This is a genomic window from uncultured Fibrobacter sp. (assembly GCF_947305105.1).
Classification (GTDB): Bacteria; Fibrobacterota; Fibrobacteria; order Fibrobacterales; family Fibrobacteraceae; genus Fibrobacter.
This window is the reverse complement of the sequence record NZ_CAMZCS010000027.1, coordinates 1-46,868: the sequence shown is the minus strand read 5'-3', so window position 1 is coordinate 46,868 and position 46,868 is coordinate 1. Positions and strand designations below refer to the sequence as shown.

The 46,868-nt window shown below is 52.0% G+C and carries 36 protein-coding genes; 10 read left to right on the top strand and 26 right to left on the bottom strand.

What is annotated here, in order from left to right:
- Positions 1 to 548 (top strand): VWA domain-containing protein (locus Q0Y46_RS11480; protein WP_297947504.1); only part of this gene is annotated, 548 nt, incomplete at its 5' end.
- Here the strand turns inward: Q0Y46_RS11480 and Q0Y46_RS11475 are convergent.
- The 12 genes from Q0Y46_RS11475 to Q0Y46_RS11420 all read right to left on the bottom strand — a co-directional run bounded on the left by Q0Y46_RS11475 (position 549) and on the right by Q0Y46_RS11420 (position 16,390).
- A complete protein-coding gene (locus tag Q0Y46_RS11475) occupies positions 549 to 1,670 on the bottom strand; it encodes a hypothetical protein (protein WP_297947502.1) in 1,122 nt (373 codons plus the stop codon).
- A gap of 29 nt (positions 1,671 to 1,699) precedes the next feature.
- Positions 1,700 to 2,455, bottom strand: coding sequence for a hypothetical protein (locus Q0Y46_RS11470; RefSeq protein ID WP_297947500.1), 756 nt, complete (start codon positions 2,453 to 2,455; stop codon positions 1,700 to 1,702).
- Positions 2,452 to 3,186 (bottom strand): tetratricopeptide repeat protein, encoded by a 735-nt coding sequence (locus tag Q0Y46_RS11465; protein WP_297947498.1) that lies wholly within the window; start codon positions 3,184 to 3,186, stop codon positions 2,452 to 2,454. Before Q0Y46_RS11465 ends, Q0Y46_RS11470 begins: the two co-directional genes overlap by 4 nt.
- A 122-nt stretch (positions 3,187 to 3,308) precedes the next feature.
- Positions 3,309 to 4,511 carry a hypothetical protein gene (locus Q0Y46_RS11460; protein WP_297947496.1) on the bottom strand — a complete coding sequence of 401 codons (1,203 nt, stop codon included), beginning with the start codon at positions 4,509 to 4,511 and terminating at the stop codon, positions 3,309 to 3,311.
- On the bottom strand, positions 4,504 to 5,334 hold the full coding sequence (locus Q0Y46_RS11455; protein WP_290956243.1) for a TIGR02147 family protein: 831 nt from the start codon (positions 5,332 to 5,334) through the stop codon (positions 4,504 to 4,506). Before Q0Y46_RS11455 ends, Q0Y46_RS11460 begins: the two co-directional genes overlap by 8 nt.
- 188 nt (positions 5,335 to 5,522) lie before the next feature.
- Positions 5,523 to 6,401 carry a hypothetical protein gene (locus Q0Y46_RS11450; RefSeq protein WP_297947494.1) on the bottom strand — a complete coding sequence of 293 codons (879 nt, stop codon included), beginning with the start codon at positions 6,399 to 6,401 and terminating at the stop codon, positions 5,523 to 5,525.
- A complete protein-coding gene (locus tag Q0Y46_RS11445; protein WP_297947492.1) occupies positions 6,398 to 9,712 on the bottom strand; it encodes a hypothetical protein in 3,315 nt (1,104 codons plus the stop codon). Before Q0Y46_RS11445 ends, Q0Y46_RS11450 begins: the two co-directional genes overlap by 4 nt.
- Positions 9,713 to 9,849: 137 nt before the next feature.
- Positions 9,850 to 10,641, bottom strand: coding sequence for a hypothetical protein (locus Q0Y46_RS11440; protein ID WP_297947490.1), 792 nt, complete (start codon positions 10,639 to 10,641; stop codon positions 9,850 to 9,852).
- Positions 10,642 to 10,748: 107 nt separating this feature from the next.
- A complete protein-coding gene (locus Q0Y46_RS11435; protein ID WP_297947488.1) occupies positions 10,749 to 11,699 on the bottom strand; it encodes a hypothetical protein in 951 nt (316 codons plus the stop codon).
- A 45-nt stretch (positions 11,700 to 11,744) separates the two neighbouring features.
- A complete protein-coding gene (locus Q0Y46_RS11430; RefSeq protein ID WP_297947486.1) occupies positions 11,745 to 13,325 on the bottom strand; it encodes a glycosyltransferase family 39 protein in 1,581 nt (526 codons plus the stop codon).
- A gap of 9 nt (positions 13,326 to 13,334) precedes the next feature.
- Complete coding sequence (locus tag Q0Y46_RS11425) at positions 13,335 to 15,077, bottom strand: NPCBM/NEW2 domain-containing protein (RefSeq protein ID WP_295680919.1); 1,743 nt, start codon at positions 15,075 to 15,077, stop codon at positions 13,335 to 13,337.
- A gap of 44 nt (positions 15,078 to 15,121) precedes the next feature.
- Entirely contained in the window at positions 15,122 to 16,390 is a 1,269-nt protein-coding gene (locus Q0Y46_RS11420) for a M18 family aminopeptidase (protein ID WP_297947484.1), read from the bottom strand.
- A 90-nt stretch (positions 16,391 to 16,480) separates the two neighbouring features.
- On the opposite strand from Q0Y46_RS11420, the gene Q0Y46_RS11415 reads away from it, so the two are divergent.
- Together Q0Y46_RS11415 and Q0Y46_RS11410 are read left to right on the top strand one after the other, a co-directional pair.
- Positions 16,481 to 17,488, top strand: coding sequence for an MlaD family protein (locus Q0Y46_RS11415; RefSeq protein ID WP_295680913.1), 1,008 nt, complete (start codon positions 16,481 to 16,483; stop codon positions 17,486 to 17,488).
- A complete protein-coding gene (locus Q0Y46_RS11410) occupies positions 17,482 to 18,255 on the top strand; it encodes a hypothetical protein (RefSeq protein WP_297947481.1) in 774 nt (257 codons plus the stop codon). The genes Q0Y46_RS11415 and Q0Y46_RS11410 overlap by 7 nt, the downstream gene beginning before the upstream one ends.
- Before the next feature lie 35 nt (positions 18,256 to 18,290).
- Here the strand turns inward: Q0Y46_RS11410 and Q0Y46_RS11405 are convergent, their stop codons facing one another.
- The 10 genes from Q0Y46_RS11405 to Q0Y46_RS11360 form a co-directional block, all read right to left on the bottom strand.
- Positions 18,291 to 19,160 carry a hypothetical protein gene (locus tag Q0Y46_RS11405; protein ID WP_295680908.1) on the bottom strand — a complete coding sequence of 290 codons (870 nt, stop codon included), beginning with the start codon at positions 19,158 to 19,160 and terminating at the stop codon, positions 18,291 to 18,293.
- Between the two features lie 14 nt (positions 19,161 to 19,174).
- Positions 19,175 to 20,059 (bottom strand): orotidine-5'-phosphate decarboxylase, encoded by an 885-nt coding sequence (pyrF, locus tag Q0Y46_RS11400; RefSeq protein WP_290956260.1) that lies wholly within the window; start codon positions 20,057 to 20,059, stop codon positions 19,175 to 19,177.
- On the bottom strand, positions 20,059 to 21,297 hold the full coding sequence (locus tag Q0Y46_RS11395; RefSeq protein ID WP_295680904.1) for an RNA methyltransferase: 1,239 nt from the start codon (positions 21,295 to 21,297) through the stop codon (positions 20,059 to 20,061). The genes pyrF and Q0Y46_RS11395 overlap by 1 nt, the downstream gene beginning before the upstream one ends.
- The gene (dxs, locus tag Q0Y46_RS11390) at positions 21,294 to 23,165 is read right to left on the bottom strand and encodes a 1-deoxy-D-xylulose-5-phosphate synthase (protein ID WP_295680902.1); all 1,872 of its coding nucleotides are present in this window, start codon (positions 23,163 to 23,165) and stop codon (positions 21,294 to 21,296) included. Before dxs ends, Q0Y46_RS11395 begins: the two co-directional genes overlap by 4 nt.
- Positions 23,162 to 24,049 (bottom strand): polyprenyl synthetase family protein, encoded by an 888-nt coding sequence (locus tag Q0Y46_RS11385; protein WP_295680900.1) that lies wholly within the window; start codon positions 24,047 to 24,049, stop codon positions 23,162 to 23,164. Before Q0Y46_RS11385 ends, dxs begins: the two co-directional genes overlap by 4 nt.
- Positions 24,050 to 24,159: 110 nt before the next feature.
- Positions 24,160 to 25,794, bottom strand: coding sequence for a carboxypeptidase-like regulatory domain-containing protein (locus tag Q0Y46_RS11380; protein ID WP_295680898.1), 1,635 nt, complete (start codon positions 25,792 to 25,794; stop codon positions 24,160 to 24,162).
- On the bottom strand, positions 25,791 to 26,627 hold the full coding sequence (locus Q0Y46_RS11375; RefSeq protein ID WP_295680895.1) for a TIGR02147 family protein: 837 nt from the start codon (positions 26,625 to 26,627) through the stop codon (positions 25,791 to 25,793). Before Q0Y46_RS11375 ends, Q0Y46_RS11380 begins: the two co-directional genes overlap by 4 nt.
- A 99-nt stretch (positions 26,628 to 26,726) precedes the next feature.
- Positions 26,727 to 27,089: a hypothetical protein gene (locus Q0Y46_RS11370; protein ID WP_297947477.1), complete on the bottom strand. Its 363-nt coding sequence runs from the start codon at positions 27,087 to 27,089 to the stop codon at positions 26,727 to 26,729.
- A 22-nt stretch (positions 27,090 to 27,111) separates the two neighbouring features.
- Entirely contained in the window at positions 27,112 to 28,440 is a 1,329-nt protein-coding gene (locus tag Q0Y46_RS11365; RefSeq protein ID WP_295680889.1) for a GGDEF domain-containing protein, read from the bottom strand.
- Between the two features lie 52 nt (positions 28,441 to 28,492).
- Positions 28,493 to 29,545 (bottom strand): GDSL-type esterase/lipase family protein, encoded by a 1,053-nt coding sequence (locus Q0Y46_RS11360; protein WP_295680887.1) that lies wholly within the window; start codon positions 29,543 to 29,545, stop codon positions 28,493 to 28,495.
- 76 nt (positions 29,546 to 29,621) lie between these two features.
- Between Q0Y46_RS11360 and Q0Y46_RS11355 the strand changes: the two genes are divergently transcribed.
- Positions 29,622 to 30,143: a hypothetical protein gene (locus Q0Y46_RS11355; RefSeq protein ID WP_295680885.1), complete on the top strand. Its 522-nt coding sequence runs from the start codon at positions 29,622 to 29,624 to the stop codon at positions 30,141 to 30,143.
- A 77-nt stretch (positions 30,144 to 30,220) separates the two neighbouring features.
- Here the strand turns inward: Q0Y46_RS11355 and Q0Y46_RS11350 are convergent, their stop codons facing one another.
- Entirely contained in the window at positions 30,221 to 30,796 is a 576-nt protein-coding gene (locus Q0Y46_RS11350) for a hypothetical protein (RefSeq protein ID WP_297947474.1), read from the bottom strand.
- Between the two features lie 94 nt (positions 30,797 to 30,890).
- On the opposite strand from Q0Y46_RS11350, the gene aroC reads away from it, so the two are divergent.
- The 5 genes from aroC (at position 30,891) to Q0Y46_RS11325 (ending at position 37,506) form a co-directional block, all read left to right on the top strand.
- Positions 30,891 to 31,979 (top strand): chorismate synthase, encoded by a 1,089-nt coding sequence (gene aroC / locus Q0Y46_RS11345; RefSeq protein ID WP_297947472.1) that lies wholly within the window; start codon positions 30,891 to 30,893, stop codon positions 31,977 to 31,979.
- A gap of 10 nt (positions 31,980 to 31,989) precedes the next feature.
- Complete coding sequence (locus tag Q0Y46_RS11340) at positions 31,990 to 32,829, top strand: tetraacyldisaccharide 4'-kinase (RefSeq protein ID WP_297947470.1); 840 nt, start codon at positions 31,990 to 31,992, stop codon at positions 32,827 to 32,829.
- 102 nt (positions 32,830 to 32,931) lie between these two features.
- The gene (locus Q0Y46_RS11335) at positions 32,932 to 34,437 is read left to right on the top strand and encodes a hypothetical protein (RefSeq protein WP_297947468.1); all 1,506 of its coding nucleotides are present in this window, start codon (positions 32,932 to 32,934) and stop codon (positions 34,435 to 34,437) included.
- 237 nt (positions 34,438 to 34,674) lie between these two features.
- The gene (locus Q0Y46_RS11330) at positions 34,675 to 35,508 is read left to right on the top strand and encodes a TIGR02147 family protein (RefSeq protein WP_297947466.1); all 834 of its coding nucleotides are present in this window, start codon (positions 34,675 to 34,677) and stop codon (positions 35,506 to 35,508) included.
- A 9-nt stretch (positions 35,509 to 35,517) separates the two neighbouring features.
- On the top strand, positions 35,518 to 37,506 hold the full coding sequence (locus Q0Y46_RS11325) for an FISUMP domain-containing protein (protein WP_297947464.1): 1,989 nt from the start codon (positions 35,518 to 35,520) through the stop codon (positions 37,504 to 37,506).
- Between the two features lie 9 nt (positions 37,507 to 37,515).
- On the opposite strand, the gene Q0Y46_RS11320 is transcribed toward Q0Y46_RS11325, so the two are convergent.
- Positions 37,516 to 37,908, bottom strand: coding sequence for a co-chaperone GroES family protein (locus Q0Y46_RS11320; RefSeq protein ID WP_297947462.1), 393 nt, complete (start codon positions 37,906 to 37,908; stop codon positions 37,516 to 37,518).
- A 57-nt stretch (positions 37,909 to 37,965) separates the two neighbouring features.
- On the opposite strand from Q0Y46_RS11320, the gene Q0Y46_RS11315 reads away from it, so the two are divergent.
- Positions 37,966 to 39,258, top strand: a complete 1,293-nt coding sequence (locus Q0Y46_RS11315; protein ID WP_297947460.1) for a hypothetical protein — start codon at positions 37,966 to 37,968, stop codon at positions 39,256 to 39,258.
- 487 nt (positions 39,259 to 39,745) lie between these two features.
- Here the strand turns inward: Q0Y46_RS11315 and Q0Y46_RS11310 are convergent, their stop codons facing one another.
- Positions 39,746 to 43,204 carry an InlB B-repeat-containing protein gene (locus Q0Y46_RS11310; RefSeq protein ID WP_297947458.1) on the bottom strand — a complete coding sequence of 1,153 codons (3,459 nt, stop codon included), beginning with the start codon at positions 43,202 to 43,204 and terminating at the stop codon, positions 39,746 to 39,748.
- A gap of 228 nt (positions 43,205 to 43,432) precedes the next feature.
- Positions 43,433 to 46,642 carry an InlB B-repeat-containing protein gene (locus Q0Y46_RS11305; protein ID WP_297947455.1) on the bottom strand — a complete coding sequence of 1,070 codons (3,210 nt, stop codon included), beginning with the start codon at positions 46,640 to 46,642 and terminating at the stop codon, positions 43,433 to 43,435.
- Between the last annotated feature and the right edge of the window lie 226 nt (positions 46,643 to 46,868).

Below are 46,868 nucleotides of genomic sequence, written 5' to 3'. Positions count from 1 at the left end.
AGAACAACGACAAGGTCGGCCTCCTCATTTACACCGACCAAGTCGAACTTTTCATCCCGCCCGAGAAAGGCCGCAAGCACGTGTTGCGCCTCATCCGCGAAATTCTCTACTTCAAGCCGCAACACCACGGCACCAATACGCAAGTCGCCTTGGAATATGCCGGCAAGATTTTGAACCGCAAGGCAGTCGTCGTTGTAATGAGCGATTTCTTGGATGAAGGTTTCGAAAACGCATTCAAGATTTTGCGCAAGCGCCATGACGTTCTCGCCGTGTCCGTCGTGGACCCGCGTGAAATGGAACTCCCGCCCGCAGGCCTCGTAGAACTCGAAGACCCCGAAACCGGCGAAACGCTCCTCATCGACACTGGCGATGCAGCTTTCCGCGAAGCATTCGCCCGCGAAGCCAAGCGTCAAGGCAAAGCGACCAAGGAACTCTTCCAGCGCATGTCGATTGACTTTGTGCGTATCGAGACTCACGACGACTTCAAAGAAACTGTCGCCCCGCTCATCGAGCACTTCCGCCGCCGCGCTCGCGCCGCAAGAATGTAATTACTCCCTGTGCTCGTACAAGTACAGGTTCGCTTCGGGCACAGCCAAGTCTGAGCCTTTGATATGCCACTCATCGTCATCGCCCGTGCGGTACTTGACCACAACACGGTAGCGATTGTCCGTCTGCAAGATTTCCGGTGGAACCGTCCAGAAATTCTCCGTGCCCACAACCATCTCTAGCGTATAAGATTTGCCGGCATCCGCTTCGTAAATCGTAATGGAATTCACCATGTCTTTCGGGTTCCGCACCTGGACAATGCTCCAGAACGTGCTCGCGCCCTCCTTGACCCAGAGCGACGTAGAATCGCCCCACACGCCCTCGACGCCTTCGCAACTCACGAATTCCCATTCACCGTAGTAACGGCCCACAGAATTGCCCATGATGTCGGCCGCCGGAGCGCCCCCTAAGTCAACACCACAATTCGCATCGGGGCAACGGTCGGTAATGCGCACCGTCACGCGCTTCCAGCCATCAGGAGTCTTCGCCTTCACACGCACGCAGCCGCCACAGGCCGCACCGCCATTCCACGGGCCCTTAGCATCACCTGGAGAAACATTCACGTGTATTGCCGCATAATACTGAATGTTAGTTTGTCCGTAGTTGCATGCGCCACCCAAACTGGTTTCTTTTGCAGTGACGCTCCCATAAGTCGTCACAGAACCCTTGCCGCCCTTCTCCGTGAGCGTAGGGTCGGCAGCCGTATAGCTGTCGCAGTCCGTACACTTACCGTCATCGCCATCGTCGTCATCGGAAGAAGCCGGAGCTACGCTGGAACTGGAAACCGGATTGACACTGCTGCCCGGAACATCAGAAGAACTACTTGGGGCACCCTCGGAACTCGAGACACTTTTCGGCGCATCCGCAGAAGAACTGCCCACAGAACTTGAAGCAGGAGCGGCACTAGAATTAGGCACATCAGAAACACTGCTAGAAGAAGCCTTCGTCGAGGAACTCCTTGCAGAAGACGCACCCTCGGAACTCGAAGACTTTTCCGCCGAAGATATCAGGGCATCAGAAGAGGACAAAGTCGACGGATCTGCACCGGAACTAGAATCGTCTCCACAGGCGACAAGACCAGTAATCGAAAGCACACATAAAAAAACAAGAACATGAAGTCTCATGTCCTTGAATATATATTATTTGGAAAAAATTACCAATCCTTCGCGGGTCTTGCTTGGCCGCGCAAGGGTTTCCAGGGTTTGCGTTCGCCGTTCTGCTCGTCGAAATCCTTCAGGAGCTGAGCCGCTTCTTCGGGGCTCATCTCGCCCATCTGCACGGGCTGTTCCTGGGGTTCCTCGCCACCTTGGCTGTCGCTTGAGCCTTCTTCGGGTTGCTGCGGCTCTGGCTGCTGACCGCCGTTGCTGTCGGAGCTTTCGCCCTGGCTGCTGCTTGATTCACCGTTCTGGCCTTCACCATTCTGGTTCTGGTCATCACTTCCGCTTGAAGAACTTTCTCCCTGATTCTGGTCCTGCTGATCCTGGTTTTGGTCCTGGTTCTGCTTGTCCTTATCCTGGTCCTGATTCTGATCCTGGTTCTGATCTTGATTCTGGTCCTGGTTGTTATCCTGGTTCTTGTCGTTCTTCTTGTTTTCGTTCTTCTGCTCGTCCTTGGCCTCTTTGATTCGGTCGAGGAGCATTTGCAGCTTCTGGTCGTTCGGATAGTATTGCAGGCCCTCGTTGCAGGTGATTTCGGCAGAGGGCAAACGATTCTCAATGTACTGGAAGGCGGCATCGCCGTAGTAGGCACTCGCCGACTTCGGCGCCGCAAAGGCCGCTGCGGACAATAGCAAAACCGTTAAAAGAGCAAGCAAAGACTTACCAACGGTCACTTCGGCAAGCTCAGTGACCTTACCATAAACATTCTTTCGTCTTTCGTCTTTCGTCTTTCGTCTAATCAAACGCATCATATCACCTCCAGGTCGTTGTCGGTGTTGCTCGCGTCAATCTTGGCCTTGGGCTTGCGGCCGGCCTTGATTTCGATGACGTCGTCGATGCGCTGCACGTGGCCGCTCAGCTGGCCAGCGGTCTCGTCTTCGGCAATCAGGTTCTCGAGCATCTCCTTGCCTTCGGCATACTTGCCGTCTTTGCAGAGCTGGAGCGCACGCGCCAAAACTTCCTTCGCCTTCTCGGAAAGCGGCGGCTGTTTCTGGTCGTTATTGTCCTGATTCTGGTCCTTGTTTTCTTTCTGCTTGTCGAGTTCTTCTTTCAGCTTGCGCTGCACAATTTCCACGTTCTTCTTCGCGTTCTCGAAACCGTTATCGAGGTCAATCGCTTTCTTGAGGTAAGCGACCGACTCGCGCCACGCGGCAATGCGTTCACTGCCCTCGGCGGCCTTCTCACCCATGCGGAAATGCGTGTTCGCCAAGTTGTAGGCGGCCTTCGCGGCCATCTTCTTGTCGGGCATGCGCACGGCACTCTCGAGTTCCTTCTTGGCCTCTTCGTAATTGCCGAGCCTGTACTGGCACGTACCAATATTGTAGAACAAAAGCGGGTTCGCGGGTTCAGCCTCACGGGCCTTCATGTACTTTTCAAGCGCACCGGCGTAGTCGCCGTTCTTGAACAATTTATTGCCGTCATTAATCGGGCGCGCCCACAGGCACACCGACAGCAGACATACAAGTAGTACAAATAATCGCATCAATGACCCTATCAGGTAATATCTTTTTTTACACGGAGAATATACAAAATCTAGGTTGCAAAAAACAAGAAAGTCCGCCGGGCGGGCGGACTTATTTTCCCATTTTATAGAGGTTTTCCTTGTTACGGCATTGATGCTGAGCTCATGGCCTCGGGCATCGCGGCCGAAGTCACGGGGAAAGGCATCGACGCCGAAGACATGGTTACACCACCTTGCCCGTCGAACGGTTCGTCATCATCGTCTTGCACATTGAAGTGCTCGTTTTCGCCGTCCATGTCCGGACAAATCGTATAGCACTTACCATTCAAGCTATTTTCGCAAGCAGTGTAGCATGATTGCATCGACGTGGAACTCATTGTCCCATCCACAGAGGCAGAGCTCATGGCCTCAGGCATCGCGGCCGAAGTCACAGGGAAAGGCATCGATGCAGAAGACATGGTTACACCACCTTGCCCGTCATACGGGTCGTCATCATCGCCTTGCACATTGAAGTTCTCTTCTTCACCTTCCATATCGAGGCAAATCCTCTTGCACTCCATATTGTCAAACGGATTAGCGACCGTGTCTTTCGAAGAAATGTTCTCCAACGGATTCGTGCATACAATGGAGCACTGCGGGCCCTCCGCCACCACCAAGGAATCGCACCGCGCCTTATAGTAGTAATCCGCCTCATGCGTCAGCACTTCCGGGGTAATGGCCAGACCGAACAGTGGCACAGCGCAGGCGACCCGGAGGTTCCTAAAGTCATTACAACCGGTTCCATCTTTATAATCCCTGAATACGCCATACAACGATTCACAACGCTGCCGGAACGCCGTAAGGTCCGCTTCGCAATCTATTTTGTCTTCTTCAAACCAATAGGTATTTTCAACCTTTTCTATCAAGACCTCGTCCTTTGTCAACAAAAGACTGGTTTCCATGTAGTCCGCGCTAGTTCCGGTAAAGAGCATCTGGGTGCCAGATTCCGCTTCATAATAAGTAACGTTGCATCCCTGCCGGCTATAATAAACTTCGCCCGAAGTCTCGAAATCATGGGCTGTTTGCGGCACAGGAATTTGAACGGACGGGTCATCAATTTCCACTATACCTGAATCTAACCTTACCACATTCTCGGTTTCCACGGTTCCGCCGCCACCAGATTCCATAGTCTTGAGGATGCTATCCATGATGGCTTTTTGTCCTGCAGAAGGTTCCTGGGGCAAAACAGACAGTCTAGTGTCAAGATCGCCAGCCGGTTCCGTCGTCACGCCGGCACCCTCTTCCGAAGAACATGCCGCGAACAAGGCCAGCGAGAAAACGATTCCTATATATTTCTTCTTATCCATGATTTTCCTCCTGCCGCCTTGTCAGCGGAAACAATTGTAAATTCAACCTGTAAACCTGTTCACCGTGTTTGTCTTCACTCGCGATGGCGACGACCTTCTGTCTGAACTTTTCCGCCTCGCACGCAATACGGCGGTACGTATCGCGAGAAATCCCCATAGTGGCACCCGCGAAGCTGCGGTCTTCGACAGGGACGTTATCTATCGCGTCCATCGCCAACTTGGCCATCTGCCTGTGCATGGGGCGCATGGCCGGGGGCACCATTCCCGCGACGCCCATCACAACCTTCTCGGTCTGCTCGTAATGGTATTCGTCGTGTTTCTTGAGCAACCCCATCTGGATCAGAAAATCGAGAGTCTTCCGGATTTCGGTCGCGCTGATTTCCGGGTAGCAGAGCTTGGACAGTTCCATCGGTTTCGCGCCGGGATTCATGGGAGCGAGTTCTCGCAGCACCGGGTTGTACCATTCGCTAAAGTAGGCGTAGGCATCCGCCGACAGCGTACGCACCTTGTTTTCCTTCGCAAGTTCGCGCATTCTCTTCAACGCGGCATTCTTTTTTGCCTCGTCACCGGAATCGGCGAACACGACCATCTGGGCAAAGTATTCCTTGGCGCTCCCTTCGAGTTCCATTGCCATAGCGACACGTTCCACGCCCACCTTGGAAAGGCGGGTTTTCCCATCGCACACCAACTTCATGTAATTCGACGAAGAGAACCCCGCCAAATGCGAGAATTCCCTCCACGAGAAGGCGGAACAGCGCTTGCGTTCTTCGTAGAACTCCTGCATGTACCGCCTGTAATCAAGATATTCGTATATTGCTTTCATAGGTTTGACCTCGACAACAATATATCTCTTTCAAAACACAAAATCAACGATTTTTGGCTAAAATCAAAAGATTTTACAGAAATCATAAAAATTAATACGCATATAACACAAGCCGTGGCATATGCAAACATCGTCAAAAAAACAAAAAAAGATCCAGTCAAGAAATTGACTGGACCGAGGCATTTTGATTAGTGAACTTTCTTGCGGGGCAGTGGCACGGCAAGCCCATTTTCAAATCGCACGATTGTCGGCGTGCGGAATTCGTCGGCATACTCCTCGCGCCATTTGCCGCTACGGATCAGGTTGCCGTTCAGGTCGAACGCACGGAAATACATTCCCTGTATAGGGACCTGCGGCACGGGAGATTTCAAGGACAGCGGAGCTTCTTCCTGGAATAATTCGGGGCATTGACGCACCGAGTCAACAAGGCCGCAGAAATTGAAGGAGAGTCCATTCCTACGATAATTACAAAAAGAAGCAGCAGAAACATAAAATGAAGCTTTATCTCCAGCCTTTCCTTCGTTGTAAACGCCATTGGATAAAGAAATCGAAATAGTATCTAAACCCAAATTGAGAGTATCTCCTAATGACTTTAATAAAGAGTCCGTAGCATATAAACTTTCTCTATTTTCCATCACATCGATAACATGACGAATCATTGAGTCCGCTTCTGTTGCAGATCCCGGGAGAACCCCTGCCGATTGCAGTCGATGGAATTCTTCAACAATCAAGCTACCTATATAGAGTTCCCGAACCAGGCTATCGCATTCTTTTTTCGATGAACAAAATTTGAAGAACGTCACCTGGTCTTCAACAAGAAAAATCATAACCGTCGAATCCGAAGGCGCTATATAGGCCCTATAAACGGAATCCGAACTGAAATTTTTCACGGAAGGGTCAAGCAACGGCAACTTCGACAAATCCAACCGAAATTCATCGAAGAGATTTATCTGCGTCACCGGATAGCTTATGGCAAGAACTCCGCGAGAAATGACCTCGCACTCCTGTGCGTACAATTGAATTGACGTACATAACCACACAATGAGTGCTAAGGCAATCTTTTTCATATCCCACCCATGCTTACAACAAGGCTGTTTTGGATTGGATCAAAATCAACATGGTATATTTTGGCATATTGGTGTACAGAGATTTTGTCTGCAAAAATCATTCCATAGAACAACTTTTTCGACTGAGCTATAACCACTTCCGAGTACGGAGCAACAATATTCCCTGCCATCACATTATCAATATACAATCTTTTCCCAGAAGCATGTAGGACTAATTTAAAGCCCTTGGCAATAGAGGCGTATTCCGCAGATCCATTAAGTGTCGTTGCTCTCCATGAGAAATTACCTTTTACATGTATCGTGGTCTCCTGGCCTGGCATGGTAAACATGACACACGACCGAGGATCCAATTGTATAGAGCCGATATAAATCGTTCCAGACGGAATAATGAGCGTTCCACCAGCTTCAACTTTCACAAAAGAATAGGAGCCGGGATTTAACACTGCCGTTTCGTTATTTCGAACAATCAATTCATGATTGGAAGGAACAGAGAAATCCTCTAAATCATAATTTCTCGGCAGATACTTGTCTTCCCATTGCGTTAACGGCAAACTTGTAATTTCACCATCGATGGTTGTACCATTTTGCAAATAAATGTCATCTATATTAGACGGCTCCGCAAGGACGACATTCCCCTTCACACGGGTATTACTCCGAAGGATGACTTTGCCCTTTGAATATATATCGCCAACAGTTGAACGGGCACCCACTTTAGCAGAGTATTCTCCATTTAACGCAACCGCAGCGGCGGCAACATTACAATATTGCGTTTCCGTTTTATCATTATAACATTCGACTCCGTCGTTGTAATTTAATTCAGACAAAGCATAAAGCGTTATTGATGACACACCCTGATTGTTGTCCTTGATATAAACATCTGTTTCGCCATCGTCTTTTATACCATTAGCGTTTACATCTTCATCTCCGTCATTTTTTCCGTCACCATCGGAATCAATGTCCTTCTCTGCTCGTAATCCATCACCATCAATATCCGTATAAAATTCTGTCTTTACACCATATTCGCCATCCAGCAATCCAGTCTCCGATTCCGGATATGGTTCCCGAATCGTGTAAGACATAATTTCTGTTTTATCCTTAATGCCATCTTTATCATAATCAGCATTTAAGTCCCTCTTGGCTGTAGCAAACTGGCGGTATTCTTCATAATCAAATTTCCCATCATTATCCATATCATAGTTAGAATCAAATTGATATGTTTCAAACCGATAGTATTCGTCAAAATCAAGAAGAGTATCTCCATCCGCATCATAAATTTCGTTAAAGCTCATGACGTGGTTACCATCTGCATCGTCATAAACCTCCGACATTCTAGCTTTTTCTCCAATTGGTTTCGCAACAACAAAGGCTCTATTAAGATTGCTTAGATAGATTGGTTTCCATACTATAGTTCCATTATTATCAATATTATGGAATCGATAAATGTGAATATTTCCCTCTACACCATAAGCAGCTCCATCAATTACCATGTCTGCATCAACCAGCATGATATGGTTGCCTTCCCAAAGAATAACAGGATAGCGATTTTCCAAAGCAGCTGTCATTATATCATCATTTAAAAAGAAACGCCAATCATACACAAAAACATTTGGTGATTCCAAAGCCCAAGAGAGGACGTCCCATGGATCGCCGCTTCCCTCTGAACCATGCGGGAAAGCATCTAGAATAGGGTCAGAAAAAGCACCTGTCCCCTTAAGATGAAATATTATCTCATCCTGCGTCAGGGTTCCTTCATAATAATGGTTCAATTCTGCAGTCGCAACAGCCCAGCACCGCCAACTTTCTTCCGCATCGAAATCATAGTGTTTTGGATCCGTAAAACGACGGTTACCGAATTGATCCACATATCCCGTAGTATTGTGAGGCTTATCCCACTCCGCTTCAATACTACGTTCGCCCCACTTAAGGTCAAGCAGATATGAGTCCTTTCTTGCCGCAAGTGGTTCAACATTCAAATCGTGAGCTGTATGATGAGAATCACTCAGTGCAAACACTTTAAAAGACTTATAATCATCATAAGAAATATTGAGGTTTTCGTATGTATGCCCCTGTCCATATTCCGCTACACCAAACATTTGGGGAATCACGATCCACAAATACTCCCCTTCTGCAAGCAGCACAGAATAATGCGTTTTGTCTGTAACCTCATGAAGCACCTCACTTTGATCGTTTGCATTCAAAACGACGACCTCGTATGACTTAGCTCCAGCGACAGGAACCCAAGCAAGCATCGTTTCTTCTCCGTTGCGTTTGAACACTTCGGCGCCATACGCAAGCATGGATGGATCGGCATAAGGCAACTGCGTAAGCGGCATTCTTGCCATATTTTTGCGGAATTTATTCCAGCTGACAATAGAATCGGTTCCGTCCTTGATGACCGTTCGGAAAAAATCACCCTTGCGATAGATGGAAACAGGCCCAAAAACGGGATCTTCCGAAGTTTTAAAGAATCTATTCGGATCAATCACCTTGTTCTCGATTTCAAGAGAATCTGCATAATTGCCCCGGGCACCCCAAGCAACGTAATCTATGGGCACGGAATTTCGATACAGGACGAATTCGCCCACTTTCCCGAAAGACAGTCCCGAAATGCTCTTTACGACGCTATCTTGAACGCAATTTGAAACAGAACCATTGCAAACGCGCAATGTCGCCTTGGCGGCCAACGTCAAACTATCCAGAGAATGTAAATTACCGGAAGCATCCTTGATTTTCACCCCGTTCAAAGAAACCGCAGAATCGCCATAGTTCTGAAGTTGAACCCAAGGAGATGCAGAATCTGCCGTTTCGGGCCGCAAACCGATAAATCGGAGTTTCAGTGCCCCTTCTGACGGTAGGTTACCCGCAATCAGGTTATCTCCCGAATACACGCCATAGCTTGCCGCTTCTGCAAAGTCAGCGCCAGGACACCCAGACATGTTTTCTTTATGGATAGACCCCCAACCCGAACGACGGATTCCAACACTAATACCGGTCGCATCAGGGGTACTCCCTGTACCGAGAACGGGAACGTTGACTTTCAGTACAGCCGTTGTATTGTCAAATTCTTCTAATTGCACGGACAGATTGCCCATATAGTAAGGCTCTATCACAAGATTGTCTGTCGCCTGCTTTTTCAAATAATACTTGACCTGAATCCCGTTGTATTGCTGGCCCGAATTGTTGATAATTCGCAGTCGCAATCCCAACATTTGAACGTTAGTAGGTTGTTCGTCCTTTACTTCTACGCGAATAGACTCGCTGGACCATGCCATACAAGCCAAAATGAACAAGACAAAAAGGCCTTTTTTCATTCAATTCTCCTTGGATACAGGTTGTCTGTCTATTTTTTTACTCCAATTTATCAACAGACTAATTTGAATATAACATGGCCATATCAAAAAAACAACAACTTTATGTTGTCAAAATAATTACATAATTCGTTACAATTTTAAAAATGGCGAATTTTTACAAATTGCACGATTATCGGCGGGCGAAATTTGTCAACATACTCTTCGCGCCATTCGCCGCTACGGATCAGGTTGCCGTTCAGGTCGAACGCACGGAACTGCATTCCCTGTATAGGAACCTGCGGCACGGGAGATTTCAAGGACAGCGGATATTGTTCCCGAAACGAAGGGCCACACTGACGCACCGAGTCGACAAGGCTGCATAAATACGGACGAGGAGCTATCCAATCGTAAGTACAGTATTTTCCACTTGTAAGAAATATTTCTGCCGTATCTTCATTCTTTCTAAACATGTTATAGCTTACCGAGGCCAACCCAGACGGTCGAATACCTGACATTTTTTCAAGAATATGATGAATCACGGAATCCGCCTCCGAAGCGGGACCGCGAAACACTCCCGCTTCTTGAAGCCGCATAAATTCATCAGCAACAACATCCTCCACGAGAAAACGCTTTTCCAAGCTATCACATTCTATTTGTGAACCACAGAATTTGAAGAATGTAAGACAGTCCTCAGCCACAAAAATCATGACCGTTGAATCTAACCGTGTTTGATAAGCCCAGTAAACCGAACTCAAGTTGCTAAAATTTTCTACCGTCGGTTCAAGTAACGGCATTTTGGCCATATCCAAATGATTATCATCAAGTAAATTTATTCTTGTCGCCGGATATGTGATATCTAAATGTCCATAACTGACCACTTCACATTCCTGTGCATGGAGCTGCATCGCCAGGCAAAAGCAAACAAAAAATGCTAAAGCGAATCTTTTCATATTCCACCCACGCTTATCCGACCAACCATTTTATAAATATAACCCCAAACAGGGATAAAAAGCAATAGCCTTGTTAAGTTGAATATTGGGTATAGGATTCCCTTTAGTTACTTTGTTACTATCAAATCCTCAAATGAATAGCCAACAGAAAATCCTGTTGAGTCTACGAAATTATTGTATTCCATACGTACAGGTAAAACAGGCGTTCCCAATGGTTTCAAATAATGAATAAAAGTTCCGTTTAGGGGATTAGGTTTACCATCAATCATCTTGGTTGGATGCTTTATCGTAAACATATTTCCCCGTATTTCTAAAACATTTTTAGTATATATAGACCAGTTGGCGTCATTCCAAATCAAAGAGTCCATTAAACCATCCTTGCCATATTCATAAACTCCATACCTTTTCTCATCATACAGCGCCTTCAAGCACACAACATCCCCATCAACATACGTAATGTCATCGCAACCTTCCAACCAAGCATATTCCCCTGTAAATTCTAATTTCTTCACAATTCCAGTAGCCGTGTCTAAAACAGCAACAGGGCATTCTCTTAATTCCATCTTCAGCAATACATTCCCACCAATCCACGGACGCCCATATTTTCCGCAATTGCACTCACACGGAGCCTCACAATTCCATTTCCGAACAACTCTAGGTTTCTCGCCAATTCGCCAAAAACCGAATTCATCATCGGCATTGGAAAACATAGCCGACGAGTCATGATAATAACCATAAACAATACTTATACGACCCTCAACAGTGTCACCCCATAAAGGGCTCTGCTTTTTTCTATAGTTCACCAGGAATAAGCCCGGATTCATCGTTCCCTTATCGCAGTATTCCCAAGAATTACAATCATCATCCCAAAGTTCCCATCCTCGCAAATTCTCCATAACCGCCAAAGAATCATCTATAATGGCAACGAGATATCCATTCGTGCGATTTTTATCCACGACAAACCGTTCCTCATCGTCCAAAAGCCCACACCCCCACATGCAAATACACGCTACTACCAGCGCTATAGCAATCCAAGGTCTTTTTTTCAGGAACGGCATAAGAAAGCAATTTTACAAAAGAAATGCTGTTTGCAAGTCAATGGCCTATTTTTTCGGATAACCAACCAGATAGTGCTCAAATTCGCGGATTTCGTAGCCGGCGTTTTCCAGGGCATAGCGGGAGTCGGAATCGTTGTTCAGGAGATAGACCGACGAGCCGTCTACGCGGTTCTTGTCAAAGTAAAAGTGGTAGCGCCCGAAACGGGAAGCATCGAGGAAGGCGGCAGGGTAGTTCGTGTAGCCCACAGTCTGCAAGAAATCGCTGAGTTCCGGCTTCGCAAAGAAGAGGACGCGCGGCCAGCTCACGCCACGTTCCACGTTCACGACGGAAGCGTCTTTCAGCTCGGTTTCCACGAATGTCATGGCGTCTTCGATTCCGCGGCAGAAATTCCAGGCAATGCTGTTCCGGTAATCGGTAAAGTAGTGGTTCTCAAACGAGACGAACATGCACGCATACACGGCGAAGGGTATCACAAGGGCCTTCGGGTTCAAATAATTAAACACAACGTAAAGCCCACGCGCAATCATCACGAGCATCGGGATAAAGAGCAGGTTCACGCGGTTGATATTCACGTTGATGAGGATGCCGATGGCAAAACCGGCGGCAAGCCATACGAGCATGAAAAAGTCAAGCGTCGCAATGCGGGCCCTGAGCCCCTTCCAAGCGCCCTCGATACTCCACAAGAACCCCACAAAGAAGAACGGGATGGATATGGGGTAGAAGATCCCGAATTTCTCCGTAAAGTTCCACGGCAGGCCATCGCTTTGCAGCGTGAGAATGCTAAAGAGGTTGCCGATATTCTCCGGGATTTTCTCGAACGAGATTTCGCTATCGCGGAAATACAGCAACTTGGGGACGCTCAGGAACGGGAGCGAAATGGCATCCATGCGGCCCTGGTTCACCAGCATGAACAGCAGCAGCGGAACGCCAAGCACCAAAAGGACGGCAAGGGCAATCCAGGTGTAGCGGCAGTTGCGCAACTTGCGAATCCAGAACAGGTAAGCCACCTGCAAAAGAATCATGAACGGGACAACGGCCCAGATTGTCGCGTAGGCGTAAAGCGAGAGCCCGTAGAACAGGGCCGAGAGCACCAGGAATTTCGGGCGGTCGACACCCTTTGCAAAAAAGTAAATCCCGAACAGCACAAAAGCGGGAGCAAGATTCGATTCCAGCCCCCAGCGCGACAGCATAATGTGCCACGGAGCGATGGCGAGCACGAACAGCACGGCAAGCGCCTGGCGGGCGCCCACGTACATTTTCACAAGTTTATATATAGCCACCAACGAGAAGATGCCGGCCAACAGCATGGGCAAGCGGATGACCCAAACCTTGAGGCCGAAAAGTGCCACAAAGGGCACCATCAGGTAAGACTCGAGCGCGTTCATGCCAGAACCCCAAGCGGTAAGGTACACAGGCATGCGGAACCCGAAGGAATCCCGCGCCGTTGTCAAGAGCGTGTAAGCGTTATAACCGGCAAAGGCTTCGTCCTGGTTGATGTCGGCGGGAACACCCGTGAACATGAAACAGCGCGCGAACACGCCCACGGCAAGGAACAGCCAAAACAAATAGATCTCTACGGGGACCTTCTGTACAAGGCGGGCGACATCGGCAATACGCAATTTCACAGGCACGGCCTACTTTTTCAACTTGACAATAGGTGACAGCCAGTCCGCATGGTCGTAAGAATCAGGGCCAAACGGATCCGTCTCTAACCGGAGAATCTTGTAACCTTCAAGCGATACCGCAGTAGACACAGGAGCTCTCGCACTCCCCCTTACAATACCACTCTGCCAAAGGAGATTTTCATCACCGTAAATACGGAAGACGACCTCGCCAAAATCAAAAACTTCGTCATCAACACCAACAGACACAAAGAAGGAATCGGCATCGGCTGGCAAGATGTAGACAATACTCGACGGCGCATGAGTACCTATTCCGTATTTGTACTGCCTGCCACCAACCTTAAGCGGCGCGTTATCTACGGATTTGTTCATCATGGGCACCAGATATTCCTGCCGGAAACTATTGAACTTGAAACCACTCAAGATTATCTCGTCATCTTTCTGTTGCACCTTGACAGGGCTAAGTATATGAATATGGAAAGACACATCCACCAGCAGGCACACCCCAAGGAAACAATAAGGCACAAAGCGCGGTATATTGAGCCTTGAGACAAGAGAGCAAAGCTTCGCGAACGCCTTCGGCATAAGAAGGTAGGCAATGCCTCCCGCCATCGTCAATACAGAAAGCACCGAAAGCCAAGTCCAGGCACTACCACCATGGAACCCATCGCACAAGATGCTCACGTTGCACGAGGCGACCGCCGTCAAAAGCATCACCCACACAAGGGAGCGGCGCCAATCCAACACGAACCAGATGACCGCTACGGGAATAGCGTACAAGATGTAGCGTTCGTGCATGCCCGGCAGCAAGACGAAGAACGCGGCAGCATTCCACGTGGCCAGTTCAAACACACGGCGCAGAGACTTGCAACGGACAGCAGCGATAAGCGTGAAGATGGAGAAAAGGACAAACAGCGCCTTGCCCACATAAGAGGGGCAGAGCCAGAAGAACAGACCCTTTTTAGACAACCCGAAGAACGGAGTCGCATCGGGCGAGACGTTCCCCACCGTGAGCATCCATAGATTCGCGGCATTGTATGTAGAGAACGGGTACTGCGAAGTTGTGTCGACATAGGCGCGCTGTAGCATGCCCGCAAGGTTATCGCTCAAGAAAAACGGCAAGAAGACAAGCGCCACCGCCACGACAGCAAACGGCAGGCCCTTCCAGGAACGGCGCCAATTCTTGATGAAGAGTCCACCGAACACCGGCAGGAACAAAATCATCTGGAACTTCGCGAGCAGCGACAAAACGTACAGCGGAGCCGCAAGCATGGTCGTACGGCGGAAATAGATGCAATACAGCGACGAGAGCGCAAGCACCACAGGGACAAGGTCCACCTGCCCCCACATCGGGCCACCGAGCAAAATGGCGGGGTTCAACGCGACACAGGCGATTAAGAGATTCTGCTGCCAACGCGGGAGATTGTAGCGGTCCACGATGCGGCAAGAAAAATCAACCAAGAACAGGTGCGCAAAATACACCGGCCACAGGCAAAGGAACTTGAGGAGGAAAGTCTTCGCGACAACGATTCCAAAAATCGAATGGATTTGCGCGACGACCCACAGCCAAAAAACATAAAGCGGAGGATAATTGCCCAGGAAATTCCCGAAGCCCCCGTCAATCAATGACTGGACCCACCCTACCCAATAACTCTGATCGCCGTCGTAAGGAGCCGAAAGTGTGCAAAATAAATTCGCAATAACACAAATAATGCCCCAAAGGACAAACGTTCTCAAATTCGTAGATTTTCTCATAATTCCAAATATATAAAACTTCGGCGGAGCATCTTTTTTTAGAATCAGCGGAAGAATTCGGCAACGAGCCGCACCATGCTTTCGTGGTCGTTGACGGCCGTCATCTCGCGGATACTGTGCATACTGAGCATGGGTTCACCGATATCCACCGTCGGAATTCCGAGACTTGCCGAAATCGCGGGGCCCACGGTAGAGCCACAGGGCATATCGTTACGCATCACGAACGTCTGGCAGGGAACATTAGCTTGTTCGCACAGCAAGCGGAGCCGGGCCGACGAGACGGCGTCGCTCGCATAGCGCTTTTGCGCATTCGTCTTGAGAACAATGCCACCGCCCAGCACCGGAGAATGGTTCGCATCGTGTTTTTCGGGATGGTTCGGATGTACAGCATGAGCAGCATCGACAGAAAGCGCAAAGGATTCTCCGAGAATCGCAGACAACATAACATCATTTGTATTGTCACCGCAAGCGGCATTCCAAACGCTTTCCAAAACACCGCGCAAGAAATTTCCGCAAGCGCCTTCTCGCGTTTCGCTGCCGATTTCTTCGTTATTGCAGAAACACGCTACGCAAAAATCATTGGCAGGGGCAGGCGCACCTGCCAAAGCCTTCGCTACGGCATGGCAACTCCCTAGATTGTCGAGCCTGCCCGAATAAATCCATTCGTCGTTGAAGCCGCCAAAAGATGCCGGCTGCGCATCGAAGAGCTGCACGTCAAAGTCGAGGAGCCTGCCTTCAGCGCCCAGTTCGCCTTGCAGAGCATCGGCGAACGCGGACGGGCTACCGTCCGCCGTGGCAGCCCGCCACAGGGCGTTGAAGTCCACCTGCGGGTCCACCTTCGTCCCGTCCTGGTTCACGCCGCGGTTCAGGTGGACAGCCAGGCTCGGGATGCGGAACAGCTTGCTGCCGCGTACGAGTTTTGTCTGCACATTCCCATCCTTTTCGTAGGCGAGCACTCCTGCATAACCCAAGTCACGGTCGAGCCAAGTCGAATAGATGGGAGAGCCGTACACCTCGACATGGAGGGTAGAGGCCCCTGCAGCCGTACGGTCCGGCTTCGGAGAAATCTTGAGTGCCGGAAAATCCGTATGGGCCAAGGCCAGCCTGAACCTGGAGCTTTCGTTTACCTGTAGCGGCATCCTGAGGGCAACAAGGGCTCCGCCACGGACAAATACATATGCCTTCCCAGGCGCAAAAGCGGCCCGGTCCGTCATCTGCCGTTCCTCAAAACCGGCAACGGCAAATAAGCGACGCAGGCAATCTACGGTATGCCAGGGGGAAACCGATTCGTTCAAAAATTGAAAATATTCCATAAAACCTCTAGGCGCGGATTATTTATCCGAAATGCAGGTCGCCGAATTTCTTTTCGAGCAAGCCATGTAAAAATTTATATATTCCTGAATATGCAGTTCAAGCCGTTGAAACAGATCAACTGGATGGAAATCTCCGGACTACTGGTCGGAGTGCTTTTCACCGTTGCCGTCATGATTTTCGGCATTGTCCTGTATGCAAAGATTTTTTCGACAGGCATGGTCGGCATCGAGGAGTACAAGCTCCACAGCACCTTCGACAAGGCTCTCGGCCTGAGACCCGGCACCCGCGTGCAAATTAGCGGCGTTGACATTGGCCAGATTTCGGACATGACCATCATCGCGAACGGCGTGAGCATGGAATTCACCATTCGCAAGGAATTCCAGAACTGGATTACCGACAGCGCCGAGGTGTTCGCCATCCGCGACCAGAACGTCATTTCTGCGCGTGTCATCAATATCGACGTGAGGCGTGGCAAGGGGCGTGTGCTGCAAGACGGCGACTACCTCCCGCCAGGCAAGGCCCAAGACATCGAAACCGTCCTCGAAACCGCAAACGAACTTTTGGCCCGCGTGAACAGGCTTATCGACGCCGCAGATACGCTCCTCGGCATGGCCATGGATACAGGAACGACCGTGGGCGCTCTCTTTGGCAGCCGCCTCCTGTACGACAACCTGAACCGCCAGCTCACCCGCCTCGACGACATTACCTACACCGGCATGAACGCCCTCAACAAGGCATCCAGCCTGATGGACACCCTGCAGAGCGACGTACCCATGCTGCTCAACAAAGTGGACACTATCGCCACGAACGTCTCGGGAATGGTGGACAATGTTTCAGGCATGGTCGACAGCCTCAAGGAAGTCCCGGGCCGCGTGAACACTCTCCTGAGCAAGCTCGACACGACCGTCGGGCGCGTAGACGGCATGGTCGACAATATCGGCAACGTGAGCACCAGCCTCACGGACTTCATCTCCTCGTCCGAAGAAACTCTTGAAAACGCCGACGACCTCATGACCGGCATATCGAACATATGGCTCATCCGCAGGTCCATCCCGAGTAAAGACACCGTACCCTTCATGGTGGAGACGCTATGGTAAAGTGCAAGCACCTCATCGCATTGGCGCTCGCCCTCAGTACGGCAGCAATGGCATCGGAATCTGGAGAGCTTTCGTACCGTGCGCAGAAATCGCTCGAGAACGGGAAATTCGCGCGCAGCTACAGCCAGCTTGAACGCGCACTCCTCGCCAGCCGCAAAGAAGCCGACCTCCTGTCCGAAGCGCGCATACTCCTTTCGATGGCGCACATCCGCACATTGAGCCTCGACCTTGCGCTAGCAGATTCGCTTGTATCTATCGTACGCAAGGGAGCCCTTGACAACCAGACATCTGTCCTTTACAACCAAGTTAAGGTCGCCCTGAGCAATGCACACGAAAAATACGCCGACGCGGCAAAACTGTGCAACGAACAAGACAAAGACCTTTTGAAGAAATCCGCAGACGGAGTGCAGGCGACCTTCTATTCTGAATGTGCCATCGCACAGGGAGCTCTCCACAAGACGCAAGAAGCGCAAGAAGCACTGAAGATGGTCGGCAAACGTTCCGACAAGAGCAGCGGTATCTACGCCTGGACCGAAGCCCGCATCGCCGATTTGAATGCGCAGGCCAATGCAGATTCACTCTACCAGGTGGCAGAGAGCCGCTCTATCCAAGGCAATCGCCCGCACATGACGGCCACCATCCTTTATTACCGCGGCAAGCTCGCCGAGGCAAAGAACGCCGAACTCGCGAAAGACTACTACCTCCGCAGTAAGAACGCATTCGAGCTGATGGGGCTGCCCAACAACGCAAAACGCAGCACAAAATAGTTTGTATTAAATTTCGTAACGTGGGCTGAGGAGACTCAGTCCTTTTTCGTTGTATCGGCTACGGCAACCGAATCCACCTTGGATGCAAGCGAATCAACAGTAGCGGCTGTCGAATCAGCAGCAGGTGGTTCTACAGGCGGCACATACTTCATCGACATGCACAAGCCGAACGCCTGCTGCGGATGCAATTTGCCATCGGCCACCTTCTGGATGATATCCTTGATGATTTCCTTCACCCGGTCTTTTTCTTCCATGGTCGGCAAGGCGCGCAATCCCAACATGCGGAACATCTTGTTGCTCAAGCTCTCGAGGAACGCCTTGTAGCGCGGCTGCATCGCATCTTCGATAATCGTCGCGACGGCCATCTCGGTCTGCATGGTATCCAGCTCGAACGTCCTGTATATAGTGCGGATGTGCGGAGGAATCGTCGTGTCCGGGCTGTCAAAATAGGGGCGCATCACGTCGGCTGCGGCCTTCTTGTTCGGGTGCGGGCCGTTGGCAAGCCGCAGGGCATAATACAGCGCGAGCCTCCAATCGTCCGGGAAAATCCTGATACCGCGGCGGAACACCTTGAAGTCCGACGTATCGGGAGCATCCATGGCACTGATGCCGCCGACCACGTAGTACGGCGTATAGAACAAACTATCCAAATCCGTACAGAGGTCGGCAATATGGCCGAGGTACGCAAATTCGGTCCCCGTCAGGTAGCTTTCGCCCAGGTTGGTAAGCGCCTTGATCCAGAACAGCCCCGCCACCGAAGAATTGTTTCCGGCAGCAACATAGCGAACGTAATTCGCCTTGGGGATGAACGATTCATCGAACTGGGTATTAGGCAGCGGACGCGCATAATGGAACGCCACCACGATAGCCAAGATCGAAAGAATCAGCGTGACCAAGTAGCGCATCGATTGCCCACCCTTTAGCGCAAGCTGTCAGCCAAGCGCTCCAAAGCGTCAACGCAATCGTTGGCGAAGTTTGCAGGTGTATTGTTACGCTGCCAGGCAAAGTTCAGGCCACTGCTGGAATTCAGCACGTGGAACTTACGCTTGCCGCCGCCATTGGCAATGGCATTGAGCACGGTCTTTGCGTCGCCGCCCTGCCCACCGGGCACGCCAGGAATAGACACGCCAGGAATCAGGAACGGGATTTCGTGCTTTTTGGCAACACAGTACGCCGTAATCTGTTCAAGTTCTTCGGGGTGAGTCGCACCCACGACAGCGCCGAGGTAGCCCTTGCCATCGTCCCATTCCACAATCTTGTCTGCAACGGAATAGAAGGCACTGGCGACATCGCGCGGGTCGTCCCCGCGCAGGACATTCATGTCCTGAAAGTCGTGCGCGCCCTTGTTGCTCGTACGCAACAAGACGTAGGCGCCGTTCTCGCTGTTTTCACGAATAAAAGGCGATACCGAATCTGTTCCCATCCACGGAGAAACCGTCACGGCATCGGCGCCGTACACGTCGTACGCGGCATTCGCGTAGGCCGCGCTCGACTTTCCGATGTCGCCCCTCTTCGCGTCGAGAATCACCGGGATACCCGCACTCCTATAGTCAGCAATCAGCTGCTGGAGCACAAGCATAGCCTGCACACTCACGCATTCGTAATAAGCGCTGTTCGGCTTCACCACAGCCGGGAACACGTTGCGCTTGGCGCAGCATTCCAGGATGTCGGAATAGAAACGCTTGATCTTGTCTTCGGGTGTGCCCTCGAGCGGAATCAGCTTGAGCACAGGGTCCATGCCCATGCACACCGGGTTGCCACATGCGGCGATACGTTGTTCAAGACGGTCGTAGAAGCAAGTCATTACTTGAGTTCCTCTTGAATCTTCGCGGCTTCGTAAGAGAGAATACCATGAGCAACAGCGACGTTCAAGGATTCGAGTTCGCTGCTCATCGGAATCTTCACCGTCTCGTCGGCAAGTTCAATCAGGTACTGGTTCGTGCCGGCACCTTCGTTACCCACCAGGAACGCCATCTTGCGCAGCTTGCGGGCGGGAATTTCCCCGAGACTCTGCCTTGCATGCAAGTCAGAAGCGATGATGGTGTAGCCCTTGCTGCGGAGGAAGTTGATATGTTCGACCAGGTCCACGTCGTATTCGAACGGAACGCGCAGGAACGTACCCGACGAACCGCGCACCACCTTCGGGTTGAACGGGTTCACCGTGCCACGGCCAAGCACCATGCCGTTGGAACCGAAACCGAGGCTCGTGCGGAAGAGCGTTCCCAGGTTACCCGGGTCTTGCACGGCATCCACAAGCGTGAGCACGCTGCGGCTCTGTTCGTAGTTGGGCTTGTTGCTTGCGCAACGGCAGTGGGCGATAATCCCCTGCGTCGTCACGGTAGAAGACAGACGCTTCATCTGTTCTTCGGTGAGCACATGCAGGTTGACTTCGGCCTCGTTAATCTTTTCAATCAAGTTCTCGTCGCTGAAACCTTCGACCACGTAGACCGCGATAACGATTTCGCGGTGATGGCTCACGAGTTCGTCCACGACATGCACGCCTTCACCAAGGAAGTGGCCTTCGCGTTCGCGGCCCTTCTCGGTCGTGAGGGCAATGAGCTTCTTGAACCAGGGCGGATTGGAAACCGGATCCTCGATAGCCTCCACCTGTGCGGAACGGGCTTCAAGTGCCTGCTCGTCCAGATTCTCGTCAAAGACGGCTTCCTTCTGTTCGGGGCGCTGGCGATAAACCGGAGCAGCGCCACGGTCGGCACCACGGCCACCGCGACCACCACGGCCGAACGAGGAACGGTCACCGCCACGGCGGTCGTCAAAACGGCGCGGGCGACGGTCGCGGTTCCACGGACGGTCTTCGCGACCTTCACGGCCTTCGCGGTCGCGGGACGGACGGTCCTCGCGGTCACGGAAACGGCGGTCTTCGCGCTGTTCGGATTCCCCGCGGGCGCGGAAAGGCTTGCGACCACCACGGGCATCGTCGTCACGACGTCCACGGCGTTCACGGTCTTGCACTTCGCTCACACCGAACTTCCGGTTGAGAGCAGTCTTCAAAGTGCGCTTCGGCTGGTTGATTTCTTCGCTCATAGTTTTTCCATTATCCGTTTGGCGACAGACTCGCCATCGATTTCCAACATCTTATACAGTTCTTTGATTTCACCCTGTTCCACAAACTTGTCCGGAAGCCCAAAGCGGAGCAGCTTCTTGTCGGTAAGCCCGAAGTCGGCGAGGAGTTCCGCAATAGCAGAACCATAACCACCCACGAGGGTATTGTCTTCGAGCGTCACGATAACCTTGTGCGACTCCAAAAGATTCCTGTAGCACTCCATGTCCAGCGGCTTGATGATGCGGGCATCCACCAGCGTGGGGTTATAGCCCTTTTCACGCAGCACTTCGGCAGTGCGCTTCAGTTCGTTCGTCATAAAGCCGGCACCGAGCAACAGGATATCGGAACCCTGTTCCAGCACCTTGGGCAACACATAGTCGAACTCGCCCGTCGCAGGCTTGAGTTCTTTTTCAAGAGAGACCCCGCGCGGGTAGCGGATAGCCACCGGGCCCTCCATGCCAATGGAGGCGACAACCATGTCGCGCAGTTCGTTCTCGTTCGACGGCGCCATGATAGTCAGGCCAGGGACGGAACGCATGAAGGTGAGGTCGAAGGCGCCATGGTGCGTGGGGCCGTCGGCACCTACAAGGCCAGCACGGTCGAGCACGAACACCACGTGCAAATTCTGTAAAGCCACATCGTGCATCATCTGGTCGTATGCGCGCTGCATGAACGACGAATAGATGGCTACGACAGGAATGATGCCGTCACAGGCAAGGCCTGCGGCAAAAGTCACGGCATGTTCTTCGGCAATGCCCACGTCCACGACGCGGTCCGGCAGTTCCTTCGCGACAATGTCCATTCCGCAGCCCGTCGGCATGGCTGCCGTGATGCCCATGATGCGTTCGTCCTTCTTCGCCAGTTCAAGCAAGGTATTGCCGAACACACTGGTGAGGGACGGGTTCATGTTGCCGGGGTGGAGCGGAAGCCCGCTCTCGGGGTCGAACGGCCCCGTGCCGTGCCACTTGGTCGGGTTCTTCACGGCAGCATCGAGCCCACGGCCCTTCTCGGTCAAGATATGCACGAGGCACGGCCCCGGCTGCACCTTGACTCGCTTGAGGAGCATGATCAATTCGTTGATATCGTGGCCGTCGATCGGGCCAAAATAGCGGATGCCCAAGTCTTCGAAAAAGCGGCCGGGCTTCACGACCATCTTCGCCGCCTTCTCCGCCTGCAAGAACAAATCGCGGAAGCGTAAGCCGAGCACGCCAGGGAGGCGCGTCATCAGGCGGTCCAAGTCACTGCGCATCTTGTTGTAGACCGGGTCCGAAATGATACGGTTCAGGTACTTGCTGAATTCCCCGACATTCGGAGCGATGCTCATCTTGTTGTCGTTCAAGATGATGGTCATGTTGTGCTTGGAAATACCCACGTTGTTGATGGCCTCGTAGGCCATGCCGCCTGTCATGGAGCCGTCGCCGATGATGGCGACCACGTTGTTCTTGCGGCCAAGCTGGTTGCGCGCAGCGGCAAAGCCGAGCGCCGCAGAAATCGACGTAGAAGCGTGCCCCGCACCGAAGCAGTCGTACTCGCTCTCGTTGCGCTTCAGGAATCCGGAAATGCCGCCCTTCTGACGCAGCGTGCCGAACTTCTCGTAGCGGCCGGTAATCAGCTTGTGCACGTAAGCCTGGTGGCCCACGTCCCAAATAAGTTTGTCGTCAGGAGTATCAAAAACGTAATGCAAGGCGAGCGTAAGCTCGACAACGCCCAGGCTGGACGCCAGGTGTCCGCCGTGCTTAGCAACCTGACTAATAATCGTCTCGCGGACCTGCTTGGCAAGCTGTTGCAGTTCTTCGACGGAACACTGCCTGATATCCGCAGGCGACTTTATGTCTTTCAAATCTTTCATTTTACGCGGGTAATGATGAATGCGGCAATGGCGCGGAAGAGGGAGGTGTCACAATCGAGGGCATCCAGAGCAGCGATGGACTCCTCGTAGAGTTCCCTCGCCCGTTCACGGGACTTTTCAAGGCCGAGCAGCGCAGGATAGGTCGCCTTGCCCCTTTCCACATCGGAACCGGCATCCTTGCCGAGTTCCTCTGTCGTAGAAACGATATCCAAAATGTCATCGACAATCTGGAAAGCAAGCCCGATGGAGCGACCATACTTGCGAATAGTTTCCACGTCCTTGTCCGAGGCGCCCGCCAAAAGCGCACCGACCTCGAGCGAGGCTTCGATGAGGGCCGCCGTCTTGTGGTAGTGGATGTAATCGACGATTTCGAGGTCCACCTTCTTGCCCTCGCACTCGATATCAATCATCTCACCGCCAATCATACCGAAAGTGCCAAGCAGGTGCGCAAGAACCTCTATCGCCTTCGCATTGCCTGTCTTGCCCATCAGTTCAAAAGCAAGGACGCACAGGGCATCGCCCGCCATCACGGCAGTCGCCTCGCCGAACTGCTTGTGCGATGTCGGCTTGCCGCGACGGAAATCGTCGTTGTCGATGCAGGGCAGGTCGTCGTGAATCAGCGAGAACGTGTGAAGCATCTCGAGGGCGCTCATGGCGTACCAAACGGACTCACCCTTGCCCCCGAACAGGTCGAACGCGGCACGTACAAGTGCCGGACGCAAGCGCTTGCCGCCAGCGAACATGGAATACCGCATGGCCTCGTGGAGGCGGCAGGGACGTTCCTTTTCACTGGGAAGAAATTCTTCAAACTTCGCTTCGACTTCCTTGGAAATCGTGGAAAGATACTGGACGGCAACAGCCGCTTCTTTTTCTAAGCTCTGCATAACGATACAAAGATACTTAATTATCGGTGTTACGAAAAGGGCGCCAAAGGCGAAAGATTCACCCTAAGACGCCCAGTTAATAAGAAAATAAGCGGAAACGGCGCGATTTACTAAAACAGCACGCCGTACAGCTTGATGTCGTCTATGTAGAAGTTGGAACCGCCTTGGGCAAAGAAGTGGAGTTGCTTCACCCAGCCCCTGACGTAAGTCCAAGGTTTCAGGCCGTCAACGTTGTCAAGTGCATTTATGATAAGGTCGGAAGGTTCGACCACGTAACGCTGCCACTTCGCCGTATCAAGGTCCATCCACACGGACGCGGCCTTCAAGTTCATGCCGAGTTCTTCGGAGACCTTGTCCCAGTTTTCGACAGCAACGCGAATCTGGCCGTCACCCTTTGCATAGAAGACGATGGAATCGAGCAGCGAAAGGTTCCATGCCTTGTCCTGCAGGTTGGTTCCCACCAGCACCCAGGCATACGAAGAATTCCACAGCCAGTACTGTCCATGGAACACGTTGGACTTGCGCGTAGAATCGTACTCGACACCCTTTTTGATAGAAGAATCCTTGGGGTTTGGCGTCAAAGACGAACCCAGGGAGTCCATGCCCGTGTACCAATAGTCAAAGGAATCTTCAAAGTTTTGCAGCGTCATGGAGGGAGCGTGGAAATCAGCAGTGTTCTCGTCGACAACCACCTTCACTTCTACAGGAAGTTTGTTCATCTTTTTATCAACAAAATAGAGTTCCACCGAATCACCCACCGGGAGGGCGGGGAATACATAACTTCCGTTGAAATCCGTCTTCACGAGCACATCCAGCCCGCGTACGCCCACGTAGGCGAAGAACATGTCGCTGCGGAGAGTCACGCGCCCGACAAGGGACCCCGTCGCGGACAGCTCTACAGTGTCAAGTTTTTCTATTTCCTTGCTAGAAAGCACCTTGGAATAGGCGATGCCGTTATCCACCACGGTAAGGCGGTAATCGCCTTTCTTCAGGCTGTCGAGCACAAAGCGGCCATTGGAATCCGCACGAATTTCGGAAACGACAATCGAATTCGTGAGGGATGTATCTTCGACCATCTGGTCCACCGAGCGCACAGCCACGGAAGCGAAGGGCACAGGCTTGCCTTTCGACACGGCGACAATGCCTTCCGTCTTCAGGTTCACCGTTTCCATGCCGTAAGGCTGGACTTCGACCTTGTGGCTTTCGTACACCGAGTCGTAGCTTTCCTCGGCGAAATACAGTTTCAGGGAATCACCGGAGGGGACCGTCGGCAAAGCGAACTTGCCTTCGGCATCCGTCTTCACGAGCATGTCCATGCCATAGACACCGACCCACGCATATTCGCTTCCCTTCGGGAGGTCGACAGCGCCCGACACGGAGCCCGTGGCAGTCAGTTCAATGGAGTCCAGCTTGGAAAGTTCCTTGGCGGAGAATGTCTTGGAGAATGCGGCACCGACGCTCACCACGGTCATGCGGAATTCTTCGTCGGAAGAGACCGTGTCCAAGATAAAGCGGCCGTTGGAATCGGCAAAGAAATCCGGCTGGATTACAGAATTTTCAAGCGCAGCAAGAGAGGCCTTCTGGTCAACACGTCGGAGAGCCACGCCTGCGAAAGCCGCCGGCGCACCGTCTACGTAGGCCACGATGCCGTTGGTTGTTTCACTTCCGGGGCCACCAGCGGTCTCGGTTTCGGAACAGCACAAGAGCAAAAAGACCCAGGGCAGAAAGATAAATGCCTTTTTCATTTTTCTCTCTCCTGCAACTTCTTCACAAATCCCAGCGGGAACAATTGAACGTTCAGCTGGAATACCGTGTTGTCGCCGGTACCTTCCTGCGACAACCTCAGAAGCTCCGAACGGAACTCCTTGATCTTTTCACGAATAAGGGCGATGTCGTCCATGTTGAAGGTCATGGTCACCGTGCTGATATCCCTCAGCGGCGGCGCGTGGCGCTCCAGGGATTCCCCGGCCAATCGGATGGTTTCCTTCTGGAAGGCACGGACCGCTTCGGACCGCCAGTTGCCTCCCGTACTTACGAAGGTGTCGTTGACTTTCCAGAAGCCGTCCCTATCCGTAGATATCATATTCAGGTCGTGCAGCAACTGGATAGACTCCTTTGCCTGTTCCACCGTAATCGCCGGTGTACAGCTCTCCGCTAGACCCTCATAATCATCTTTGAATTTACATATTCCAATGATGGAACGTATCGCGTTATAATACCAATGTCTGTAAAATTCGAGTTCTTTTTTGGCGAGGCGCTTCAGGGGGATGCCCTTGAGCATCTGCATCTTCTCGTAATGGTTCAGGGCTTCGGAGTCGGTTTTGGCCCTGCCAAAATGCACAAGTTCGGTCCAGTATGCCGTTTCCTTCTCGTCTAGGCCAAAAAATTCGGCCATGGGCTTGATCAGGTTCACCGAAAGATGGATCTTGCTCTGGGAAACGCGCAGCAGGTTACCGGGGTCGGCGTCTAGCTTCATCGCCATGTAACGCCACGATACGACGGATTTGCGCTTTTTGAAATCCTCAAAAGCGTCACGTATCCACTCGCGGTAATCCGTGTATTCAAAAATCGGTTTCACTATCGGTCCTTTATTTCGTTAAAAAGCAAGGTTTTAACCCAACCTAAGACCCTCATGATAAAGATACTTTTGTAAACTAAAAAAAACGAGTCACCCCCCCTAGAGTTCGTTGTGGAAATTTACAACGACTTTTCTAGGACCACACTCGGCCGTCCAGTGGCATTCGGGAGCTCCCTTGGCCGCCATGTTCCGGCAATTTCCCTTGAAAACGAACCATTCGGCCCTTTCCCTGTCGGGAGCGAAGGTAGCCGAGTACTCCAGTTCGGCAACCTTGGAAGCGTGAACCTCGGGAGCAGCCATCACCGCAGCCGTGACGCGAATCACGCATTCGTCCTTGCCCGGCATTTCTGCATCCGGGTCGACCCCCTCGGCAGCAGACCAGTGCAGCTGGACGGGCCTGAACCCGACACCGAGGTCCGGGGAATCGGACCGGTTCCCCGTGCATGCGGAAAACGACGCCACGAGGGCGCCGCAGACCAATAATTTAGCGGGTACGCTTATATGTGGCGCTCGTAACGCGATTACGGCCACCTTCCTTCGACGCATAGAGAGCCTTGTCGGCGCGCTCGAACAGGCGCTTCGGGTCTTCGTCGGGAATCATCTCGGCAATACCGAAGGAGCAGGTCACCTGCTGCTGCTTGATGAGCACGGTATTTTCAATTGCAATGCGGAGCTTTTCGGCAAGGAACTGGGCATTCTGGATAGGCGTGTCGCCGCAGAGCACCACGAATTCTTCGCCGCCCCAACGTACCAAGGCATCGGTATTACGGATCTTGCCCTGGATAAGTTTTGTCAAGTTCACCAGCACCTCGTCGCCGACCTGGTGGCCGTAGGTGTCGTTGATATGCTTGAAGTGGTCGATATCCAGCATCACGAACGAGACCGGACGGCCATTCTTGCTCAGGTTCTCCTGCTCGCGCATGAGCACGCTGCTGAAACCGGCGCGGTTGAGGCAACCCGTGAGCGGGTCTTCCTTGCTGGAGCGTTCGTACTCGGACTTCTCGATTTCCAGGGCGCGGAGGTTCTTCTCGAGTTCCTCTCGCTTCTTCTTCTCCTTGGCGCGTTCGCGGCTATAGTCGAAGAAGCGGATAATCAAGATGATGAGGAAGGAGACAAACCAGAGAGCGACCAGGATAGAAACGAGGTCGAGTTTTGCAATCTTTTTGCCCTTGAAGCAGAGCCCCTTGATTTCGAGGGTACCGTAACCAAGCGGAGCATTGGTGCCCGTCTGGATTTCGATAAGCGGGACATTGCTCAGGTCGACACGGGCCTTGTGCACATTGATAGCGTTCTGGGCGACCCACCAGCTCGCCACGCGGAATTCCTGCGGGACAAACACCGCCGGATAGGTCTCTTCGAGCGGGAAAAATTCGATTTCGTTGAACTTGAGGGAGGTCTCGTCTTCGGCACGGTAGAACGCGCTGTCGTAGCCGCGCATGTACAGGCGGACCGTACCTTCGCCACGGGGCTTCACCCACACGAAGATACTATCGTAGCGGGAAAGGTCCTTACCGCGGGTCTTGCCGTCGCCGAGGAATATCTTGACGCCGGCATACGGGTAGGCATACCCCTCGCGGAGCTCGTAGTCCACGATGATGGAGGAGTCCGTACGCTCCATCGCGATAGCCGACGAGCCGCCGTCGACGGAGTCCGTCTGGGCGATAATGTAGGGGTAATCGGCGAGATTGAGGAACACGATGTCGTCGAGACCGTTACGATAGGCGAACAGGGCTATCACGGTCACAAGCAACAGCACAAAGATCAGGATGTTCATCCTAAAGAGGGCGTATATCTTTTCCATTATCTTTGACATGCGGGTATCCCCAAAATTATACCTTGAGGTTAAAGATAAATAAAATTTTGCGTTAGCGACTCAACCATTTTGCCAATTTTGCCACAATTGGGCGCATAGTATTGGCCATTTCGCGGTGAGAATGGACAGAAGGGTGCCCCAAAAGGGCCGAATTTTCGGTCTGAATGGCCAAAAACTCCAAATCGGAGCGTCCGGAGGCCACCTGGGAGTCGTAAATGGCCTTGACCGTGGGGGTCAAATCGTCGTTCGGCCATACTTTGGTAGAAACGAGCAAAAACTTCACGCCGGGGTGGGCGGCACGCAATTTATCCAGAAAATCGACGTAAGCCTTCTTGAATTTTCCCTTGTCCGCATAGGGAGGTTCGCCCTGGAAATCGTTGATGCCGATGAAGAGAACCACTACCTGGGGGTGGAAGCTACCCATGTCGTAAAGCGCTGCATCCGGCTCCGAAGGGGCTGCCCCCGGAACCGTGTAGCGGTAAAGTTTCTCGATAGTCCATTCCGGGACAATGTTCGCATAGTTGCGCACAAGCCCGCGGCCGCTGAAGGCGTTCACCTGGAAGTCGGCCTTGAACCCATCTGCAAGCAAGAAGGCGTAGCTCAAGGAGGAGTTCGTCTTTTCGAATTCGAGATCGGGGCTATCGCCTGGGCCACCCTCGCAACCAAACCCCACCGTGAACGAGTCCCCGATGAACTCGATGCGGCGAGCAGGCGCGGCAGGTTTCTCAAAAAACTGGCCACCCTTGTCCAGGGATACTTTATATAAACTAACAAAGCCCGGATTCGTCTCGCTAATCTTGATGAGGCGGTAGCGGTGCTTTTCGCCGTCCAGACCCTTCACGACCTTGACCGTACGTTCGTCGCCCGTCACAAAATATTCCTTGGGAGTGCCGTCCACATCCAGGCGCCAGCGACTTGTTCCCTCGAGGTCGAACGAAAGCGACTTGGCACTTGCAATAAACTGGACCGTGGCGGCAGGAGCGCTCGTGCGCGCGCGGTCCGCAGAAATTTCCCAGCGGCCATTGAAAAGGCAGTTGTCCATAGAAGAAGCTCCGAAGGCTTGCAGGGCAGCGAAAGCCACCACAAAGAAAAACGTGTAACGCATACCTCGAATATAGATTATCTGCCTGACAATTTTTTCCCATCTCCCACAACCTAATCAATATTGTATATTCTTTCCCATGCGCAACCATCCGCTTTTCCCCGCCTCACTGGGCCTGCAACTGCTGGTCTACGGGACTCTCCTGGGTCTCGCCGCGGCAAGCGTGGCTTCGCCACCGCCCCAAAAGGAGCCCACCTCCCGCGAAAGCGCGAAGGCAGGGAGAACGGCGAGTGCAGCGAAGGCAGAGGCGCCGGCTCCCGGTTCCGAGGGCGACACACTCACCATTGAGGACAAACGAATGGCATACCTTGTCTACAAACTGCTGGACAAGGACGGGAAGATTAAAGGCGCCGACATCAAGCGCGGAGCTAAGCTGTTCTACCAGAACTGTAGGCCCTGCCACGGCGAAGACGGTCACCGCATCAACTTCACCCCAGGAAGCGGTGGAACATTCATCGGCCAGCGCGCCCGCAACGACATGCCCACGTTCTGGCACCAGATGAACTTCGGCGACGAAGAGCGCAACATGCAGGCCTACTACGACGAAATCCCGCTCGACGAGATGGTCGACATCGCCGGATACGCCCAAACTTTGCCCTAGGGCCCAAATACAAAAAAAGCCCGAACCTCGGGGCTAAGTCCTTGATAGTTGGGAAGTTATAACAAGCGATTCTTTTGCTAGAATGCCGAAGACTGGCTGCTAGATGGTTTCTTGCGCATTATGTTCGCTTCTTTGGCCAAACCACGATGCGTCACGGTACCGATAGCGAAATAGCGGCCGTCCTTCTGGACTATAGCGGTATAGATATCCAGCGCCTTTACGGAGAACCACTGCTGGTACAGATTGTGGATGCCCTCGCGCAGGTCTGTATCTTTAAGGGTGGGGTCCTGGGAGGATTGCCCGTACTTTGCCGTGAACTGGTCCGACATGTAGGCTACCGCTTCGAACGATTTGGAGAGCCTAGCGCGTTCGACCCGGCCGGTCCTCACCTCGAAGGCATAGAACTTGTCGTTCTTGTTGAAAATGAAGTCCACCTGCACAGGCAAATCGGCGAGCATGTAAACGGGAATCACCACACGCTCGCCCTCGCCGCTACGTCCGTAGGGCTCGTAACCCAGCTTCATCACCTCTTCGATAACAGTCTCACGGGTAGACCCGAAAGGGATACCCGCAAAAGAGGTAACATGCTGTGCTAGCGCTTCCATAGAAAGCGCCAGCACAATCAGTGTGGCTATAAATCCGTTTCTAAACACGCAATTCTCCTAAAACCAATGTAAAACATAATAAACTTTAGGCGAAAAAGCACCCTTTTTGTAAAAAAATGGCTCCTTTATCTATATTTTTATCATGTTTAGCACATTTGGTAACATTTTTGCAATATCCACGTGGGGTGAATCACATGGTCCCGCGGTCGGAGCCGTCCTCGACGGGTGCCCCGCAGGCCTGCCCATTTGCGAAGCCGACATCCAAAAAGCGCTCGATCGCAGGCGCCCCGGACAGAGCAAAATGACCACCCCCCGCGCCGAAAAAGACCAGGTGAAAATCCTTTCGGGCGTCTTCGAAGGCAAGACGACGGGAACCCCCATCTGCTTCGCCGTCTTCAACGAGGACCAGCGCAGCGGTGACTATTCCGAAATTGCCAAATGGTACCGTCCGGGACATGCGGACCTGTGCTATGACATCAAGTATGGCTTCAGGGACTACCGCGGCGGTGGCCGCAGTTCCGCCCGCGAGACGATTGGCCGCGTGGCCGCCGGAGAAGTCGCCCGCATCCTTTTGAACAAGGTCGCAGGCACCGAAATCCTCGCATGGGTATCGTCCATTGGCGAGGTGGACTGCCCCGAGGTCGACATGGACAAAGTTTCTCTGGAACAAATCGAAGCAAGCCCCGTGCGCTGCCCCGACAAGGCCGCAAGCGACGCGATGGAACAGGTCGTCCTCGGGGCACGGCAAAAAGCCGACAGCGTTGGCGGCACCATCACGCTCCTGGTGAGAAACCCGCCCAAGGGCCTCGGCGAGCCGGTGTTCAACCGCCTCGACGCGCTGCTCGCGCAGGCGATGCTCAGCATCCCGGCCTGCAAGGGTTTCGAAATCGGGAGCGGGTTCAAGGCCGCCCGCATGTACGGCAGCGAACACAACGACGAGATTTACCACGACGAAACCGGGTTCCACACGCGCACGAACAACGCCGGCGGAAGCCTTGGCGGCATCTCGAACGGTGAACCCATCGTGTGCAGGCTCGCGTTCAAGCCCACGCCGACGATTTCCCAGGAGCAGAACACCGCAAGCCGCGAAGGCGAAAACGGAACGCTCGCCGCGAAGGGCCGTCACGACCCCTGCGTCGCCGTGCGCGCCCCCGTGATTGTCGAAAGCATGGCGGCTTTGGTCCTTGCAGACTTGTTCCTGCAGCAGAAGCGCAACGATATTGGCCTCTAAAAAAAGAAACTTGCTACTGTACCCCTTAGCAGCGCTGTACCGCGCCGCTTACGTTATACACCACCGGCTGTGCCTTAGGCCCGGCCGGCCGACATCGCACGCCCAAGTCGTGATTGTCGGGGCATACCGTAACGGCGGTGCGGGCAAGACGCCCTTCTGCATCTGGCTCGCAAACAAACTTTGCGACCAAGGGAAAAAAGTCGCCGTCCTCTGCCATGCGGCGGCAAAAGACGAAGCCGAACTGCTCAAGAACAAACTCCCCCGCTGCACCGTACTTGCCACGCGGAACCGCTACACGGCCGCACACAAGCTGGACCCGGATTTCGATATCATCCTCTGCGACGACGGCTTCGAAGATTCGCGCCTGCAATTCGCGAAGGCGATATGCCTTGAATGGGGCGATGAACCGCAGGGCATCGCCGACTTGTTCCCCGCGGGCAGGGCACGGAGCCTCGCCAAAGACCACAAGAACATAGCACTCCGGCTGAATTGCGCAGGCACCACCCCCGATGTCCGCTTTTGCATACAGCAAATTTGCAACATCCAGGGCCATGCACCCGGAGCCCCCGCCACACTCGTGGCCGGAATCGGCGACCCGCAAAGGTTCTTCCACGACATGGAGCACATAGAGCTGCAAATACAAAAAGCCATCGCCCTGCGAGACCACGACACAGGAATCGAAAACATTGTATCCAAACTGCTCGCAGAGGGGCATAACGTTATCACCACCGAAAAAGACGCCTGCCGACTTAGCCCGAACTCTGCCGCGAACGCCAAGTTGTTCGTAGCTGCCCAAACTGTGAATGTGACCCCAGAAGCCGAAGCCAGAATCATGGCCCTCCTGCGCTAGCCGGACGACCACAAAAAAAACGATGCTGGAGCATCTTGAACCACTTTTTCAAACAATATTATTTTTATATTACGTAAATATAATCGTACCAGGAATTACCCAATGACCCTTACCGAACGCATATCCAAACTTGTACAATCCCTTTCTGTCGGCATCCCCGAACGCGAATTCTGTTTCCAGCTCGCCTTCCTCGGCGTAATCATCAGCGAACCCTTCTACATTTTCGGCCGTTGCGGCTCGGGCAAGTCCCTCCTGACTAAGCGCCTCATCGCCACCTTCCGCAACCCGAAAGTGCTCAAGTTCGGCAAAAGGGAGATGGATTTCCCCGAAAAGCTCGCCGGCTACGACATAATTATCTTCAAGGGATTCAACCCCGCAAGCGAAACGACCAAGCACAACCTCCAGGTCGCCATCCAGGACCGCGAAGATATCCCGCTGGTTATCCTCGGCGAAATCCGCCCCGAAACGGCAATGCGCCAGACGGGCATGGCCGACCGCATCACGCTCACCATCACGCTCCCCGAAAGCCTCTCGTCGCCTGCACTGTGCCACCTGCTGCAGAACCAGTTTGAAATCGAGAACTTCACCGTGGACCCGGAACTGACCATCTCCACCGAAGAACGGCGCCAGTGGCTGAGCGAAATCAAGCAAGTCTCGCTTTCTGAAGATGTTCTCGGCATCATCGGCCAACTCTCCGAAGCCGCAGACAACAACGACCTCTACATTTCCATCCGCCAATGGATGTCGCTGACCGACCTCATCAAGGCGACAGCATTCTTCAACGGCAGGAAAGAAGCGAACATCACCGACACGTTCCTCCTGGGCACGGCTGTATGGGGCAAGACCTCCACGAGCAGGATCCTCATGCAGAGCTACAGTGAAGTCCTCCACAAGCAGTTGCTCAAGGAAGTGCCCGGCGCGTTCGAGCAGGACTACGACACCGAAGATCTCGCCTACCGCATCGACCTTATTTCCCGGACAAGCAACAACTGCTACGACACGCACACGCTCAACAACCAGCAGTGCCTCTACTACAGGATTACCATCAGCGGCGAACCTGTACACCTGTACGTCCCGCTGTACCGCATCGAGACCGAAGAAGACTTCCACCCGTTCAACGAATTGAACATGATCGAGAAGCGCGTCATGTGCAACTACCACGGGACATCGACTTGCACCATCAGCATCGACTCCGCAGTGAAAGGCGTGAACGCACACAGGGCCGGCCCGGTCCGCGCAGGCACCTCGGTACGCTTCGAGGAATTCGCGAAACTGCCCACCTATATCGTCAAGGAAAACGACCCCCAGATTATTGCGAACAAACGTGAACAGCTGGCAAAAATTGCGCAGGAAATCCGCGAAGTCTCCGAAAAGGAGAACCAGAAACTCCGCGCCTGCAAGGCAATCTACCAGGCGCTCAAGGCATCGGCAGACAACGTTTTCTGCGATCCCAAGACGCTCGCAAACGCACAGCAGGTGGTCAAGGACAAGTTCGACAACACGGCCGCCCTGCTAAAGAAAATAAAGGAGATCCATACGAACCTCATCCAGTTGAACCGGAAACTGACCGAGACCATCCAGAAGATGACGCAGGGAGGCAACGGCTAGGCTTTTTGCGACGGCAAAACATCATTTTGGCAATCGGGGCCCCGCAAAGGGCCCCCTTTTTTTGTCATTTTGCATTGTGAAAAATCACAATTTTTTATACGATATATAAAAAATTGCTTATTTTTGCGTGAAAATACACTTTTTGCATTGTGAAAGTATTGACTTTTGAATTTTTTTTGTTTATGTTTAAAACAAATCCGACAGAATCGAACCATCGAGATGTTGGAAGGAGGGTCCATGAAGGACATATTTGAATACACGGGATACCGGCAATACATCGCCGACTACTATGCCGAAAAAAAGGAAAAGACCGCTTTCACCTGGCGTGAATTCACAAAGAAAGCGGGATTCACTTCGTCGGTCTATCTCAAATACATAAGCGAAGGGCAGTTCAGCCTGAGCGAGGACGCCGTAGAACGCGTGGCCGACGCCATGCACCTCACGGGACAGCGCCGCGAGTACTTCCGCGAAATGACGCAGTTCGACCACGCCAAAACCGACAAGGCCAAGAAGGACGCTTTCAACAGGATGCTCGCCATCGCAAACCAGAACAAGGCAAAAATCATCGAGGGCGACGCCTTCCGCTATTTCGATAGCTGGAAAAACCCGGTGCTCCGTGAACTTGCTCCCGCGATGCCGGGAGCGAAGCCACTTGCGCTCGCCCACGCATGCCGCCCCAAAATCAGCGCTGCCGAAGTGAGCGAATCGCTCAACTTCCTTGTCAAGGCGGACCTGCTGCAGAAAGACGAGCACGACAACTACGTACAGACCGATCGCGTGGTGACAACAGGGCCCCTAGGTGCCGCAGCCGTCGCCATCCGCGGGATGCACCGGCAAATGGGCGAGTTCGCACTGGAGGCTATCGAGGGCGTACCGCAAGACGAACGCCACTTTTCGGGCATCACTCTCGGCATCACGCGCAATGCCTACCACGAGATTGTCGAAGAAATCGCGGCATTCCGCAAAAGAATCATTGAAATCGCCACCAAGGAAAAGGACAGCGACGAGGTGTACCGCCTGAACGTCCAGTTCTTCCCGATGACAAACAAATCAGAAATTAAAAAAGGATAGGAGGGAACCATGTTTACACTCAACAAGAAATCAATCATCGGGTGTGCAGCCCTGCTAATGGCATTGGCAGCATGCAGCGACAACGAAGACAAGCCCATCTCTATAATGGGAGGAGCTTCCGAAGAGACAGACTACATCGCCAACCAGGACACGTCAACAACCGATAAGGACTCGTCGCAAAAAACGACCAATATCCAAAAGGTTATCTATTTCAGAGCATCTGCTCCAAAAAGGGCATTTTTCTCTGACACAAGCATCAGCATGTCGGCAAGCCAGCCATTCGACATGGCAATGATATACGAGCTTGATTCCACATATCTAAATGAAACAGGGAACGCGGTACTGTCAATCAATCCATACAGAACATCAATGGATCCATATGCCGCATACCAATTTCAGTTTGACAGCATCCCGTTCAAAAGCCCGTATGTCCTAATAGAACTGGGATACCGAAAATCTTTCTCGGGAATCACGACAAAACGAGCCATGGTCGATTTACGTGATTCCGGAAGCATTTACATCAACACGCTTACAGACTTTGTAAGCTACCGCGTGAGAGACGAGGCTCTAGACAGCATGACCTTCGCAAATAAGAAACAAAAAGCGGAAGCCGAACTCCTGGAATCGCTCGGAATATATGACACCTTCTCTCATTTCGATAAAGAAAAAACTTTCGACGATTCAAACCATGCGTTTATAGAAAACGCGTTATCGCAATTATTGGAAAAGGACGAGGAAAATGTTCTTATTTCTAGCTTCTCCCAAAATGGCACCTTTGAAGGCGTAACATACATCTTTCTTGATACCTTGCTGAAGTATATAACCAACATTGAGAAAATAAATTTGGAAATAGTCAATCGGACGGGAGAGCCCTGGGCAAGCGCATTCCAGGAAGACCAAAAATTAAACCAATTCTACATAAACTTAGTTGCAGCCATGCACAAGGCCGGTCAATGCACAAATGCAGAAGAAGGAAAAATGGTTGAATTGAACAAGGAGAACCTGCACGTCATTTGCCGTTCGGGATCATGGAAGGTTACCATCAAGCCGATACCGCATTCGATCGACTCCATTGTTGACTCGCGCGACGGGAATGTCTACAAGACCGTAACCATCGACATGGACGGAACCACGCAAACATGGATGGCCGAAGACCTGGCCTATGCAGCAGACGGTTCCCACTGTTCGCGAGAATTATTCCGCCCCTACGAAGAAGACCCATTTTATTGCAAGTACTACGGAAGGGAATATACCTTGCAGACAGCCCTTGGCATAGACTCTTCTTTCTACAGGCTTCCCAACTTCGATGAATGCACAGAGTTCAAGGCGGCATATTGCTATCAATCCTGTACCGATTCCACCTTTGCTTTTCTTGACTCCATTAAGAAAGTGTTGACCTATGAAGAATACAATACCCCTGAATACGATTTCTACAAATTGCACGACAAATGCACGTTCGAATGTAACTCCATCTCGGACACGGCAGCATTCATGTCGGCATGCAAAAGCGACGAGAGAAAAATAGACTGGGACAAGCTACAGGACATTACAGACACGACAAAGATGCAGGGAATATGCCCTGACGGATGGAGAATTCCGTCTACCAAGGACTGGAAAAAATGGATAGAACTTTTCGAAAAGAATTATGACTTTAGGTATCCTGAAAATGACAACGACAACCATCTAATCTTCTTCTCAACATTCGGCGATCCTTCTGGATTTGGAATACATCCCATAGTACTCCCTATGCCACTTTACGCAACGGAAGAGGAACATCGACCTTACCTCAAACCATTCGTTTCTGAAGACCCGTATGTGTCCTTTACCGCCTGGCCCTCTCAGGGCGCAGATGAAATGTCATCTGTCTGGTCATACACGGCAAACAAGAACGTATCGGCATATTCGTTCGATATCTCATGGCCAGGAATATTCCTTGCCGTTGGAGGCATCCCCGAAGAAAGCGATCGCTTCCATGTCCGTTGCATCAAGAACGACTAGCGGCGCGGCCTAGATGCCGTCTATGCCGATGTCGAGGTCGGTAAGGTCGTTGCGCACCACGAGCAGAATCGCATTCTGCGAGACGATGACGTAGCGTTCCCCGTTGACTTCGATTTCGTAGCCGTTCTGGTGGAGGTACAGGGCCTCGTCGCCTTCGCGGACCTGGAGCGGCACATAGTTCACCTTTTCCGCCGGCTCGCCACGGAACACGGAATCAGGGTCCTGGTTCGCGGGAATCGGGAAGCCGGGGCCCACACGCATGACGACGCCCGTATGCACGGCGTCGCGTTCCTTGACGCTCGGGGGCAAGTACAGGCCACCGCCTGTGCGGTTGGAGGCTTCCAATGGCTTAATGAGGACTCGGTCACCAATCACGACGATATTCTTCAAGGCATCTATCATGCCCCTAATATAAGAAATCTTCTTACGGACCACGCCTTTTTTGCCTATATTGGTTTCGTGATTTACCTTGTCATCTGGACAATCATCTTTGGAACCATCGTCCTCGTCTTATTGAGGTCGCCCAAGGCGCGTAGCTGGTGGCGCATTTTCCGCTACAGCCGCAAAGTGAAAATCCTGAGCATCACTCTCCCGCTCCTGATCTTGGCGCTCTCGGTTGCAAGTATCCTTACTCCGCCCAAACCGCAAAAGCCCATTGACGAGGAAGCCGTGTTCCAGGAGTATGCCATGAACAAGGTAACAGAACTCCTGAAGAAGGGCGACTTTGTCTTGGGCGAAGGGGGTCTGGACAGTACCGCCACGCCCGAACTGGTCTATATCCTCCCCGCTGTCCTCCGGATATACAACAAAGAAGTCCGGCAAGCGACAACGCCCCACCTCGAACACGTCAAAGACACGCTCGGCATAACGTTCGTCGGCTACAGGCAATTCAAGAACCGCGGCATCCGCATCCTCAAGAAACTCAGGCGCACACTCGGCAAGCGCTACCTGGTGACACTCACGAGCAAAGGTAGCCGCCACCTGCTGCAAATCGTCTACCTGGGCACTCCCTGGAACGGGGAACAGCTTTCGAGCCTGCCCGTCATGGAAGCGGCCTACATGCACGAAGTGGACCCGGCGCTGCTCATGTCGCTCGTGAAGCACGTGTCCGACTTCCGGATGAACTACGAGAAAGACGCGAAGCACAAAGGGATGCTCGCGCTGAAAGAAGGGACCGGGCTCGAACAGATTTACATAGGCGCCGAAGCCCTCAAGAAGGAACTCGACGCGGGGATACCCGTCGAAGACGCCATCATCCAGTTCTATCCACTGAACCCGCCGCGCTCCTCGCCAAAGGACTGGCGCAAAGACCCCATGCGGAGGTCTTGGACGGAACAGGTGCTCGGGGACATCCAGTTCTACCGCAACAACGGGCTCGACCTGACCGCGAAGGATGCGAAGGGCGGCCCGAAAAACAGGCTCCCCGCAATACTGCAGCCGCTCGTCCCCGTCGTCGGGGCGCAAGCCGCATCCAAAATTGCGGAACTCCCGCCCGACTCGCAGGCTGCCATCCTCGAAGATGAATTGCTGGGCGATGTGCCCGAAATCGACGGCGAGAACATCGCGGCCATGCCCGCAGCGATTGCCCTGGACCCGACAACCAGCGACAGCGCCGGGACATCCGTCCCGGAAGGTGCGAACGCAGACTCCGCCAATCCGCAAACGGCGCCGGTGCAGCCACCCGCGCCTCCCGCCCCCGAACAGACGGACACAGCAGAAGAAACCGAAATCATCGACCTGAACGAACTCTAAGGCCGAACCTTCAACATCAATTCACACCTTCAACATTTATCAACATCCTATCCACAAGATAGTCTGCTATAGCGTCACAAAAAAAAAGCGTTGACACTCAAAGAGTTGCAATCAAGGAGTAAGCCCGAATCAGGGAAAAACAGCGAATTGTCCACAACGGGCTCCAGGCTCGAGCAGTGAGCGATGAGGTATGAGCTATGAGCGGTGAGTCTTTGAGAGAATAGAGAATAGAGACTGGAGGCTAGTGAAAAGAATCACGCACTTCGTGTGTTATAACAGACGGCGAAGCCGTGATATTTCTCCCTAAACCCTAGATCCTAATCCCTAACTCATATCTAGAGATTGCTTCAGGGCTATTCGCCCTTCGCAATGACAAACCTACGCCTACTTTTTCCTCTCGTCTGTAGCCGCGCAGCGGCGTTCTCCTCATAGAGGATAACTCTACTAAGGCACTAAAGTGCCTAGTATCGTTTATCTCGTCTCTCGTCTAATCCCTAATTACCACTCTCTGCGTCTGATTGCCGATACGCACCAGGTACGTCGCAGAGCGATCCATGCGGATAGTGAAATTCGAGGCATTTACATGGCCGTTGGCAATCACGCGGCCCTGCATGTCGAGCACAGCATAGGCAGCCCCCACGCGGGCACCGGCCACCTGGATATCGCGGCCCACAGCCGTGAGCATGAACTGCGGCACCTGGGCAGCAGCAACAATTGCATCCTTGCCCTTGCTGGAACTCGACTTGGCCTTGCTAGAACTGCTCTTAGCCTTGCTGGAGCTGGACTTGGCGCGGCTCGAACTGGATTTCACAGAACTGCTGGACTTGGCGGAGCTGGAACTCGATTGCACGCTGCTGGAAACGGGCTTTGCAGAACTGCTCGAAGAGACGCTGGAGCTGGACGCCACAGAGCTGCTCGAGGCCGCAGAACTGCTGCTCAGTTTATCGAAGGACGCAGTAAACGCAATGTCTTCCGTCACGGTGAACGTACAAGTCGCCTTTTTGCCACAAATGTCATTGTTCCATTCTACAAAAACATAACCATCATACGCATCCGCGCTCGCAGTCACTGTGGTCCCATACGGGACCGTGCTGGAAACATATTGCGAGAAGTTAGTGCTGCCGTTTGCCCTTAACCCTACCCTGCCACCGGGCGAGTTCGAACCGACGGCCACCTGGAATTTCGCAATGTCCCAATCCGCATAGAAAACCTTGTCACCCGCATCCGTTGCGGCAATGCCGACAACTGTATCGCCAGAGAAGTCCGGCGTGGCATACCAACCTTTGAATATGATACTCCCATGTTCAAGCGGCGGCAGCTCGAAGGTTTGACCCGGCTTGTAAACGAGAATGGGGCTATTGAGGACGCCCAAGGTATCCCCTTCGAGAACAACTGCGTTAATCTTTTCCGGCTGGGCGAATTCGGGATATTCTGCGCCCTGGGTCCAGATATCGCCGGTGATGCCCTGCGCGACCGCATTGCCGGAGCTGTCTTTCTGGACGTAATCGTGGAGGGCGTTTTGCAAAGTGCCATCCGTGAAGGCGGCTTCCGCAACGGGAGTCGCTCCGCAGGAATCCGACAAGCCACCCCCCAAATAGAAATTGTTGTCGACAACCACTTGTTCGCTTAAATCAGTAATATCGGCATCTGCAGGCATAGATCCCTTATTGTAGTTGTTGAGGACAAAGGAGCGCAATATACGGTATTCAACGACATCCGTCCTACTGACCAGCACTCTCGAGAGACTCAAGCTTCCAATCAGCCCGCCCGCATGGCCCCTCGGGGTCTCTCCCGTAAAATCGGTGATGCTGTAATTGTTCGCTATAAAGGCATGGCCGGTCATATGGCCAACAAGGGTGCCAGCGCCATAAAGCCTAGAATATGTATTGCTCCCCACCATTTGCATGGTATTCACAAGGTTTATGGTACCCTTCATATAACTCTGCATGAGAACCAGGTTGGTGTAGGATTCCCCTACAAGGCCGCCCACGAACATAAGGGCGTCGGAGAAAATGATTCCCTCAAAACTGCTGTTAAACATATTGATGTAGCCGTAAGATCTATTAATAAGACCACCCGCCACATTATCGTGCCAACCATAAACAAAGCCGCTATAGTGGCAATTGTCCATAGATAAGATCGTACTGTCATTGACATAACTCACTAGACCGCTACTAGCTCCGTAAGAATCGTTCACCTTCACGTTGCGGATGACAACCGGTTTTCCGGCTTCGCCCGCATAAATGGAACCGAACAACGGCGATCCATACAGGCCGGAAATCTTATGCCCCTGCCCATCGAACGTCCCACTGAAAACAGTTATCGGAGTCCACTGCATGAACGTCGACATCCTGGAGCTGTCAAGCGTTCCGTTGCGCTTCAAGACATTCTCGTTGACCACGATATCCTTCGTGAGCTTGCCGCAAAGGTTAGGCTGCGAAGCCTGCCCATCGCCATACGTCCCTCTGACCATGGCCGCAAAACCGTAAAGTTCCGCCTTGTCCGAAATGGCATAGCAATTGTCCGCAACATCCCGCTCCGGTTTGCTTATCTTGAACCAGGATGCATAGAAATGCTTATCGCCCACATCCGTCCCTACAATGGAATCAACCGGCACTCCCGTCAATTCCTCGTTATCATACCAACCAGAGAAAACGTAGCCCTCATTTGATAGGCCGGTATATGGAAGCGATGCCTGGGCCCCTTCTATATAGTTGAAAATCGTGTCTTCACGCGAAATCTCGCTTATCAGGCTACTTGTATTCCAGTCGCCATCAAATCTCCCTTCACCGCAATGGAAATAGATATTGAAACGGTTCTTGAGTTTCGCCCAATATTCGAGATTCCCTTTCGCCGTATCCTTGATAACCTTATACGGGTTTCCGTCAAATGCGGAATTGTCGTACCAGCCGAAGAAAACCGTGTTTTCCTTTTCGACGGTATCGGGCAAGGCCGTATTGAATCCGGAGATATAGCTGTCGAAATAAGAGGCCGTGTCGCCATTGAACGTATGGAACGTCACACTGTACCTGGCCGCCGCGGAATTCTTGATTTCGCCCGAGAAGTTCGGATAGTCATCCGTCCCGACATCCTGACCCCAAATAGAGCCGTCGGTCCCTTCGTGCAGGGCGCGCGCCACGGTCCCGTTTTCAAACTGTGTCTCGTTCGCGGTCTTGATGCCCCCTTTTTCATCCTGTTCATTCGAACCCAGAACAAAGGAATTCTTGACGACAAGCAAGCCGTAATTCGATCCGTGGATTTTTTCGCCGCGCACATTGTAGCAGTTTTCGATTGTGACGGATACACGCTCGTCAATTTCGTACAACAGATGATTGATGAACCTGCTACCGCCGTAATTGCCCGACGACATATTAAAGCAATTCAGGATTTTCACATGGGAATCCTTGTTGTCGCTCGCATCGGAATCGACCACCTTGGCAGCAAAAATTCCTACCACCTCGTCAACGTACAAGCTTTTCACCGCGAAGTAGGAATCAATTATTCCTAGATTCTTTATCACCGTCTCCCCGTCGGGATTTCCCACGAGAGTGCGGATGAAGCCGACATCCTTGGCGTCATCTTCGTCGGACACGTCCCTGTACAGGCCAGCGATGGTGTGCCCGTTCCCGTCGAAGGTTCCCGCGAAACTGTCGATGGGGTTCCACGGAACAAAACTTGCAGCATTTTCGTCTTTAAGGGATCCCGATGCATAGAGGACATCCGTGTTCACGACGATATCCTTCAGGAGTTTGCCGCAGGCGGACTTGTTCTTCGCGAATCCGTCCGTCCCGTTCACGATGGCGGCAAAGCCGTAGAGTTCCTCTGCGCTCGAAATCTGGTAGCAGCCATCCGATAGCGCCGGCTGCTGGGGAGTGATGCTTGCCGCGGTGGCGGCGGTTCCGGCAAGGAGTGCCGCAGAAATAGAAAACAAAAATCTTGAAGTCATGACTTATCTCCTTCAACACTTAATAAAATAACAAAAAGGAGCGAGGGGCGAGGAAATAGCAATGAGCTATGAGCGGTGAGCAATGAGTATTCGAGAGACTAGAGAATAGAGACTAGCGGCTAGTGAAAAGAATCACGCACTTCGTGCGTCAATATAGGACGGCGAAGCCGTGATATTTCTCCCTAGCCCCTAGATCCTAGCCCCTAATCACTTCCTACTGCCTACTGTCTACTGTCTACTTCCTACTTTCACTCTCTGCGTCTGGTTGCCTATGCGCATCAGGTAAGTCGCGGAGCGGTCCATGTGGACACTGAAATCCGTGGCATTTACATGGCCGTTGGCAATCACGCGGCCCTGCATGTCGAACACGGCGTAGACAGAACCCACGCGGGCACCGGACACCTGGATGCTGCGGCCGACAGCGGCAAGCGAGAACTGCGGCAGCTGGCCGGCGGCGGCAATGGCGTCCTTGCCCTTGCTAGAGCTGGACTTCGCCTTGCTGGAACTAGACTTCGCCTTACTGCTGCTAGACTTAGCCTTGCTACTACTGGACTTCGCCTTTGCAGAAGAACTGCTCGACTTGACGCTGCTAGAAGACTTGGCTCTGCTGGAACTAGATTTCACAGAACTGCTGGACATAGCGGAGCTGGAATTGACTTCCGGAGAGCTGGAACTGATTTTTTCCTCGCTGCTCGAAGATGCCGCAACGCTAGAACTCGTATTGGCGGGACCGGGCGGCGCCACGGAACTGCTGGATGCAATACTGGAACTACTCACGTGTTTTTGCCATTTCGGCGTAATAACAAAATACCCAGATGCCGTCGCAGGGATTTCAGTTATCAGATTAGAGTCATAATACCAACCCAAAAAATCGTAACCTTTTGCAGTAGGAGTTGGCAAAGGCAGCGTCTGACCTGGCGTATATAAAAGAGCATTCGTTGGCACATCATATTCGCGCAACCGTATAACACTGCGCGTTTCATTTTCAAAGAAAATAGGGTATTTGCTACCTTGAATCCATTTATCGCCCGTAGCACCACCCACAATTTCTATACCGGCAGCATCATTCTGGACATAATTGTACAACGCCGTAGCCACGGTCCCATTAGCAAAATCCAAGGCTTCGACCTCTGTCCCGATGCCGTCTATAAAGCTCGTCCCTGTCAAATAGTAGTTGTTTTCAAAAGTCACGTTATAATTCTTTAGCCACACACCACTAGAACCACTAACCAAACCACTGCTATAATTATTAAGGACAAATGATTGGCCAATTCCAGAAAAATAGCCCCCAATCAAACCATTCGCAAGACATTTATTACAAACAATGTCGGCAGCATTGTAGTTGTTCGCAATAAAGAATTGCCCTGAGATTTCCCCTACCAAGCCACCCACTTCATCACCACCTTCAATGCGTCCTTCATTGGAATTCTGCAAAAGAACCATATACTCATCAGAGTATCCCACAAGGCCTCCGGCATAACCCCCATCAGGAATAGAAATTATCCCACGATGGCTACTATTTTTTATAATCAATACATAATCGGCATACGAGACCAGACCACCAACATGGGCCGCGTATTCATCTACGTAAATAGCGCCATCAAAATGCGTGTTATCTATTTCCATCAAAGGGCGATAACCGCTATAAGAACTAATAATTCCGGCAGCAAAATGATAACCATAAACGAAAGTATCCTTGACTTTTAAATTGCGAATGGTAACTTTGGTATAATCATAAGGCTCAGGCGCATACGCACTAAATATCGCTTCATTCACATAGAGCCCGGAAATCGTATGCCCTTGCCCATCGAAAAAGCCATTATAAAGATTTATAGTATTCCATGGGAAAAATTCCTCCTCTCTTGCGCTGTCGAGTGTTCCGTCTTCCTTCAAGACATTCTTGTTCACAACAATATCCTGCGTAAGTTTACCACAGACGTCATCTAGACGTTTTTCCCCCTCGGCAAACTCCCCGTTCACAAGTGCGGAAAAACCGAAGAGTTCCGCCACATCCGAAATTTCGTAGCAACTGTCCGCAGGGTCTATCGGCGGCCTCTTGAGGTCGAACCACTTGGCATAGAAATCCTTGTCGCCCGTTTCATCCGGCCCCACAGAATCAACCGGATTTCCCGTCAGTTCCTCGTTGTCGTACCATTCCAAGAAGATACTGCTGTCACGACCAAGCCATTTATAAAGCACCGTTCCTTTTCCGCTTATGTAGCAATCCGTATTTTCTTCCATGGGCACATAATCGTCCAGAATACACTCTTGACGATACAATGAAAAAACGGCACCGTCGGCATGATAGGTTATCTTATAGCGTCTATTCATCTTCGCCCAGTATTCAAGATCCCCTTTTGTTGTGTCAGAAATAATCGTGTCAGGCGTTCCGCTGAATTCAGCACTCCTGTACCAACCGCCAAAGTACATATTTTCTTGCTCGACTTTTTCGGGGAGAGCAACGTTGAATCCAGAGATATAGCTATCGAAATAGGAGGCCGTATCACCCTCAAAAGTATGGAACGTAACATTGTACCTAGCCGTCGCAGTATTTACGAGACGGCCAGAAAAACCCGGATATTTATCCTTACCTACGATCTGCCCCCAAATGGAACCGTCCTCTCCTTCACGCAAGGCGTACGCAACCGCCCCGTTACTAAAAGCGGCAGAATCCGTTAAAGCTCCATAAGTAACATAGCGAATACCTTTTCGCTTCAGTGTGTAGGAGTTGCTTATTTTAACATATGGATAAGTTGAAAACGCGTCCCATTTATCAAAAAAACTTGAATAAAAATCATTGTCACTATCGACAAATAATCCCGCGTTATAGCAGTTTGTCACGGTCAAATGCGCTCTTTCGTCTAAATAACCCGTGATAGCCCCCATATCTAGATAAGCCCTTGGAGTCTCAATGGTAGACAATGTGTAGAAATTGGTTATCCGGACTTCTGCCTTCCCATAAATATTATTGGTAAGGACCCCGGCAGCGGATGAAGGCGAGAAATAAGAATCAACAATTCCTAAGTTCTTCACGACGACAACAGAATCCCACGAAGAGATCGATTCAAAAAGTCCAGATTTTGTGGCGGAATATAGTCCTGAGATGACATGCCCGTTGCCATTGAACGTTCCCGAGAATCCAACTAACGGTATCCATGGAACAAAAGTCTTGGCGCTATTGCGATTGAGCCTCCCCGATTCATCCAGCACGTTCTCATTTACAACGATATCATTCAGGAGTTCGCCGCAAACAGCACTATTCCCAGGAATACTGTCATTCCCGTTTACAATTTCGGCAAAACCGTAGAGTTCCTCCGCTGTCGAAATCTGGTAACAGCCATCTGACTGAATCGGCACTACAGGAGTAATAGTCGCTGCGGTGGCAGCGGTTCCGGCAAGAAGTGCCGCAGAAATAGAAAACAAAAATCTTGAAGACATAACCCATCTCCTTCAACTCTTAATAAAATAATAAAAAGGCACGAGGCTCGAGGCGCGGGGCTCGGGCAATGAGCCGTGAGCGGTGAGCAATGAGCAGTGAAGCTTCAAGAGACTAGAGAATAGAGACTAGCGGCTAGTGAAAAGAATCACGCACTTCGTGCGTCAATATAGGACGGCGAAGCCGTGATATTTCTCCCTAGCCCACCACCTAAAGGTGGCCATGCCC

Coding starts and splice junctions, on each gene's coding strand:
- Q0Y46_RS11475 (WP_297947502.1), bottom strand. CDS start 1,670: ATGAGACTTCATGTTCTTGTTTTTTTATGTGTGCTTTCGATTACTGGT.
- Q0Y46_RS11470 (WP_297947500.1), bottom strand. CDS start 2,455: ATGATGCGTTTGATTAGACGAAAGACGAAAGACGAAAGACGAAAGAAT.
- Q0Y46_RS11465 (WP_297947498.1), bottom strand. CDS start 3,186: ATGCGATTATTTGTACTACTTGTATGTCTGCTGTCGGTGTGCCTGTGG.
- Q0Y46_RS11460 (WP_297947496.1), bottom strand. CDS start 4,511: ATGGATAAGAAGAAATATATAGGAATCGTTTTCTCGCTGGCCTTGTTC.
- Q0Y46_RS11455 (WP_290956243.1), bottom strand. CDS start 5,334: ATGAAAGCAATATACGAATATCTTGATTACAGGCGGTACATGCAGGAG.
- Q0Y46_RS11450 (WP_297947494.1), bottom strand. CDS start 6,401: ATGAAAAAGATTGCCTTAGCACTCATTGTGTGGTTATGTACGTCAATT.
- Q0Y46_RS11445 (WP_297947492.1), bottom strand. CDS start 9,712: ATGAAAAAAGGCCTTTTTGTCTTGTTCATTTTGGCTTGTATGGCATGG.
- Q0Y46_RS11440 (WP_297947490.1), bottom strand. CDS start 10,641: ATGAAAAGATTCGCTTTAGCATTTTTTGTTTGCTTTTGCCTGGCGATG.
- Q0Y46_RS11435 (WP_297947488.1), bottom strand. CDS start 11,699: ATGCCGTTCCTGAAAAAAAGACCTTGGATTGCTATAGCGCTGGTAGTA.
- Q0Y46_RS11425 (WP_295680919.1), bottom strand. CDS start 15,077: ATGAGAAAATCTACGAATTTGAGAACGTTTGTCCTTTGGGGCATTATT.
- Q0Y46_RS11420 (WP_297947484.1), bottom strand. CDS start 16,390: ATGGAATATTTTCAATTTTTGAACGAATCGGTTTCCCCCTGGCATACC.
- Q0Y46_RS11415 (WP_295680913.1), top strand. CDS start 16,481: ATGCAGTTCAAGCCGTTGAAACAGATCAACTGGATGGAAATCTCCGGA.
- Q0Y46_RS11410 (WP_297947481.1), top strand. CDS start 17,482: ATGGTAAAGTGCAAGCACCTCATCGCATTGGCGCTCGCCCTCAGTACG.
- Q0Y46_RS11405 (WP_295680908.1), bottom strand. CDS start 19,160: ATGCGCTACTTGGTCACGCTGATTCTTTCGATCTTGGCTATCGTGGTG.
- pyrF (WP_290956260.1), bottom strand. CDS start 20,059: ATGACTTGCTTCTACGACCGTCTTGAACAACGTATCGCCGCATGTGGC.
- Q0Y46_RS11395 (WP_295680904.1), bottom strand. CDS start 21,297: ATGAGCGAAGAAATCAACCAGCCGAAGCGCACTTTGAAGACTGCTCTC.
- dxs (WP_295680902.1), bottom strand. CDS start 23,165: ATGAAAGATTTGAAAGACATAAAGTCGCCTGCGGATATCAGGCAGTGT.
- Q0Y46_RS11385 (WP_295680900.1), bottom strand. CDS start 24,049: ATGCAGAGCTTAGAAAAAGAAGCGGCTGTTGCCGTCCAGTATCTTTCC.
- Q0Y46_RS11380 (WP_295680898.1), bottom strand. CDS start 25,794: ATGAAAAAGGCATTTATCTTTCTGCCCTGGGTCTTTTTGCTCTTGTGC.
- Q0Y46_RS11365 (WP_295680889.1), bottom strand. CDS start 28,440: ATGTCAAAGATAATGGAAAAGATATACGCCCTCTTTAGGATGAACATC.
- Q0Y46_RS11360 (WP_295680887.1), bottom strand. CDS start 29,545: ATGCGTTACACGTTTTTCTTTGTGGTGGCTTTCGCTGCCCTGCAAGCC.
- Q0Y46_RS11355 (WP_295680885.1), top strand. CDS start 29,622: ATGCGCAACCATCCGCTTTTCCCCGCCTCACTGGGCCTGCAACTGCTG.
- aroC (WP_297947472.1), top strand. CDS start 30,891: ATGTTTAGCACATTTGGTAACATTTTTGCAATATCCACGTGGGGTGAA.
- Q0Y46_RS11335 (WP_297947468.1), top strand. CDS start 32,932: ATGACCCTTACCGAACGCATATCCAAACTTGTACAATCCCTTTCTGTC.
- Q0Y46_RS11330 (WP_297947466.1), top strand. CDS start 34,675: ATGAAGGACATATTTGAATACACGGGATACCGGCAATACATCGCCGAC.
- Q0Y46_RS11325 (WP_297947464.1), top strand. CDS start 35,518: ATGTTTACACTCAACAAGAAATCAATCATCGGGTGTGCAGCCCTGCTA.
- Q0Y46_RS11320 (WP_297947462.1), bottom strand. CDS start 37,908: ATGATAGATGCCTTGAAGAATATCGTCGTGATTGGTGACCGAGTCCTC.
- Q0Y46_RS11310 (WP_297947458.1), bottom strand. CDS start 43,204: ATGACTTCAAGATTTTTGTTTTCTATTTCTGCGGCACTCCTTGCCGGA.
- Q0Y46_RS11305 (WP_297947455.1), bottom strand. CDS start 46,642: ATGTCTTCAAGATTTTTGTTTTCTATTTCTGCGGCACTTCTTGCCGGA.